Origin of the sequence: Pseudoduganella umbonata (assembly GCF_014192225.1) — a bacterium.
Lineage (GTDB): Bacteria > Pseudomonadota > Gammaproteobacteria > Burkholderiales > Burkholderiaceae_D > Rugamonas > Rugamonas umbonata.
Window position 1 is genome coordinate 56,398 of record NZ_JACHXS010000011.1, and the last position, 55,196, is coordinate 111,593.

At 65.9% G+C, this 55,196-nt stretch carries 58 protein-coding genes (1 of these 58 running past the window's edge); 30 read left to right on the top strand and 28 right to left on the bottom strand.

The features are described from left to right. A protein-coding gene (locus tag FHS02_RS24045) for a response regulator (RefSeq protein WP_137316892.1) crosses the window boundary here: on the bottom strand, positions 1 to 309 show its 5' portion. It extends 381 nt beyond the left edge of the window; 309 of the gene's 690 nt are visible here — the first part of the coding sequence; it begins with the start codon at positions 307 to 309; the stop codon falls past the left edge of the window. Between the two features lie 187 nt (positions 310 to 496). Between FHS02_RS24045 and FHS02_RS24050 the strand changes: the two genes are divergently transcribed. Continuing rightward, positions 497 to 1,555, top strand: a complete 1,059-nt coding sequence (locus tag FHS02_RS24050) for a porin (protein ID WP_137316891.1) — start codon at positions 497 to 499, stop codon at positions 1,553 to 1,555. 55 nt (positions 1,556 to 1,610) lie between these two features. Then, complete coding sequence (locus tag FHS02_RS24055; protein ID WP_137316890.1) at positions 1,611 to 2,585, top strand: tripartite tricarboxylate transporter substrate binding protein; 975 nt, start codon at positions 1,611 to 1,613, stop codon at positions 2,583 to 2,585. Here FHS02_RS24055 and FHS02_RS24060 read toward each other — a convergent pair whose 3' ends face one another. Beyond that, positions 2,586 to 3,953 carry a glycoside hydrolase family 27 protein gene (locus FHS02_RS24060; RefSeq protein ID WP_137316889.1) on the bottom strand — a complete coding sequence of 456 codons (1,368 nt, stop codon included), beginning with the start codon at positions 3,951 to 3,953 and terminating at the stop codon, positions 2,586 to 2,588. 343 nt (positions 3,954 to 4,296) lie between these two features. Here FHS02_RS24060 and FHS02_RS24065 point away from each other — a divergent pair, with 343 nt between their 5' ends. The 3 genes from FHS02_RS24065 to FHS02_RS24075 all read left to right on the top strand — a co-directional run bounded on the left by FHS02_RS24065 (position 4,297) and on the right by FHS02_RS24075 (position 6,549). Next, on the top strand, positions 4,297 to 4,599 hold the full coding sequence (locus FHS02_RS24065; RefSeq protein ID WP_137316888.1) for an ArsR/SmtB family transcription factor: 303 nt from the start codon (positions 4,297 to 4,299) through the stop codon (positions 4,597 to 4,599). Positions 4,600 to 4,660: 61 nt separating this feature from the next. Then, positions 4,661 to 5,656: a zinc-dependent alcohol dehydrogenase family protein gene (locus FHS02_RS24070; RefSeq protein ID WP_137316887.1), complete on the top strand. Its 996-nt coding sequence runs from the start codon at positions 4,661 to 4,663 to the stop codon at positions 5,654 to 5,656. Between the two features lie 20 nt (positions 5,657 to 5,676). Then, positions 5,677 to 6,549, top strand: a complete 873-nt coding sequence (locus tag FHS02_RS24075; protein ID WP_137316886.1) for a helix-turn-helix domain-containing protein — start codon at positions 5,677 to 5,679, stop codon at positions 6,547 to 6,549. 8 nt (positions 6,550 to 6,557) lie between these two features. Here FHS02_RS24075 and FHS02_RS24080 read toward each other — a convergent pair whose 3' ends face one another. Continuing rightward, positions 6,558 to 7,199, bottom strand: coding sequence for a hydrolase (locus FHS02_RS24080; protein ID WP_137316885.1), 642 nt, complete (start codon positions 7,197 to 7,199; stop codon positions 6,558 to 6,560). 434 nt (positions 7,200 to 7,633) lie between these two features. Here FHS02_RS24080 and FHS02_RS24085 point away from each other — a divergent pair, with 434 nt between their 5' ends. The 10 genes from FHS02_RS24085 (at position 7,634) to FHS02_RS24130 (ending at position 19,732) form a co-directional block, all read left to right on the top strand. Further along, positions 7,634 to 10,003, top strand: coding sequence for a TonB-dependent receptor (locus tag FHS02_RS24085; RefSeq protein ID WP_175424939.1), 2,370 nt, complete (start codon positions 7,634 to 7,636; stop codon positions 10,001 to 10,003). Positions 10,004 to 10,024: 21 nt separating this feature from the next. After that, positions 10,025 to 11,131, top strand: coding sequence for an ABC transporter substrate-binding protein (locus tag FHS02_RS24090; protein ID WP_137316883.1), 1,107 nt, complete (start codon positions 10,025 to 10,027; stop codon positions 11,129 to 11,131). Between the two features lie 10 nt (positions 11,132 to 11,141). Further along, on the top strand, positions 11,142 to 12,236 hold the full coding sequence (locus FHS02_RS24095; RefSeq protein WP_175424938.1) for a PhnD/SsuA/transferrin family substrate-binding protein: 1,095 nt from the start codon (positions 11,142 to 11,144) through the stop codon (positions 12,234 to 12,236). A 22-nt stretch (positions 12,237 to 12,258) separates the two neighbouring features. Further along, positions 12,259 to 12,930 (top strand): class II aldolase/adducin family protein, encoded by a 672-nt coding sequence (locus FHS02_RS24100; protein WP_137316881.1) that lies wholly within the window; start codon positions 12,259 to 12,261, stop codon positions 12,928 to 12,930. A 9-nt stretch (positions 12,931 to 12,939) separates the two neighbouring features. Beyond that, on the top strand, positions 12,940 to 14,043 hold the full coding sequence (locus FHS02_RS24105) for an LLM class flavin-dependent oxidoreductase (RefSeq protein WP_137316880.1): 1,104 nt from the start codon (positions 12,940 to 12,942) through the stop codon (positions 14,041 to 14,043). 22 nt (positions 14,044 to 14,065) lie between these two features. After that, entirely contained in the window at positions 14,066 to 15,217 is a 1,152-nt protein-coding gene (locus FHS02_RS24110) for an LLM class flavin-dependent oxidoreductase (RefSeq protein ID WP_137316879.1), read from the top strand. A gap of 227 nt (positions 15,218 to 15,444) precedes the next feature. Continuing rightward, positions 15,445 to 16,377 carry an ABC transporter permease gene (locus FHS02_RS24115; RefSeq protein WP_137316878.1) on the top strand — a complete coding sequence of 311 codons (933 nt, stop codon included), beginning with the start codon at positions 15,445 to 15,447 and terminating at the stop codon, positions 16,375 to 16,377. After that, positions 16,374 to 17,252: an ABC transporter permease gene (locus FHS02_RS24120; RefSeq protein WP_137316877.1), complete on the top strand. Its 879-nt coding sequence runs from the start codon at positions 16,374 to 16,376 to the stop codon at positions 17,250 to 17,252. The genes FHS02_RS24115 and FHS02_RS24120 overlap by 4 nt, the downstream gene beginning before the upstream one ends. A 55-nt stretch (positions 17,253 to 17,307) precedes the next feature. Further along, on the top strand, positions 17,308 to 18,144 hold the full coding sequence (locus tag FHS02_RS24125; RefSeq protein WP_137316876.1) for an ABC transporter ATP-binding protein: 837 nt from the start codon (positions 17,308 to 17,310) through the stop codon (positions 18,142 to 18,144). Positions 18,145 to 18,397: 253 nt separating this feature from the next. Continuing rightward, positions 18,398 to 19,732 (top strand): chloride channel protein, encoded by a 1,335-nt coding sequence (locus FHS02_RS24130; protein ID WP_137316875.1) that lies wholly within the window; start codon positions 18,398 to 18,400, stop codon positions 19,730 to 19,732. Between the two features lie 34 nt (positions 19,733 to 19,766). Here FHS02_RS24130 and FHS02_RS24135 read toward each other — a convergent pair whose 3' ends face one another. Beyond that, entirely contained in the window at positions 19,767 to 20,165 is a 399-nt protein-coding gene (locus FHS02_RS24135; RefSeq protein ID WP_137316874.1) for a VOC family protein, read from the bottom strand. A 263-nt stretch (positions 20,166 to 20,428) separates the two neighbouring features. Here FHS02_RS24135 and phaP point away from each other — a divergent pair, with 263 nt between their 5' ends. After that, positions 20,429 to 20,995 carry a TIGR01841 family phasin gene (gene phaP / locus FHS02_RS24140; protein ID WP_137316873.1) on the top strand — a complete coding sequence of 189 codons (567 nt, stop codon included), beginning with the start codon at positions 20,429 to 20,431 and terminating at the stop codon, positions 20,993 to 20,995. 156 nt (positions 20,996 to 21,151) lie between these two features. Next, on the top strand, positions 21,152 to 22,207 hold the full coding sequence (locus FHS02_RS24145) for a serine hydrolase domain-containing protein (protein WP_137316872.1): 1,056 nt from the start codon (positions 21,152 to 21,154) through the stop codon (positions 22,205 to 22,207). Positions 22,208 to 22,768: 561 nt separating this feature from the next. On the opposite strand, the gene FHS02_RS24150 is transcribed toward FHS02_RS24145, so the two are convergent. The 9 genes from FHS02_RS24150 to FHS02_RS24190 form a co-directional block, all read right to left on the bottom strand. Then, on the bottom strand, positions 22,769 to 24,091 hold the full coding sequence (locus tag FHS02_RS24150) for an NtaA/DmoA family FMN-dependent monooxygenase (protein ID WP_137316871.1): 1,323 nt from the start codon (positions 24,089 to 24,091) through the stop codon (positions 22,769 to 22,771). An 8-nt stretch (positions 24,092 to 24,099) separates the two neighbouring features. Next, a complete protein-coding gene (locus FHS02_RS24155; protein WP_137316870.1) occupies positions 24,100 to 24,846 on the bottom strand; it encodes an NADPH-dependent F420 reductase in 747 nt (248 codons plus the stop codon). 30 nt (positions 24,847 to 24,876) lie between these two features. Further along, a complete protein-coding gene (locus FHS02_RS24160; RefSeq protein ID WP_229422423.1) occupies positions 24,877 to 25,320 on the bottom strand; it encodes a MarR family winged helix-turn-helix transcriptional regulator in 444 nt (147 codons plus the stop codon). 152 nt (positions 25,321 to 25,472) lie between these two features. After that, positions 25,473 to 26,021: an LOG family protein gene (locus FHS02_RS24165; protein WP_137316869.1), complete on the bottom strand. Its 549-nt coding sequence runs from the start codon at positions 26,019 to 26,021 to the stop codon at positions 25,473 to 25,475. Further along, a complete protein-coding gene (locus tag FHS02_RS24170; protein ID WP_137316868.1) occupies positions 26,018 to 26,686 on the bottom strand; it encodes a TetR/AcrR family transcriptional regulator in 669 nt (222 codons plus the stop codon). Before FHS02_RS24170 ends, FHS02_RS24165 begins: the two co-directional genes overlap by 4 nt. A gap of 95 nt (positions 26,687 to 26,781) precedes the next feature. After that, the gene (locus FHS02_RS24175) at positions 26,782 to 27,048 is read right to left on the bottom strand and encodes a hypothetical protein (RefSeq protein ID WP_137316867.1); all 267 of its coding nucleotides are present in this window, start codon (positions 27,046 to 27,048) and stop codon (positions 26,782 to 26,784) included. Between the two features lie 12 nt (positions 27,049 to 27,060). After that, on the bottom strand, positions 27,061 to 30,702 hold the full coding sequence (locus tag FHS02_RS24180) for an EAL domain-containing protein (protein WP_137316866.1): 3,642 nt from the start codon (positions 30,700 to 30,702) through the stop codon (positions 27,061 to 27,063). Between the two features lie 154 nt (positions 30,703 to 30,856). Beyond that, a complete protein-coding gene (locus FHS02_RS24185; RefSeq protein WP_137316865.1) occupies positions 30,857 to 31,789 on the bottom strand; it encodes an esterase/lipase family protein in 933 nt (310 codons plus the stop codon). A gap of 147 nt (positions 31,790 to 31,936) precedes the next feature. Then, a complete protein-coding gene (locus FHS02_RS24190) occupies positions 31,937 to 32,833 on the bottom strand; it encodes an RNA methyltransferase (RefSeq protein ID WP_229422422.1) in 897 nt (298 codons plus the stop codon). Positions 32,834 to 33,045: 212 nt separating this feature from the next. Between FHS02_RS24190 and FHS02_RS24195 the strand changes: the two genes are divergently transcribed. The 7 genes from FHS02_RS24195 to FHS02_RS24225 all read left to right on the top strand — a co-directional run bounded on the left by FHS02_RS24195 (position 33,046) and on the right by FHS02_RS24225 (position 39,383). Continuing rightward, positions 33,046 to 33,828 (top strand): inositol monophosphatase family protein, encoded by a 783-nt coding sequence (locus FHS02_RS24195; protein WP_137317763.1) that lies wholly within the window; start codon positions 33,046 to 33,048, stop codon positions 33,826 to 33,828. A gap of 185 nt (positions 33,829 to 34,013) precedes the next feature. Further along, positions 34,014 to 35,516 carry a DEAD/DEAH box helicase gene (locus FHS02_RS24200; RefSeq protein WP_137316863.1) on the top strand — a complete coding sequence of 501 codons (1,503 nt, stop codon included), beginning with the start codon at positions 34,014 to 34,016 and terminating at the stop codon, positions 35,514 to 35,516. Positions 35,517 to 35,645: 129 nt separating this feature from the next. Beyond that, positions 35,646 to 36,464 carry a hydroxypyruvate isomerase gene (hyi, locus tag FHS02_RS24205; protein WP_137316862.1) on the top strand — a complete coding sequence of 273 codons (819 nt, stop codon included), beginning with the start codon at positions 35,646 to 35,648 and terminating at the stop codon, positions 36,462 to 36,464. A gap of 94 nt (positions 36,465 to 36,558) precedes the next feature. After that, positions 36,559 to 37,425 carry a hypothetical protein gene (locus tag FHS02_RS24210; RefSeq protein ID WP_229422421.1) on the top strand — a complete coding sequence of 289 codons (867 nt, stop codon included), beginning with the start codon at positions 36,559 to 36,561 and terminating at the stop codon, positions 37,423 to 37,425. Next, positions 37,422 to 37,988 carry a hypothetical protein gene (locus FHS02_RS24215; RefSeq protein ID WP_229422420.1) on the top strand — a complete coding sequence of 189 codons (567 nt, stop codon included), beginning with the start codon at positions 37,422 to 37,424 and terminating at the stop codon, positions 37,986 to 37,988. The genes FHS02_RS24210 and FHS02_RS24215 overlap by 4 nt, the downstream gene beginning before the upstream one ends. Beyond that, positions 37,985 to 38,386 (top strand): TraR/DksA family transcriptional regulator, encoded by a 402-nt coding sequence (locus tag FHS02_RS24220; RefSeq protein WP_137316861.1) that lies wholly within the window; start codon positions 37,985 to 37,987, stop codon positions 38,384 to 38,386. Before FHS02_RS24215 ends, FHS02_RS24220 begins: the two co-directional genes overlap by 4 nt. 88 nt (positions 38,387 to 38,474) lie before the next feature. Continuing rightward, positions 38,475 to 39,383: a universal stress protein gene (locus tag FHS02_RS24225; protein WP_137316860.1), complete on the top strand. Its 909-nt coding sequence runs from the start codon at positions 38,475 to 38,477 to the stop codon at positions 39,381 to 39,383. Between the two features lie 102 nt (positions 39,384 to 39,485). Here the strand turns inward: FHS02_RS24225 and FHS02_RS24230 are convergent, their stop codons facing one another. The 5 genes from FHS02_RS24230 to FHS02_RS24250 form a co-directional block, all read right to left on the bottom strand. Next, the gene (locus tag FHS02_RS24230) at positions 39,486 to 39,839 is read right to left on the bottom strand and encodes a hypothetical protein (protein ID WP_137316859.1); all 354 of its coding nucleotides are present in this window, start codon (positions 39,837 to 39,839) and stop codon (positions 39,486 to 39,488) included. Positions 39,840 to 39,884: 45 nt separating this feature from the next. Next, complete coding sequence (locus FHS02_RS24235) at positions 39,885 to 40,436, bottom strand: glycine zipper domain-containing protein (RefSeq protein WP_137316858.1); 552 nt, start codon at positions 40,434 to 40,436, stop codon at positions 39,885 to 39,887. A 140-nt stretch (positions 40,437 to 40,576) separates the two neighbouring features. Next, positions 40,577 to 41,875, bottom strand: coding sequence for an ATP-binding protein (locus tag FHS02_RS24240; RefSeq protein ID WP_137316857.1), 1,299 nt, complete (start codon positions 41,873 to 41,875; stop codon positions 40,577 to 40,579). Then, complete coding sequence (locus tag FHS02_RS24245; protein WP_137316856.1) at positions 41,875 to 42,786, bottom strand: M90 family metallopeptidase; 912 nt, start codon at positions 42,784 to 42,786, stop codon at positions 41,875 to 41,877. The genes FHS02_RS24240 and FHS02_RS24245 overlap by 1 nt, the downstream gene beginning before the upstream one ends. A 246-nt stretch (positions 42,787 to 43,032) precedes the next feature. Beyond that, positions 43,033 to 43,605, bottom strand: a complete 573-nt coding sequence (locus tag FHS02_RS24250; RefSeq protein ID WP_165391023.1) for a winged helix-turn-helix domain-containing protein — start codon at positions 43,603 to 43,605, stop codon at positions 43,033 to 43,035. Between the two features lie 293 nt (positions 43,606 to 43,898). On the opposite strand from FHS02_RS24250, the gene FHS02_RS24255 reads away from it, so the two are divergent. The 3 genes from FHS02_RS24255 to FHS02_RS24265 all read left to right on the top strand — a co-directional run bounded on the left by FHS02_RS24255 (position 43,899) and on the right by FHS02_RS24265 (position 46,610). Beyond that, a complete protein-coding gene (locus tag FHS02_RS24255) occupies positions 43,899 to 44,165 on the top strand; it encodes a hypothetical protein (RefSeq protein ID WP_137316855.1) in 267 nt (88 codons plus the stop codon). A gap of 368 nt (positions 44,166 to 44,533) precedes the next feature. Beyond that, positions 44,534 to 45,565, top strand: a complete 1,032-nt coding sequence (locus FHS02_RS24260) for an OmpA family protein (protein ID WP_137316854.1) — start codon at positions 44,534 to 44,536, stop codon at positions 45,563 to 45,565. A 139-nt stretch (positions 45,566 to 45,704) separates the two neighbouring features. After that, positions 45,705 to 46,610, top strand: coding sequence for a YihY/virulence factor BrkB family protein (locus FHS02_RS24265; RefSeq protein ID WP_137316853.1), 906 nt, complete (start codon positions 45,705 to 45,707; stop codon positions 46,608 to 46,610). A gap of 113 nt (positions 46,611 to 46,723) precedes the next feature. On the opposite strand, the gene FHS02_RS24270 is transcribed toward FHS02_RS24265, so the two are convergent. The 3 genes from FHS02_RS24270 to FHS02_RS24280 form a co-directional block, all read right to left on the bottom strand. Continuing rightward, the gene (locus FHS02_RS24270; protein WP_137316852.1) at positions 46,724 to 47,926 is read right to left on the bottom strand and encodes an AI-2E family transporter; all 1,203 of its coding nucleotides are present in this window, start codon (positions 47,924 to 47,926) and stop codon (positions 46,724 to 46,726) included. Positions 47,927 to 47,985: 59 nt separating this feature from the next. After that, positions 47,986 to 48,312: a BON domain-containing protein gene (locus FHS02_RS24275; protein ID WP_137316851.1), complete on the bottom strand. Its 327-nt coding sequence runs from the start codon at positions 48,310 to 48,312 to the stop codon at positions 47,986 to 47,988. A gap of 63 nt (positions 48,313 to 48,375) precedes the next feature. After that, positions 48,376 to 49,026 carry a hypothetical protein gene (locus FHS02_RS24280; RefSeq protein WP_229422418.1) on the bottom strand — a complete coding sequence of 217 codons (651 nt, stop codon included), beginning with the start codon at positions 49,024 to 49,026 and terminating at the stop codon, positions 48,376 to 48,378. Positions 49,027 to 49,359: 333 nt separating this feature from the next. Between FHS02_RS24280 and FHS02_RS24285 the strand changes: the two genes are divergently transcribed. From FHS02_RS24285 to FHS02_RS24295, 3 genes are all read left to right on the top strand, one after another. After that, positions 49,360 to 49,803, top strand: a complete 444-nt coding sequence (locus FHS02_RS24285) for an outer membrane lipoprotein (protein ID WP_137316850.1) — start codon at positions 49,360 to 49,362, stop codon at positions 49,801 to 49,803. 110 nt (positions 49,804 to 49,913) lie between these two features. Further along, the gene (locus FHS02_RS24290) at positions 49,914 to 50,066 is read left to right on the top strand and encodes a DUF3309 domain-containing protein (RefSeq protein WP_130185456.1); all 153 of its coding nucleotides are present in this window, start codon (positions 49,914 to 49,916) and stop codon (positions 50,064 to 50,066) included. Between the two features lie 49 nt (positions 50,067 to 50,115). Then, positions 50,116 to 50,496 carry a hypothetical protein gene (locus FHS02_RS24295; protein WP_229422417.1) on the top strand — a complete coding sequence of 127 codons (381 nt, stop codon included), beginning with the start codon at positions 50,116 to 50,118 and terminating at the stop codon, positions 50,494 to 50,496. A gap of 32 nt (positions 50,497 to 50,528) precedes the next feature. On the opposite strand, the gene FHS02_RS24300 is transcribed toward FHS02_RS24295, so the two are convergent. The 7 genes from FHS02_RS24300 to FHS02_RS24330 form a co-directional block, all read right to left on the bottom strand. Next, positions 50,529 to 51,689 carry a patatin-like phospholipase family protein gene (locus FHS02_RS24300; protein ID WP_137317758.1) on the bottom strand — a complete coding sequence of 387 codons (1,161 nt, stop codon included), beginning with the start codon at positions 51,687 to 51,689 and terminating at the stop codon, positions 50,529 to 50,531. A gap of 179 nt (positions 51,690 to 51,868) precedes the next feature. Next, positions 51,869 to 52,252 carry a hypothetical protein gene (locus FHS02_RS24305; RefSeq protein ID WP_137316849.1) on the bottom strand — a complete coding sequence of 128 codons (384 nt, stop codon included), beginning with the start codon at positions 52,250 to 52,252 and terminating at the stop codon, positions 51,869 to 51,871. A 10-nt stretch (positions 52,253 to 52,262) separates the two neighbouring features. Next, positions 52,263 to 52,652 (bottom strand): phage holin family protein, encoded by a 390-nt coding sequence (locus FHS02_RS24310; RefSeq protein WP_137316848.1) that lies wholly within the window; start codon positions 52,650 to 52,652, stop codon positions 52,263 to 52,265. Between the two features lie 20 nt (positions 52,653 to 52,672). Further along, positions 52,673 to 52,975, bottom strand: a complete 303-nt coding sequence (locus FHS02_RS24315) for an ElaB/YgaM/YqjD family protein (RefSeq protein WP_137316847.1) — start codon at positions 52,973 to 52,975, stop codon at positions 52,673 to 52,675. Positions 52,976 to 53,026: 51 nt separating this feature from the next. Next, a complete protein-coding gene (locus FHS02_RS24320) occupies positions 53,027 to 53,563 on the bottom strand; it encodes a ferritin-like domain-containing protein (protein ID WP_137316846.1) in 537 nt (178 codons plus the stop codon). 19 nt (positions 53,564 to 53,582) lie between these two features. After that, a complete protein-coding gene (locus FHS02_RS24325) occupies positions 53,583 to 54,473 on the bottom strand; it encodes an OmpA family protein (RefSeq protein WP_137316845.1) in 891 nt (296 codons plus the stop codon). 11 nt (positions 54,474 to 54,484) lie between these two features. After that, positions 54,485 to 54,859, bottom strand: a complete 375-nt coding sequence (locus FHS02_RS24330) for a DUF4398 domain-containing protein (protein ID WP_137316844.1) — start codon at positions 54,857 to 54,859, stop codon at positions 54,485 to 54,487. Positions 54,860 to 55,196: the final 337 nt, after the last annotated feature.

A 55,196-nucleotide genomic window follows, 5' to 3' on the forward strand; every position in this document is an offset into this window, starting at 1 on the left:
GGCCAGGTAATCGTCGGCGCCTTCGTTCAGGCCCTGCACGCGGTCTTCCAGGCCGCCGCGGGCGGTCAGGATCAGCACAGGCGTACCACCGCGGCTGCCGCCGCGGGCGCGCAGGCGGCGCAGCACGTCCAGCCCGTCCATCCTCGGCAGCGTCAGGTCCAGGATCACCAGCGCGTAATCCTGGGTATGCAGCAGCGTGTCGGCATCGGCGCCGGTGGCCGCGCACTCGACGGTGAGGTTGGCGTCGCGCAGGGCTTTCGATACCCAGTGCGACAGCTCGACATGGTCTTCGACTAACAGGATTCTCATCGCGCCAGTGTACGCGCAAACCACATGGTGCGAAAAGAGCGTGCCGCGGAAGCGCCTGGGGTCGGACACCCCGACTGCAACGGCAGGCTGCTGCGTGCGCTGAAAGCGAACTGAAAGCTCGGCGCGCTTATAGTCCGTCCCAAAGCCGCGGACCAGCGGCACATAACATGACAGATCAGGAGACACCATGAAGCAACAGGCCCTCGCGCTCGCCGTCCTGGCGGCGCTTTCCCTCAGCCATTCCGCATCCGCCCAGAGCAGCGTCGAGCTCTACGGCCTGCTCGACGTCGGCGTCGAGTACGTCAACCATGCCGAGGACGGCGGCAGCCTGGCGCGCGTGATCTCGGGCGGCAAGAATACTTCGCGCTGGGGCATCCGCGGCAGCGAAGACCTGGGCGGCGGCCTGAAAGCCGTGTACAACCTGGAAGGCGGCATCCTGATGGACACGGGCGCCGCCGACGGCGCGCTGTTCAAGCGCCAGGCCTACGTGGGCCTGGACGGCAAGTACGGCCGGCTCATCATCGGCCGTTCCTTCACCACCACGTACGACCTGGTGATCAAGTTCGATCCGCTGGGCTTCGCGCCCAACTACTCGTGGGCCACCACCGGCGGCGCCACCGGGCCGTCGAAGTACGGCATGACGACGTCGTTCGACAACATGGTCAAATACACGGGCAAGACCGGCGGCTTTACCTATGGCGCCTCGATCGGGCTGGGCGAGCGGGCCGGCAATGCCGAAGAAGGCCGCAAGATCGCGGTGGGCGGTTCCTGGTTCGGCAAAGGGCTCGGCCTGATGGCGACGTGCGAGCAGGTCAATGGCAGCACGGTCGCCCCGGCCATCCGGCGCGACCGGACCAATGTCTGCCACCTGGCCACCGATTACACGACGGGCGACTGGCGCTACACGGCCGGCATGCGCGCGTACAAGCTGCGTGCCGGGAACGCCGCGACGGCCGACCTGCGCGGCAATACGTACTGGGGCGGCATCACCCGGGTCATCGGCGACGTGACGCTGACGGGCGCCGCCTACCACATCGACACGCGCAACCTGCCGGCCGGCCAGGATGCCGACCCGACGATGTTCGTGGCGCGTGCCATGCTGGCGCTGTCCAAGCGCACCACCCTGTACGTGTCGGCCGCGCATGCCAAGGCCGATGAGGGGCAGCTGGTCGGACTGTCGCGCGACGACGCGGGCACCGGCACCACGCAGAGCGGCATTACCGCCGGCATCCAGCACCGCTTCTAAAAGCCGATTCCAAGGCGATCCTGGGCAAGCTCGCGCGGCGCGCTATGATGGGCGGATGAAACACCTGCGTTCCCTCCTGCCGCTGAGCGCGGCCCTGCTCTGCCTGGGGCCCGCCCGGGCCCTGCCGCCCGAAGCGGAATGCCTGATTCCGTCCAAGCCGGGCGGCGCGATGGACCTGACCTGCAAGCTTGCCCGGCAAGCCCTGCAGCAGACGCCCGCCGCGCCGCAATTGAAACTCAGCTACCTGCCGGGCGGCGTCGGCGCGGTGGCATGGCACACGCTGGTCTCGCAGCGCCGCGCCGAGCCGGACACCCTGGTCACCTTTTCCAGCGGCTCGATCCTCAACCTGGCCCTCGGCAAATTCGGCAAGGCCGACGTCGACGACGTGCGCTGGGTGGCGGCGTTTGGCGCCGACTACGGCATGATCGCCGTGCGCGCCGATTCGCCGTACCGCACGCTGGGCGACCTGATCGGCGCCTTGCGCAGCGATCCGCGCCGCGTGCTGATCGGCATGTCCGGCACCGTGGGCAGCCAGGACTGGATCAAGATGGCGCTGCTGGCCCGGCTGGCCGGCATCGAGCCGCGCAAGCTGCGCTTCGTGGCGCTGGAAGGCGGCGGCGAGCAATTCGTGGCGATGCAGGCCAATCATGTGCAGGCGGTGTCGGGCGATACGTCGGAAGCGCTGCTGAACGCGGGACCCGGCAAGGTGCGGGTGCTGGCGGTACTGTCCGAACGGCGCCTGCCCGGCCTGCTGGCCAATGTGCCGACGGCGCGCGAACAGGGCTACGACGTGGTCTGGCCGGTGATCCGCGGCGTGTGGATGGGGCCGGACGTGCCCGAGGCCGATTACCGCCGCTGGGTGGCGGCGTTCGCCGGCATCGAAACGGCACCCGGCTTTGCGCAGATGCGCGCGCAAGCCGGACTATATCCGTTCACGCTGACCGGCGAGGCATTGACTGCCTACGTCAAGCGCACCGCCGCCACCTACAACCGGCAGGCGCAGCAGTTCGGGCTGGTGCGCGAGCGGTAGTCAGGCGGTCAGCTGCAGCAGCACCGACGCGTGCGGTGCCAGCGCCTGCCTGACGCTGCCGTTGACGGGTGCCAGGTCGCGCCGCGCCCACAGGTCGCGGCACTTCACCTGCCGGCCGCCCAGGTTCAGGCGCGACAGGTCGAACGCCAGCTCCGTGGCGCTGTCGCCCGTGTTGAACAGCGCCAGGTAATACACATTGCCCTTGCCGGCCGGCTGGGCACTCCAGATGCGCGTGCCGGCATCGGCGCGGTGCGGCCGGTTCGCCGTGCTGCGCTGGTTCACGGCCAGTACTTCCGGGTTGGTCAGCAGCGCCAGCGTGCGCTCGTCGAGGTGGCGCAGGTCGCCGCCCATGATCAGCGGCGAGCGGGCGATCGACCACAGCGTCATCAGCGTGCGCTGTTCGTCCGGCGTGAACTTCGTGTCGCGCTCGCCGAGCGCCAGGCGGCCCAGCGGCAGCATGTCGGCATCGGGCCACGAATTCGCACCCATGTAGGGGTTCCAGTTCTCCAGCCGCGTGAACTGCTCGTGCAGCAGCTTCCACTCGTCCCAGAAATCGTCGGAGATGCGCCACATCTGCGCATAGTTCGGCACGTGGAGCGCCCACTTCAGGTCCGTTTCGCCGGGCGACAGGCTCAGTGCGATGGGCCGGCCGGTCTTGCGGATCGCCTTTTGCGCCGCCTCGATTTCCGGCCAGTTGGCGTCGTACGGGCGCGACATGTCGTCCATCTTGACGAAGTCCACGCCCCACGACGCGTACAGCGCGAAGATCGAATCGTAATAGGCCTGGGCACCGGGCTTGCTCATGTCCACGCCGTACATGTCGGGGTTCCACGTGCAGATCGAATTGGTATTCGCGATATCCTGCGCGCGGTACTGCGTGCCCAGCACCGGCGTATTGGCGCGCACCGCCTGGCGCGGAATGCCGCGCATCACGTGGATGCCGAACTTCATGCCCAGCTTGTGCACCTGGTCGGCCAGCGCCTTGAAGCCGCCGCCGTTGGCCGCGGTGGGAAAGCGGTTCGGCGCCGGCAGCAGGCGGCCGTTGGCATCCATCGTCAGTTCCGCGCCCTTGCGGTATTCATAGCTGTTGGCGTTCGGCTCGTACCACTGGATGTCGACGGTGAACACGTCATACCCGGACGGCAGCAGTTTGTCGGCCATGATGCGGGCGTTTTCCAGCGCCTGCACTTCGGTGATCGTGGTGGCGAACGAGTTCCAGCTGTTCCAGCCCATTGGCGGGGTCGGGGCCAGTTCCTTGCTTGTCTTGCGCGCCGGGCTTGCCGTCGCGGCGCCAGCGACAGCCGGGGCCACGCTGGCCAGGCCGGTGAGAATGGATGCGGTGAGAAGGTTTCTGCGGTGTGGGTTCATGCTCTGCTGCCTGGAATGGGGGATCGGATGGACCGCCGCGCCAGTGGCTCACCTGGCGGCAGGTTCCGCTTTTCTTGTTGTCCAACCCAGTGTGTGGCGGCCGCGCGTGCGAACCGTTGCGGGTGCCTGCCATGCGTCTCCTCCGGATCGGGCGAGCACGATGATAACTCGGCAATGGCGGCCGGGGACCGCTTCTGCGATCACGATAAATGCGGTTGCGATACCGAAAACAGCATCCGGCGCCGCCGCCCGCATGCCGCCCGCATGCCGCCCGTATGCCGCCACCCTTGCCGCCCGGCGCATCCTATCTTGACATATCGCGAAATGTCGATATACTCGGTTCATGGACTTGCTCGACATCTTCAAAGCGCTTTCGAACCGTACCCGTCTCGACATCCTGAAACGGCTGAAGGATCCCGTGCACAACTTCCCGCCGCAGGACGAGGGGGACGTTCATACGGTCGGCGTCTGCGTGAGCAGTATCCAGGAAGGTGTCGGGTTGTCGCAGTCGACCGTCTCAAGCTATCTGGCAACGCTGCAAAGAGCCGGCCTGGTCGAAGTTCAACGCGTCGGCCAGTGGACGTACTACAAGCGCAACGAGGAAGCCATCAGTGCCCTGGCCGAACGCATCGGCAAAGACCTGTAAATTTTTTTGCCCTGTTATATCGAAATTTCCCGATATCCCTTTTTAACGAAATGAGGTCAATATGAAAGCGATCACACTCGACAGTTTTGGCGGCCCGGATGCATTCGTACTGCGTGACGTGCCCAGGCCGGTTCCCGGAGCAGGACAGGTTCTCGTCCGGGTTCACGCCACGTCCATCAACCCGCTGGACTATCAGGTACGCCGCGGGGACTACCAGGACCATGTGCCCCTCCCGGCCATTACCGGACACGACGTGTCCGGGGTAGTCGAGGAAGTCGGACCAGGGGTGACAGCCTTCGTGCCCGGCGACGAGGTCTGGTACACGCCGCAGATTTTCGATGGGCCGGGAAGCTATGCGGAGTACCACGTCGCCGCCGAAAACATCATCGGCAAGAAACCTGCCGCGCTGAGCCATCTGGAAGCTGCAAGCCTGACCCTGGTCGGCGGAACGGCATGGGAGGCGCTGGTCGTGCGTGCCCAGCTTCGCGTCGGGGAAAGCATCCTGGTGCACGGCGGCGCGGGTGGCGTGGGCCATGTGGCCATCCAGCTCGCAAAGGCCATCGGTGCACGGGTGCTCACGACCGCGCGTGCCGGGCAGTTCGACTTCGTGCGCAGCCTGGGCGCCGATGTCGTCATCGACTATACGAAGGAAGATTACGTCGACGCCGTGATGCGTGAAACGGCTGGCCAAGGCGTCGACGTGGTCTTCGACACGATCGGTGGAGACACCCTGTCCCGTTCTCCCGACGCGCTGGCCCAGCTCGGCCGCCTCGTCTCGATCGTCGATACCGCGAAGCCACAGAACCTGATTCAAGCCTGGGGCAAGAACGCCAGTTATCACTTCGTGTTCACACGCCAGAATCGCGGCAAGCTCGACGAACTGAGCGCGCTGGTGGAACGGGGCCAGCTGCGCCCCCATGTCGGCGCGGTCTACGCGCTGGCCGACATCGCCCTTGCCCATGCCCGCCTCGAAAGTCGCGATAATGGCTTGCGTGGAAAAATCGCCATCGCCGTCGTTCCGCCGGCGAACCAGGACGATCCACGGGCCCGGTCATGAACGCGGTCCAGGAGAATGCCATGCCAAAGCAGAATGCGCTTCCGGAGAACCTGCTCGATGTAGCCAGCGCCGGCCGTACATGGAATGGCGTCGCGGTCGTGATCACCGAATTCATCGGCACCGGCCGGGTACTGCACCAGCTGGCGCACGACGACCAGTCAAGGCTGGGCATGATCCTGGACGAAGTGGGCGAGGGCCGCTGCGAACCGCGCCTGCGCAGCGATGCGCCCTGCCCGATCGGCTACCGGCCGCGCCAGATGCACTTCACGCCTGCGGGGATGGAACTGTGGGGATACAGCGACGACGTTCGCTACGCGCGCGACATCAACCTGTGCTTCGATACCGGCGCGCTGGGCGAGCGCTGCGGGATACAGGAACGGCACGATCTCGCCAGCACGCCGCGGCTGCGGTTCACCGACGAAGGCCTGTGCGCACTCATCGGCCTGCTTGCCGACGCCGTGCACGACCCTGATCCGTCCGCGCAGCTGTACGGCGACGCGCTGGTGACCTCGATCGCGATCCGGCTGTTGCGCGGCAACCGTCCTCCCGCCAGGGGCCCGGCCAGACTGTCGCCATTGCAGTTGCGCGATGCGCTGGGCTTCCTGGAAACGAGCCTGCCTTCCAGGGTGGACCTGGCGACGCTGGCGAACCTGGCCGGCCTGTCCCAGTCCCATTATCACCGGGCCTTCAAGGCCTCGACCGGCCTGGCGCCTTACAAATGGCAGCTGCAGGCGCGCATCGAGCGCGCCAAGGTGCTGTTGCTCGACACCTGCGGTTCGCTCGAGGACGTGGCCGAGGCGACCGGCTTCGCGGACGCCGTCCATTTCGGCCGGACCTTTCGCAAGCTGACGGGCGCGACCCCGTCGGCGTGGCGCAGGGATCGCCTCGGCTAGCCCATTGCTCAGGCCCGGGCCGCCGATTGCAGCAGCTGCAGTTCCCACGCCAGCGCGACGCCGCTCGCGCCGCCGTGCTCCAGCACGACGGTCGAGAGCTCGCTGGCCGATTCCACCCGTGCCCAGTCGCGCTGCCACTCGGAGATCACCGCCATCCAGGTCATCGGCACGGCGCCCGCCTGCACCAGCCGGCGCACCGCCATGTCGTGCGCTTCGGCCGACACCCCGCCCGACGCATCGGTCACGATGAACACGTCGTAGCCTTCGCCCAGCGCCTGGATCGCCGGCATGGCCAGGCAGATCTCGGTCCACAGCGCCGCCAGGATGAGCTGTTTGCGGCCGCTCTCCTTCACGAGGTCGGTGACATTGGGGTCCTGCCAGGTATTGATGAAGGTACGGTCGATCGGCTTCTGGTCGGGGAACACGTCCTGCAGCCCCTTGATCAGGTTGCCGCCACGGTCTTCGATCACCGTGGTGAGGATGGTCGGGACCCCGAATACCTTCGCGGCCTTGGCCAGGCCGACGACGTTATTGACGATCATGGTCGGTTCGTGGCTGTGCAGGTTGGCGAACTGGTATGGCTGGTGGTCGATCAGGACGATGATGCTGTCTTCGGGGCGAAGCAGTGCGGGAAGACCGGTCTTGGACATGGATGGCTCCTTGGTGAATGTGGCGTTTATCCGCCGTTGCGAAAAGTCGGGAAGGGGCGGCAACGCCGCCGGTCCGTCACGAAGATGGTGTCATGGCGGGCCGCCCGTGGCACTGACCCGTCTTGCGCCGGACAGTCTGTTTTGATCGCGAGGTCGTGGCGCAACCGCCCGAACGGCACCCTTTCGAGTCGATGCCGGCAGCGCCGATCTGCTGGCAAACGAACAGGCTCCGGTATCGCATTGCCAGCATCTGCTGATTCCTGAACAGTCCCCGGCCGCCGCCGGGGCGCCTTCCCCGGCGCGGCCGGCCCTGGCGTTTCCCCAGTAACGGCGGGCGAAACGGGCCATTGCCAAGGTCCCCCCAGGCCGTGGCACGCCAATTGCCTTATTCCCCATGAATGTCTTTTGCATCGGCTTACATGGAGAGTATTGGAATGAGCACCCCGTTTCGGATGAAAGCCCTGTGCGCGGCGCTGGCGGCCCTGGTCGTGCCGCAGGCTTACGCGCAGGAACTGACTGGCGCAGCCAGCGCCGCCGTTCCCGCGGCCGCTGCTGCCGCCGCCGCGGCCGATGTCGCCACCAGCGGCGCGCAGGCATCGGCGATGGCGGCCGTGGTCGTGACGGCCCAGCGCCGCAGCGAGCGCCTGCAGGATGTGCCGGTCGCCATCACCGCGCTCAGTGGCGACGCCGTGCTGCGCTCCGACCAGATCCATACCGCCAACGACATCACCCAGTTCATTCCCAACGCCTCCGCCTCGGCCACCGACGGCCGCTCGCGTCCCCGCTGGTTCCTGCGCGGCATCGGCACCAACGAGACGGCGGCATCCTCGGTCAGCCCGATCGGCATCTACAACGACGACGTCTTCCTGAACAACGTCTACATCCAGGCCTTCCCGCTGTTCGACACGGAGCGCGTCGAGGTGCTGCGCGGTCCGCAGGGCACGCTGTGGGGCAAGAACACGACCGGCGGCGCGATCAACTTCATCTCGCGCAAGCCCGCGTTCGACACCGACGGCTACGCCAAGGCGGGCATCGGCAGCTTCGGCGAAAAAATCGTCCAGGGCGCCATCGGCGGCGCGGCGATCGACGACAGGCTGGCACTGCGCCTCTCCGTGTACAACGAGGACCGCGACGGCTGGGTGGACAACATCGTCACCGGCACGAAGACCGGCGCGGTGTCCGATTCGGCCGTGCGCGGCCAGGCGCTGTTCAAGGTCGACAGCGACCTCGATGTGCTGTTCAGCGTACGCACCCGCAAGGCCGACGGCGACGTCAATCCGTCGTTCTTTGTGAAGGGCCCGCGCCAGGTGGTGGTCAATCCCCTCTACCTGGGCGCGCAGCGCGGCGCCGGCGCCATCTCGGCGGCCGGCACCGGCACCGAGGAAATCAAGTCGAACGGCGTGTCGGCCACCGTCAACTGGGAGCTGGGCACGGGGCTGCAACGTTACTCGCTGACGTCGATCACCTCGCGCGACACCGGCAAGCGCCTCAACCTGTCGACGGCCACCTTCGCGCTGCCGACCAGCGCCGGCTACCAGTACACCGACAGCAGGCAGGTCACCCAGGAACTGCGGCTGGCGTCGCCAAAGGCGGAAGCGCTCAGCTGGATCGTTGGCGCGCATTATTTCGACGAGGCGCTGGACAACAATTCCGTCACCCGCAACAACCGCATCGCCAATGCCAGCCAGTCGTCGGCCAGCGGTTCCTCGGCCGGCAGCTGGAACCAGGAACACTACTGGCAGGACACCCGTTCGGCCGCGCTGTTCGGCAGCGTTAACTATGACGTGACGGACAAATTCACCGTGATCGGCGGGCTGCGCCGCAGTTCCGAGCGCAAGGACTACACGCTCGACTTCCAGCAAAGCACCAACACGGGCAGCGGCCCCGCCAACTCGGCCACGTTCGACGATGCGGTGCCGTACTACCTGCCGGGCGCGGTGGCCAATGGCCTGAACCCGTTGCAGACATCGAGCCAGTCGGCCACCTGGCGCAACACCACCTGGGACTTCACCACGCAGTACAAGTTCGACCGCAACGTCAACAGTTACGCGCGGGTGTCGCACGGCTTCCGGGCCGGCGGCTTCGTGGTCGACCAGCCGACGGCCAGCACGCGCACCATCAAGCGGCTCGATCCGGAAACGCTCGATGCGCTGGAACTGGGCCTGAAGACGCAATGGCTCGATGGCCGCCTGACGTTCAACACGGCCGTGTTCCACTACAAGTACGAGAACAAGATCGAAGCCGTACTGCTGCCGAGCACGACCTCCGCCAGCGGCACGCGCCAGGTGCAGGAGAACGCCGCCGACGGCCGCTCGCGCGGCGTGGAAGTCGAGCTGGCGTGGCTGCCGTCGTCGAACGCGCGCCTGTCGGGCAGTTTCGGTTACCTGGACACCCGCTATACCAACTACGCGTCCACCGCCTCGGGCCAGACGCTGGACGCGACCGGCAACCGCTTCAGCCGCGCGCCCCGTTTCAGCGGCACGCTGGACGGCGAATACGGCTTCCCGCTGGACAGCGGCGCCGTGATCGCCCTCGGTACCGACTGGAGCTACCGCACCCGCCAGTTCTTCAATGCCGTCGACCAGAGCGAGCCGACCTTGTGGCAGGACGCCTACGCGCTCGGCAACGCCCGCCTGGTCTACAAGAGCGCCGATGGCCGCTTCGAGCTGGCGGCCGTGGTGCGCAACGTAACCGACAAGGTGTACGCGATCCTGGCCACCGGCAGCGCCACCGGCAACACCGCCACCCGCCAGGTGTATGGCTTGCCGCGCAGCTACGGCGCCACCTTTACCGCACGATTCTGATTCCCTACAGAGGAGCACTCCATGAGCACCAACGCCAACGCCAACAGCGGCGCAGCCGCCGGCCCCGACAGCATCTGGTACACCCGTTGCAGCATCCCGACCCCGCTGGGCATCGCCGCGCAGCTGGGCTGGTTCGAGCAGGAGTTCGCGGCCGATGGCATCACGGTCAGGTCGCTGCAGGAATCGGACGACCCGGTCCAGCAGGACTCGCATTTCGAGCACACGCTGCCCGATTCGTTCCGGCTGGGCGGCGCCGTGCCGCCGATCTGGGCCCGTGCCAAGGGCCAGGACACACGCGTGATCGGCATTTCATGGATCGACGAATACCAGGCGATCCTGGCGCTGCCCGAATCGGGCATCCGCAGCGCGCGCGACCTGAAGGGCCGCAAGCTGGGCCTGCCCAAGCGCGTCGACCGCGACGACAGCGTCGACGTGGCGCGTGCCTCGGCGCTGCGCGGCCTGCTGGTGGCGCTAGAGACGGAAGGCCTCGGCCACGGCGACGCCGAATGGATCGACGTGCCGACCGGGCGCAAGGCGCGCGCGGGCGATGGCGATGACGATGAAATCGCGGGTCCCGACACCGAGGTGCGCCGCGGCCGCGGCCACAGCTACACGGCGGTGGCCCGCGCGCTGGTGCGCGGCGACGTGGACGCCATCTACGTGAAGGACGTGCGCGGCGCCGAAACGGCCCACCTGCTGGGTGCCCGCGTGGTGACCGACCTGGGCTTCCATCCCGACCGCTGGGTGCACGTGAACAACAGCACGCCGCGCCCATTGACCATCAATGCGGCCACGCTGCGCCAGCATCCGGAACTGGTGGGGCGCTTCCTGCAGCGCGTCGCCGATGTCGATGCCTGGGCGCGCGCCAATCCGGCACTTGCATTGACCCGCATTGCCCGCGAGACCAACTGGACCGAATCGTGGGTGCGGCGCGCCTATGGCGACACGGTGCACCAGAGCCTGGGCGTGGACCTGTCCGACACGTCGGTGCGCGGGCTGACGCTGTTCAAGGACTTCCTGCTGCAGTGGGGCTTCATCGCGAACGACTTCAGCATCGCCGACTGGATCGACCCGGCGCCGCTGGCCGCGCTGTCCGCACTGTCCACACCGACGCGCCAGGCTGCATGAGGAGATGCCGATGACACGCACGACGACTGTTACCAGGCGGCAGGCATTGCAATGGCTGGCCGCCGGCGCGGCGGCGGGTGCGCTGGCCCCGGGCCACGCGGCAACCGGCGCACCGCCGCCGAAGGCGATCCGGCTGGCCGGCGGCGCCTCGTACGCGGCAGGCAAGCTGCGCCTGAGCGGCCTGGCCTACGTGATCGCCGAGCAGGGCTGGCTGGAACAGCAGCTGAAGGCGCGCGGCATCGCGCTGGAATGGTTCGGCACCTCGCATGCGGCCGTCGGGCCGATGGTCAACGAAGGCTTCGCCAACGGCAGCGTCGATTTCGCCAGCTATGGCGACCTGCCATCGGCGATCCTGAACGCGGGCGGCGTGGAAACCCGGCTGCTCGTGCCGAACGGGCTCGGGCAGAGCGACGGCTTCCTGGTCGTGCCGCGCAATTCGCCCGCGCGCACCATCGAAGACCTGAAAGGCAAGTCGCTGGCCGTGCACCGCGGCCGGCCCTGGGAACTGCCGCTGCTGCGCCTGATGGATGCGCGCCGCCTGTCCTATCGCGACTTCAGGCTGTTCAACATCAATCCGCAAACCGGCATGTCGGCGCTGGCCAGCGGCAAGGTCGATGCGCTGTTCACGATGACCGACGCCTACCTGCTGGAAGACAAGGGCGTGGGCCGCATCATCTGGTCGACGAAGGATGCGCCGCTGGACTGGAAGACCCGCACCGAGCTGTGGGGATCGAAGCGCTTCATCGACCGGTATCCCGACCTTACCCGGCTGGTCGCCACGGCCTATATCAAGGCCGGCCACTGGTCGTCGCTGGAAGCCAACCGGCAGGCGGTGATGCTGCAGGCCACCGCGGGCGGCACGCCGATGAACGTGGTGCGGCGCTCGTACGAGGACGACAAGTATCCGTGGAAGGAGCGCTTCTCTCCACTGTTCAATGAAGTGGTGTACACGCACTACCGCCACACGCTGGACTTCGCCCTCCAGCAAAAGATCATCGCCCGCAAGCTGGACCTGGCGACCTGGTTCGATCCGCGCTTCGTGCCGCTGGCATTGAAGGACCTGGGGCTGGACAACTACTGGAAGCCGCATACCGCGGCGGCCTGACTTCTCACACCAAGGAAATGACATGACCAATGCAAACATCCCCGTGGCGCCGGTCCGCGAACTGTCCGACTTCGGCGTGCGCGCCCGGTTCGAGATCCAGCAGGCCCACGCCCTGCTGCGCGACTGGGGCACCCTGTCGACGCGCGGCAAGGGCGCGTTCAACGCCGCGGTGCGCGCGCCGGGCACCGAACGCCTCGTCATCGGCGATGCGAAACAGGCCGCGCTGGTGACCTTCGACGGCGAACTGGTCGAAGGCGAACTCAATCGCGGCCTGCAGGAAGTGATCGGCGTGTACGCCGCGCTGTTCCGCGAGCGCGCCGACCTGCAGGCAGCCCTGCACACGCACTCGCCGTATCTGACGGCGCACGCGATTGCGCACAAGCCGTTCCGCATCAATTACTGGTCGGTGGCCAAGCGCGCCGGCGTCGAGGAAATCCCGCTGGCCGACTTCGCGCCGCGCTATGCGCCCGAGCCGATCATCAAGTCGCTGCGCGAGCACCCGGACGCGCCGGCCACGCTGCTGCGCAACCGCGGCTTGTTCACCTGGGGCAAGGGCAGCATCGGCGACGTGGCGCGCCTGCTCAACAGCCTGGAGGAAGCGGCCGAGATCAATGTGTATGCCGCCCAGATCGGCGGTGCCCGGCCCCTGCCGGAAGGCGCGCTGGACGCCTTCATCGCCCAGCGCAAAGGGTAAGGAGCGGCGATGACGATCAAGGTATTCTGGCAATTGCCCGTGCATGGCGACGGCGCCGCCATCAGCCCGGAACTGTGGACCCGCGGCGACTACGCGGCCGGCCGCAAGGAGCCGCACCCGTACGCCCGCACCGGCAGGCCGCGTGACGGCTACACCTATTTCGACTACCTGGCCGCGGTGGCCGGCGCCGCCGAACTGGCCCGTTTCGACGGCGCGTGGATCGGCCTGACGGCCGATGGCGAAGACCCGCTGGTCACCGCCGGCGCGTTCGTGCGCGAAGCGCGCCACCTGAAGTTCGCGCCGCAGCTGCATGCGCCGCTGCTGTCGGCCGTGTACGCGGCGAAGATCGCCAACAGCTACCAGCGCCTCAGCGGCGGCCGGCTGGCGTGGCACCTTGTTACTCAGCCGGAGAAGGAAGGCACTCAACGGCAGCGGCCATGGCACGGGCGGCACTGGAGCGAGGCGGAACAGGTGGCCCGCACCGCCGAATTCCTCGACGTCGCCAAGGGCTTCTGGTTCCAGCCGCCCTTCACTTACCACGGCCAGTATTTCGAGGTCGAGAACGGCGGCTTCGCCCCGGCGCTGCAAGGCCAGCCCTTCCCCGAGGTCTACCTCGGCGGCGACAGCGACGCGGCGCTGGAACTGAGCGCGCGGCACGCCGACGTCCACTTCCTGCCGCTGCTGCCGCCCGCCGAACTGGTGCCGCGCATCGCCCGCCTGGATGCGCTGGCGGCAAGCCACGGCCGCAAGCTGCGCTATGCGCTGGCGGCCGACGTGCTGGCCCGCGACGAAGCCGATACCGCCTGGCAGGCGCTGCGCACGCGCTGGGAAGATGCCGCCGCCGTGGCGGAACAGTCGCTGCCGCCGTTCGACCAGCTGCGCACGGGGCCGAACCTGTGGAACGGCTTCGGCCTGACGGACCCGCACGCCGGTGCCGGCCTGGTCGGCAGCTACGACGAGATCGTGGCGCGCGTGCGCGAGTATGTCGCGCTCGGCATCGACAGTTTCGTTTTCAATGCCCATCCCGCGCTGGAAGAGGCGGTGCGCCTGGGCGAGCGCCTGCTGCCGCGCCTGCGCCTGCTCGATGGCGAACAACAACTGAATGCGGCCTGAGCCGCACTGCATGGAGAATACGATGGCACAGTTTCACTGGAGAATTCCGATCCACGGCTGCAAGGGCGACCTCGGCTCGCCGCTGTACACGCGCGGCACCTGGGGCGCGCTGGCGGACGGTAACCTGGGACCCACCGTGGTACGCGGCGAGCCGTCGGCCGGCAGCACCTACCACGACTACCTGCTGCAGGTGGCCAGGGCGGCCGAGCTGAGCGGCTTCGACGGCGCGCTGATTCCGTCGTTCCCCGATTCGGAAGACCCGTGGGTGATCGCCTCGTCGATCGCCCGGCATACGAAGACGCTGCGCTTCATGATCGCCTACCAGCCGGGCTGGTTCGATCCGCTGTACGCGGCCAAGGCATCGGCCAGCCTGCAGCGGCTGTCCGGCGGGCGGCTGCTGTTCAACATCATCACGGGCGGCGGCGGGCCTGGCCAGCTGTGGTGGGGCGACCGCATCGCCCATGCCGACCGCTACCGCCGCACCACCGAATTCCTCGACGTGCTGAAGGGCGTGTGGGATGGCAAGCCGTTCGCCTACGACGGCAAGTTCTTCAAGTTCGACGAAGCCTTCCTGCCCGCCCCGCTGGCCGGCCAGGTCTTCCCGGAACTGTATTTCGTCGGTTCGTCCGACGTTGCACTGGCGGCCCAGGGCAAGCACGCCGACTTCGACCTGAGCCACCTGGAACCCGAAGCGAACCTGGTCCGCAAGTTCGAACGGGTGCGCGAGCTGGCGTCGAAGGATGGGCGCACGGTCAAGCCGGCGGTGCGCTTCAATATCATCGCCCGCCGCACGAAGGAAGAGGCGTGGGACGTGGTGCGGCGCGCGTGGAAGAACGTCGACTGGAACGCCATCGAGGAACGCCGCCGCCAGCAGCGCGGCGGCGACGGCGTCGGCTCGTGGCGCATCGATGCGACCCGCAATTCCACTGTCGAGGACATGATCGTGGAAGACCTGTGGGGCGGCTTCGGCACGCTGGGCAGCCAGGGTTCGCCGCTGGGCTTCGTCGGCAGCTACGAGGATGCGGCCGCGCGCATCGACAAGTTCATCCGCCTCGGCGTGGACGGCTTCGTTCTGTCGAGCACGCCGGCGCTGGAGGAAGCCTTCCACGTCGGCGAGGAAGTGTTGCCGCTGGTGCGCGGCAGCGCGCCGACGCTGGTGCGCGCCGCCGCCTGAGCGCGGACGCATTGCCGCCGAGTGCTGGCTGCGGGCTGCGGGCTGCTGGCTACGCAACAGTGTGCGGCCGGTACGCTGTTGGCCGCGCAGCAGCGCCCGCCCCGGCCGCGCCGAAAGTGCACCGAACGGTGCGGCCTTGCCGGCGCAATGGCTGGCACAGGGCTTGCAGCATCACAGCTTGCGGCATCACGGTGACCGCCGCCCATCGATTGTTTGCCGGGATTACCATGCTTGATTTACTCGACGTAACGCGCTTTCGCCCTGCCCGGCCCCAGCCAGGGCAGGCGCGGCAACGCCCGCCATTGCCACGTGCGCAGACAGCGCAGCCTTCGCAAGCCGGCGCCAGCGCTCCCGCGGCTGCGCACACGCACCGTGCCGGTCCCGTAGCGCGCTGGCTGGCCTGGCGCTGGTCGGCCTGGACGTCGCCGTTGCTGCTGCTCGCCGTATGGTCGCTGGCAACCGCGCTGGGCTGGGCGCCCGAACAGATCCTCGTCTCGCCGCTGCGGGTGCTGCGCACCGCCTGGGAACTGGCGCTCAGCGGCGAACTGGCGATGCACCTGGAAGTCAGCCTGCTGCGCCTGCTGGGGGGCTTCGCGATCGGCGCCGTCACCGGCATCGGCTTCGGCCTGGCGCTGGGCCTGTCGCCGCGCTGCCGGGCGCTGGTAGGGCCCACGTTCGAGATCCTGCGCCAGCTTCCTTCGGTCGCGCTGATTCCGCTGTTCATCCTGCTGTTCGGCATCGGCGAAAGCTTCAAGGTGCTCATCGTCGTCAAGTCCACCTTCTTCATCGTGGCGCTGGCCGGCTACGACGCCGTGGCGAACCTGTCGCAGCGCTACCTGGAAGTGGCGCGCATCTATTGCTTCACGCGCTGGCAGGTGGTGCGGCGCGTGGTGCTGCCGGCCATCATGCCGGCCGCCCTGACCGGCATGCGCATCGCCCTCAGCCGCTCGTGGATGGTGCTGGTAGGCGCCGAGCTGATGGCGGCGGAGAGCGGGCTGGGCCAGATGATGGAGATGGCGCGCCAGATGTTCCGGCTCGACGTCGTGATGGTCGGCGTGGTGCTGACCGGCGGGATCGGCTTCGCGCTCGACCGCAGCCTGCGCTGGCTGGAGGCGTACCTGGGCCGCTGGCAGCGCGACAACGGAAAGGATGCCCGATGACGAGCGCGATCGATCCCCATACTGGCAGGCAAGGTCCGGCACTCGCGCCGCGCACGGCGCTGTGGCGCAAGGGAGGCAAGCCGGCCACGCTGGCCCAGGGACTGCTGCTGCCGCTGGCATTGCTGCTGGCGTGGGAATGGGCGTCGCGCCAGGGCGCGGACGCGGCCTACATCTTCGTGCCGCTGGAACAACTGGGGCGCGGCCTGCAGGAGCTGCTCGGGTTCGGCCCGGCGGCCGGCGACGAGGCCGAGCTGGGCATGGCGTTCGGCGCGATCTGGCCGCACCTGGCCGCCAGCCTGCTGCGCACGCTGCAGGGCCTGTGCATCGGTGGCGGCCTCGGCATCGCGGTCGGCACGCTGATGGCGCAATCGCCGGTGGCCGATCGCCTGATCGGCCCGCTGTTCCACAGCATCCGCCAGGTGCCGCTGATGGGCCTGGTCCCGCTGCTGGGCCTGTGGGTCGGCAGCGGCGATCCCGCCAAGCTGCTGGTGGTATCGATCGCCGCGTTCTACCCGACCGTGCTCAACACCAGCGACGGCATCCGGCGCGTCGACGTGGCGTACCGGGAGGTAGGCCGGATGCTGACGCTGACGCGCGGCCAGACCTTCCGCCACGTGCTGCTGCCGGCGGCGCTGCCGGCGATCCTCACCGGGGTGACCCATGCGCTGGCTTTCGCATGGCTGGCCTGCCTGGGCGGCGAGCTGCTGTTCACGGCCGGCCCCGGCATGGGCTCGCTGCTGGTGAACGCCGAACTGGCCGGCCGCACCGACCTCGTGCTGCTGGGCGTGCTGGCCGTGGCCCTGCTGGCGCAAACGATGAACCTGCTGTTCAAACGCCTGGCGGGCCTGCTGGTACGCGGCCGCAGCAGCCTGTGAGCTTAATCTATCAGCGTAATTCATCTGTCAGCGTAATTCCTAGGAGAACCGGATCATGAATGCCCCGCTTGCTTATACCGCGCCTGGTATAGAACCCGACGTCGCGACCGAACGCGCGCCCCGCGTGCCCTTCCCGGCTGCACGGCGGCGTGCCGGCGGCCTCGTCATCGAGCATGTCAGCAAGTCGTTCGCACTGAAAAGCGGCCCGCTGCTGGTGCTGGACGATATTTCGCTGACCGTCGAGCCGGGCGAATTCGTCGCCATCGTCGGCGGTTCCGGCTGCGGCAAGTCGACGCTGCTGCGGCTGCTGGCCGGACTCGATCCGGACTACCAGGGCCGCCTGCTGCACGACGGCGTGCCCATCGCCGGCACCGGCCTGCAACGGGGACTGGTATTCCAGGACCACCGGCTGTTTCCCTGGCTGACGGTGGAGCAGAACGTCGGTCTCAGCTTCACCAACACCAGCGTGCCGGAACAGGAGCGGCGCGAGCGCGTGGCGGCGGAAATCGCCCGCGTCGGCCTGGACGGCTTTGCCGACGCCTACCCGCACCAGCTGTCCGGCGGCATGTCGCAGCGCGCGGCGATCGCGCGCGCGCTGGTCGGTCGCCCCGACGTGCTGCTGCTGGACGAACCACTGGGTTCGCTCGACGCGCTGACCCGCCTGCGGCTGCAACAGGAATTGCGCCGCCTGTGGCAGGACGAAGGCATCACCATGCTGATGGTCACCCACGATATCGACGAGGCGGTGTACCTGGCCGACCGCATCGTGGTGCTGGAAGCGCGCCCCGGCCGGGTGCGGCGCATCCAGCCTGTGCCGCTGCCCCACCCGCGCCAGCGCGGCCAGGCCGGCTTCGTGGCGATCCGCGATGGGCTGCATGCGGATTTCGCCTAGGCATTACCGGGTACTCTCTCCGTTATCGTCTGGATAATGGCTTCGGCCCGCCGCAAGGCGGGCTTTTTTTTCAGGCCTCCGAACGCCTGCATCGCGCTGGACATAAACTGCGCGCAGGCTTGCCGGGAGTGTGCCCACGCCTGCGCGAAGATGGCTAGCTGAGCACGCAAGCGCGGCAAGGCACAGCCGCCGCACGAAATACATTCGCGCAAATATGTCTTTATAATGGCATCTTTGCCGCGCCTGCCCTGCCATGTCACCCCACGACATCCCGCCCCACGACGTTCGAACAGCCTTCCAGAAAGAATTTGCAACGACCGATACCTGGATCACGCGGGCGGTCGTGGTCGGTGCCGCCGCGATCGCCGGCCTGGTCGTGGTGGGGTTCAGCTGGCTGGCCGAGTCCGGGCTCGGACTCTTCCTGGGCATGGCGGACGGCGTCTGGTGGCTGCCCCTGCTCTGGACCCCGCTGGCATGTGCCGCCATCGTCTGGGTGACACGGCGCCATGTTCCGGGAGCAGCCGGCTCGGGCATCCCGCAAGTCATCGCGGCGCTCGACCCTGCGCTGTCGGGTGGCCGCCGGCCCCGCCTGGTGTCGCTCCGGCTGAGCATGGCGAAGATCGGCCTGACGTCGGCCGGGCTGCTCGGCGGACTCTCGCTCGGCCGCGAAGGCCCGTCGGTGCAGATCGCTGCCGGCGTGATGCTGGCGGCACGGCGCTGGCTGCCCCGCCGCAGCGGCGTCAGCGCCCATTCGCTGCTGGTGGCCGGCGGGGCGGCCGGCATTGCGGCGGCCTTCAATACGCCGCTGGCCGGTGTCATGTTCGCCATCGAGGAGCTGTCGCGCACGCCGGAACAGCGCAATAGCGGCCTGATCGTGGCGGGCATCGTGCTGGCCGGCCTGATCGCCGTGTCGATCCATGGCAACGGCACGCATTTCGGCGTCATCCATCCCGGACCGATCGGGCTGTTCCTGGTCTGGCCGGGGCTGCTCGTAACGCTGGTGACCGGTGCCGCGGGCGGGCTGTTCGCCCGCCTGCTGCTGACCTGCCTGCGCGGCCAGTCCGCAGATCTGCCGACCCGCTGGCGAGCCCGGTATCCGGTACGCTTTGCCGCTGGTTGCGGCCTGGCGGTGGCGATCATCGGTGCCGTCAGCGCCGGTGCGACCTACGGCAGCGGCAACGAAGCGACCCGCGGCCTGCTCGAAAACAGCGCGGCGGTACCCGGCGGCTTTGCGTTCCTGAAATTCGCGGCGACATGGCTTACCGCCTGGTCGGGCGTCCCGGCGGGGATTTTCGCCCCGTCCCTGTCGATCGGCGCGGCGCTGGGCCACGACATCGCCCTGCTGACCGGCTATACCCAGGGGGCCGCATTGATCGCGCTGGGCATGGTCGGTTTTCTCGCCGCCGCTACCCAGGCTCCGCTGACCGCCTTCATCATCGTCATGGAGATGGTCGACGGGCATGGCATGGTGCTGAGCCTGATGGCGTGCGCCGTCGTCGCCAGCACCGTGTCGCGCGTGCTGACGCCACCGTTGTACACGGCGCTTGCCACGCTGCAGTTGCCGCCACGCCGCCCTCCTGGCGGATGACGCGGCGGCGGGCAGGCTCTCGCATGGACCGCGCTCAGGCTTGTGGCGCCATCCAGACCAGGTTCCACAGGTGGCCGTCGAGATCCTCGAAGCCCTGGTCGTACATGAAGCCATGGTCTTCCGGCGGATGCGGCGTGCGGCCCCCTGCCGCGACAGCCTTGGCGATCAGGCCGTCCACTTCTTCCCGGCTTTCGCAGCTCAGGCAGATGATGACTTCGTTCCGCTCCCGTGCATCGACAAGGGGCTTGTCGATCAGGGACTTGAAGAATGCTTCGGTCATCAGCATCGCGTGGATGCTGCCATCCACGATATTCATGAACGCCGCGCTGTCGCTGGAATATTGCGGGTTGAAGGTGAAGCCGAGCGCGGTGAAGAACGCGCGGGAGTTGTCGAGATCCCGGACGGCCAGGTTGAAGATGATCTGCTTGTTCATGGTGCTCCCATTCATGACAGTGGTTGAACTGCGGAGGTCTGCATCCTGACGACGAATGGGAATGCGCCGAATCGACAGGCTGCGTTGACAGATTTCAGCAGTATCGCCAAGGCAAGCGATCGTGAAAATGGTGCACTGCACAAAAACACTGCTTGACATTGACTGCCATCCCGGTAGACTACGTTATGTTGCGTTGCACAATAGCTTGCCTGGAGTCGTCAACGATGGCTCTCATCAATATTATTATTACACTGGAGAAATACATGTCTACGATTCCCGAGCAATTCTCGAACGCCGCCAAGGCCAACCTCGACAACCAGTTCACGAACTTCTCGGCACTGACCAGCAAGGCTTTCGAAGGTTTCGAGAAGCTGATCGCACTGAACCTGGCCACTGCCAAGGCATCGCTGGAAGGTTCGTCGGTCACCGCCAAGCAGCTGCTGTCGGCCAGCAATCCGCAAGAGTTCTTCTCGCTGAGCACTGCCCAGGCACAGCCTGCCGCTGAAAAATTCGTCGCCTACGGACGCCAGGTGTCGTCGATCGCCGCCGAAACCGCCGCCGAGTTCTCGAAAGCCGCCAAGGCGCAGTTTTCGGAAACCAACAGCAAGGTGCTCTCCCTGGTGAACGAAGCCACCAAGAACGCGCCGGCAGGCAGCGAAAACGCCATCGCCCTGTTCAAGACCGCACTGGGCAACGCCGATGCCGGCTACCAGCAGTTCACCCGCTCGGCGAAACAGGCTTCCGACACGATCGAAGCCAACGTCAACGCCGCGGTGAGCCAGTTCAACACGGCCGTCAAGAAGGGCCCGATCGCAGCCGCTGCCGAGTAATCGAAGCAGTCACCGGGCGAATCACCGCCCGGTTGCAGATCTGTTCCTCGGACAGCATTCAGCCCGATGAGCGAATGAAGCCAACGATGCAACAGCCGGACAGGCTGGGGTATCGTTGGCTTTTTTCATGGGATCGGTCCTTTCGGCGGCTAGCCGATCACGCTTTCCCATTTGTCGCTGCACCTTTCAGGCCTGCCGCGCGAAATGCCCGGCGCGAATACCTACGATGCGCTGGAGGCAGGGCACGGCGTGGACGTGCCGTCGCTGTACCGGTTCCTGTCCGGCTACCAGCTGTCCCGCGCGCCAGGCAAGGCGGAATATTCCAACCTCGGCTTCAGCCTGCTGGGCTTTGCGCTGGCGGAAAAGGCAGGCGTCCCGTATGAGCGGCTGATCGCGGAGCGGATTAACCGCCCTCTCGGCATGGCAGCCACCGGCGTCGTTCCCGGCCCTGCGGAACGGGCACGCTTCGCCCAGGGACACCTGGGTCCCGTTGCCCACGCCTGGATGGAAGTGCCGCCCGTGTCCGTGCCCGCCGGCGGCCTGTATTCGAATGCCAGCGACCTGCTGGCATTCCTCGGAGCGGCATTCGCGCTGACGCCGTCGGCGCTCGACGATGCCACGGCACTGATGCGCCAGCCCTACGCGGACAAGCCCGACGTGCGCCTGGCCTGGTCCGTCATGCGGCGCAACGGTTCGGAGATCTGGACGCATTCCGGCCGCACCTTCGGCTTTACCAGCACGGTGGCCTTCGATACGCGCGCCGGGCGCGGCGTCGTGCTGTTGTCGAACAATTCAGGCACGGAGTTGACCGACCTGGCCTTTCATCTGCTGAGCACGCAGTTCCGCCTGAAGCAGATCGTACCGCCCGCCGCCTTCGTGCGCATGGTGGAAGCATCGGCATTCCGCCAGGTGACGGCAGCCTACCGCGCGCTGCGGCACCGCGATCCCTCGTTCTACCTGGAAGAAAGCAGCGTCAACGAATGGGCCGGCATGCTGCTGGAGAAGCGCCGGCCGCGCGATGCGCTCGCACTGCTGAAGTTCAATGCGGAACAGTATCCACGCAGCGCGAATGCCTTCGACAGCCTGGGCCTGGCGTATGAAGCGGTCGGCGACCGCGCCGGCGCCCTCGCGGCATATCGCCGGGCGCTGGAACGCGCGCCCATGTCCGGCCACGCGGCCGAGCGCGTGAAGGTGCTCACGGATGGACCATAGCGCGGCGAAGGGGCGCGCACACTTCTAGCCGAATGCCGCCGAGCGTACGTCCGCTTCCGCGCCGAAGCGGACATTCGCCGGCCAGCTATTTCAACTGTTCAATTGCCGCCGCCTTACCTCGCCGACTCCCGCTCAGGTGGCCATGGTCGGATCGTACGCGTTAGCTGCTCCTCGAGCGACCAGTTCAGAGGGCGAGCTTTGGAGCGAAACCAAGGACACCCTTTTGCTACCCACCGCTCGTAGTGGGCCACGTTATCGTCGTAACCGTACTCGCAGCCACAGCAATCGCAGATCTCGAATGAGCATCGCAACTCTTCCGTTGAAGCGTATCCAAGAGCAGGGCCGTAGCCGCAAACCGGACAATAATCAATGACCACGACGACTCCATCTTGTAACTGCGGATTATCCGGCTTGCTACCCAAAACGACACGTGCCCACCTACTGAAACACACATCGTCAACGACCGCTGCTGGCCGAATGCGGCCAGTCTCAGTAGTTTGGTCAGGCGTTCCTATTTCCTTGCTTTGCTCCGGAAGCTATCTCAACGCGGTGAATGCCACATCAGCGCAACCGGTGATCGACCCCGTACTGCGCCGGAACGCCAAGATGGTCGCGCAGCGTGCTACCCGCGTAATCTTCGTGGAAGAGCCCGCGTTCCTGCAAGATGGGAATCACACCGTCGACAAACGCGTCGATCCCGTCATCGTAGATGTCGGGAGAGACCCAGAAACCGTCCACTGCGCCCGATTCGAACCATTCCTGCATGTGATCTGCAGCCTCGACAGCCGGCCCGACGATGACCGGATGATAGTCGATCACGCCATGTGCCAGTATGTCCCGCAGGGACCACCCCTCGCGTGCAATGTTCAGGGCGTGAGCCGAACGCGGATCGCGTGGTGACGGACGGGCCGCTGCAAGCTGATCCGGTGAAAGCGGTTGGTCGAGTCGTGCCGGATCCAGCCTCACGCCCAGCATCTGCTGCAGATAGGCCAGCCGGTCGGGGAACGTCCGCTCGGTCAGCGCGATGCGGCGGTCAAGTGCCGAGCGCCGGTCGCCCGCGATCGTCGTCATCAGCCCGGCAACGAACTTGATTTCATCCGGATGCCGGCCGGCGCGTGCGGCGGCATCGCGGAACGCGGCGCGCTGGGCGCGCGCATCGTCGATCGTGAAGGCCACGCCAATGACGACGCTGGCGAAGCGTCCAGCCAGCTCGAGCGCATTCGGGCTGCCTCCCGCGTGGAAGATGACGGGCTGGCCTTGTTCGGAGGGAGGAATGTAAAGCGGCCCGCGCGAGGCCACGAACTTTCCGCCAAGGTTGACCGGTGCGATCCGTTTCCCTTTGGCGAACTGGCCGGACGCCTGGTCGTGCACCCACGCGTCCTGTCCCCAGCTTCCCCATAGCGCCTGCACGAGCTGGATTGCCTCATGCGCCCGGCCATAACGCTCCGGACTCGACGGGAGCCGCCTGCCGTAGTTCGCCGCGACATCCTCGCCACTCGACGTGACGGCGTTCCAGCCGGCCCGCCCGTGGCTCATGATATCGAGCGCCTTGAACTGCCGGGCGAGGTTGTAGGGTTCGTTGAATGTGGTGGAGCCGGTGGCCACCAGGCCGATACGCCCGGTGCCGCGGGCCACGGCAGCCAGCGTGAGCATGACGTCGAGGTTGAAGTGCGGGGCTTCGTTCTCGATGTCGCCGACATGGCCTGGACCGTCCGGCAGGAACACGAAATGCAGCTTGCCGCGCTCGGCCGCCTGCGCATGGCGAACCTTGGCATCGAAGCTCGCATAATTCCTGGGATCGACCCACGGCATGCGCCAGGCGCCGGGCTGCGAGCCGTACCCATTACCCAGGTGCATTCCGATCACCATGTTCGGCTGGCTCATCGGAGACCTCAGCTGTTACGCCCGGCGGTGACGGCCCGGTTCCGCATGACGATATCGTCGTGCGTCAGCTTGCCATGGCCCGCCATGAATTCCTCGATCAGCGCTTCCCGGTACGACGGAGCACGTTCCTTGTCGGCCTCGGCAATGGCGGATGCCAGCGCATCGGCAGGCAGTTCGGTGCAATAGGCGGGCGTACCCGGCTGCTGCCGCCAGGACTCGGCCAGCGTGCCGGCATCGACCGGATCGAACCCCGTGGCGCTGACCAGCTGCATGGCAAGTTTCTTGCCCTCTTCGTCGTCACCGGCGACCGGAATGGCGATGCGTTCCGACTGGCCCTCGGGCCTGCCCTTTTCCGCCAGCGTTTGCGCCAGCACCGCATTCCATGCCTTGACGACCGGGCGGCCGATCTGCTCGCTGACCCACACGCTTTCCGGCTTTCCGTTGTCGATCTCGCCGATCTCGCCATCCCGGAACGGGTAATAGTTCGAGGTATCGATGACGGTGACTTCCGCGGGGACGTTAGCGAAAAGATCCTTCATCCCGGAGTACCCGCCAAATGGAATCGACAGGATGACCGCGTCTACGCCGTTCACAGCCTCTTCCTTGCTGACGGCGGTTACGCCGAGGTCGTGCGCAAGGTCGCGGATCGTGTCAGGTCCCCTCGAATTGGCCAGCTTGACTGCATGGCCGCCGGCGGCCAGTTTTTGCGCGATGGTTGCGCCGATATTGCCGGCGCCGATGATTCCTACTTTCATGAGGTAACTCCTTAAGTGTTGAACAGCCGCTCAATCGCAGGCTGGGCGTGCGAATGCATCGAGCGTGTCGCGCAGGTCGGCCAGGCCTTCCTCGGAAAGCTGGCAGGCGGTCTTGATCTTGTCGGTGATGCTCCAGACCTCGTCGCGCAGCGCGTTCGCTTTGTCCGTCAAGCTGACGAGAACGCGCCGTTCGTCCGCCGGATCGCGTACCCGCGTGACCATGCCGGCGATTTCCAGCCGCTTCAGCAGCGGCGTGATCGTTCCGGTATCCATGTCGAGTTTTGCACCCAGTTCGCCGACAGCCCTGGGCGAGCTGCTGAACAGTTCGAGCAATGCGAGGTATTGCGGGAACGTCAGCCCAAGCGGTTCCAGGAAAGGTTTATGCAGCCGTGTCATGCGGTTGGCGGCGCCGTAGAGCGCGAAAGATAGCTGCTGGCCGACCTCGCGATAGGGGTTGGTCTTGGTCCGCGTCACGATTTCCTCTAGTTCACAAGTATCTAGTGTACTAGACTATATCACCGATGCCGGCTTCATGCTTGCTGCTCATTGATCGACAGGATGTTGCGGGCGCTGCCGAGTGCTGCCGAATGTGAACGTTGCAGCAGAGCCGCGCGGTCAGGCCGCTCTCACCCGCCCCGCTGCCCCTTCAGCAACGCCACCAGCGCCGCCGGTTCCGCCTCGACCAGCATCCGCTCCGCATTGCGCGGATGGATGAAGCCTTCCTCGCGCGCGTGGGCGACGAAGTCGATCAGCCGGTCGTAGAAGCCGTCCACGTTGTACAGCGCGATCGGCTTGTCGTGGATGCCCAGCTGCGACCACGTCAGCATCTCGAACAGTTCTTCCAGCGTGCCCAGGCCGCCGGGCATGGCGATGAAGCCGTCGGACAGCTGGGCCATCATGGCCTTGCGCTCGTGCATGTCCTTGACGATGAATTGCCGTGTCAGGCCCGTGTGGCCCACTTCGCGCTCGACCAGCGCGGTGGGGATCACGCCCGTCACCTCGCCGCCCAGGCGCAGCACTTCGTCGGCAATCACGCCCATCAGGCCGACATTGCCGCCGCCGTAGACGAGCGCCAGGTTGGCATCGACCAGCGCGGCCGCCAGGGCGCGCGCGCGTTCCGCATACAGCGGGCTGGCGCCGGCATTGGCGCCACAGTAAACACAAACGGATTTCACTTGTTCAGTTTCTTCAGGTAGTCGTCGGTCAGTTTCTGGAAGCGCGCCAGCGTTTCGCCGCGCAGGTAGGGTTCCACCTGGATCAGCACCTGGTAGCAGCCGCGCGCCAGCGCATCGGCCATCGACTGCTGCTCGGTGTACTTGCGCGGGTTGCGCACGTATTCGTAGGACAGCCAGTACGTGGCCACCACCACCATATTGGTTGCCATCGCATCGATCTTCGCGTCGTTCGCTTCCAGCGCGCCTTCGGTGCGCAGGTCTTCGCACAGCTGCCTGGCCACCTTGATCTTGTGCGCCAGGATCTGCTTGAAGTGCAGTTCCAGCTTGCGGTTGCGCGACAGCAGGTCGTTCAGGTCGCGGTAGAAGAAGCGGTAGCGCCAGATCAGCTCGAACATCAGGTGCAGGTACGTCCACACGTCCTCGATGTTGGAACGCCGGCCGGCCGGCACGTGCAGGATGCGCTCGATCTCCTGCTCGAACTCGACGAAGATCGAGTTGACGATGTCGTCCTTGTTGCGGAAGTGGTAGTACAGGTTGCCCGGCGAAATGCTCAGCTCCTCGGCGATCACCGTGGTGGTGATGTTCGGTTCGCCGAATTCATTGAACAGGCGCAGCGACAGTTCCTGGATGCGTTCGCGTGTTCTTCTGGGAGCTTTCTGTAACATGGGCGCAGGTGCTGTTGTTTTGGCCGCAAGCATAACACCAATGGCACGGCCGTGCGGAATTGTGCCAACGTATGGCTCGCGGCCTTTTTGTACGGCTAGCGGCCTTTTTTCAGCCTGCCCACCTGCTCCCGCAAGCCATCGACTTCCTGCTTCAGCGATTCGACTTCCTGCCGCAATGGCGCAGTGGCGGCGATCACGGCGCGCTGCACGTGCTCCTCCATTGCCCGGTCGCGCAACTGCCGTTTCGGCGACGCCGCCGATTCATGCCGCACGGCGGCGCGCAATGCCTCGGCCCGTTCGCGGCGCACCGCGAAGTCTTCGAGGCCTGCCTGCCAGATGGCCTGGATGCGTTTCTTGACCATGGTGTGTTCCTCCTATGCCGCCTGGGCTCTTCTTGCGTGGCTGTACAGCCGGAAGCCCTCGCGGATGTTTTCGCGCAGTACCGCCCCCTTCCACGGTTTCGTGTAGAAGCGGTCGATCGCGCCCTGGTTGATGGCGGCCATGATCGGCGTCAGGTCCGCATAGGCCGACAACATGATGCGGAAGGTGTCCGGCGCCAGGTTCTTGACCCGCTCCATGAATTCCGTGCCGCTCATCGACGGCATGCACTGGTCGCACAGGATCACCTGCACGTTGTGGCGCGCCAGGATGTCGAAGCCTTCCAGCGCCGTCTGCGCGGTCAGGATGCGGTAGCCGTCCTGCGCCAGGAAGTCGGACAGCACGTCGAGCATGAAGGCGTCGTCGTCGACGATCAGCAGCGTCGGCTTGCCGTCGTCGCGCGTCTCGTCCGCCGGCGCGGCCAGGTAGCGCTTCTCGCGCAGCATCAGTTCGAAGTCGCCCGCCGGCAGTGGCCGGGAGAAAAAATAGCCCTGCATTTCATCGCAGTCGTGGCGCCGCAGGTAGGCCAGCTGGGCGTCCTTTTCCACGCCTTCGGCAATCACCTTCAGCTTCATGCTGTGCGCCATGTTGATGATCGCGAGTACGATCGCCGCGTCGTCCGGGTTCGACGTGACCTCGCGCACGAAGGCGATGTCGATCTTCAGCTTGTCGATCGGGAAGCGCTTCAGGTAGGCCAGCGACGAATAACCGGTGCCGAAGTCGTCGATGGAGATCTTGATACCCAGTTCCTTCAGGTTCTGCAGCACCTTGATGGTTTCCTCGGCATTGCTCATCAACGAGCTTTCCGTCAGCTCCAGTTCCAGCAGCTCGGGCGGAATGTCGTGCTGGCGCAGTGCGTTCAGCACTTCTTCCTCGAGCCCGCCGACGAAGAACTGGATGCCGGAGACGTTCACGGAAATCTGCACGGCGCCGGCGCCGGTATTCTTCCAGAAGGCGATCTGGCTGCAAGCCTCGTTGATCACCCACGCGCCGACCCGCACGATCAGGCCGGTCTCTTCCAGCAAGGGAATGAACAGGGCCGGCGACACCATGCCGTGGCCGGGCCGGTTCCAGCGGATCAGCGCCTCGGCGCCGCTGATGCGGCCCGTGCCGATGTCGATCTTCGGCTGGAAGTACAGCACGAATTCCTCGTTGTCGATGGCGCGCCGCAGCGCGTTCTCCATGTCGAGCCGCGCCAGCGACTGGGCATTCATCTCGGCCGTGAAGAAGCGGAAGGCATCGCGCCCTGCTTCCTTCGCGCGGTACATCGCCGTGTCGGCGTACTTGATCAGCGTATCGGCATCCTGCCCGTCGTCCGGGTAGACCGAAATGCCGATCGACGCGGTGACGGTGACTTCGTGCCCCTGCAGGTCGAACGGCTGGCGCATCGCCTCGCGGATCTTGTCGACCACCGGCAGCGCGCCCTGGGCGCCTTCCGGCAGCATCAGGATGGCGGCGAATTCGTCGCCGCCGAATCGGCCGATCGTGTCGCGCACGCGCAGGCAATCGACCAGGCGGCTGGAGAACTGCTTGAGCAGTTCGTCGCCGATCGTGTGGCCCAGCGTGTCGTTGATGTTCTTGAAGCGGTCCATGTCGAGGAACAGCACGGCCAGCGCCCAGCGGTGCTCGGCGGCCTGCTTCAGCGAATGGGTCAGCGATTCGTACAGCTGGGCGCGGTTCGGCAGGTTCGTCAGCGTGTCGAAGTGGGCCAGCTTCAGCAGGCGCCGCTCGGCTTCCTTGCGTTCCGTGATGTCGCGCGCCACGGCCACCAGGATCCAGTTCTGGCCGGAGCGCAGCGTGCGGCGCTGCACCTCGACGGACATCAGCGAGCCGTCGCGCCGGTGCAGCATCAGTTCGGCCACGGGGCCGCCCTGGTCGCCGGCCAGCAGCTTGTCGTACAGGTCCACCAGCTGCATCGGCGCGCTGCCCCGCTCGCGCTGGCCGACCAGCAGGAAATCCTCGCGCTCGAAGCCGAGCATGCGGCAGGCCGTCACGTTGACGTCGACGAAGCAGGTATTGGCGCGGTCGACGAGAAAGATCGCATCGGCCGTGGCGTCCATCGCCAGGCGGAAGCGGCGCAGGTCTTCGGTGAGGCGGTTGCGCGCATCCATGTCCTGCTGCAGTTGCGCATGGTTGCGGCGCACTTCCTCGTACAGCTGCAGGTTTTCATATGACACGGCGATCTGCGCGGCGACGGTGACGGCGATACGCTCGTCGACTTCGGAAAAGCCTTCGTCGCCCAGCTTGTCCGCCAGGTACAGCCAGCCATGCACGCCGGTGCCGGAGGCGATCGGCACGCCCAGGAAGGAATGCACGGGCGGGTGCCCGTCCGGCAAGCCCAGGTGCGAGGGATTGCCCGGCAGCGGGTGTTCCCGCACCGCCTTGCGCTCGTCGATGATGCGTTTCAGGATGCCGGCATCGGGCGCACCGCGCAATACCTGCGCGCCTTCCGCGGTGCCGCACTGGCTGAACCAGCCCAGCGTGCCGCCGCCTTTGTCGAGCACGCCGATGCAGGCGTATTTCGCCACGCAGATGTTCTGCGCGACCTTGCAGCCGATGTCCACCAGCGCCTGCGGCTCCCGTTCGGCGGACAGGTCGATGCCCAGTTCGATCAGCGCCGTCAGCCGCAGGCTGACCGCCTGCAGGCTGGACAGGCTGTTCGACAGCCGCTGCGTCATCGAGCGCAGCCGCTCGGTTTCGCCGTCCGGCGTTTCATGCTGGGCCAGTTCGGAAATCACCTGGGTCGAGGATTCCACTTCGTCCAGGTACTCGGCCATCTTGTGGCCGATGCCGTCCAGCTTGCTGTCGGCGGGCGGCGCTTCGCCGAAGCCCGCGGCCAGCCCCGCGGCGTAATCCGGCGTGCCGACGGGGCCGGCGGGTACGCCCAGCGCTTCCTGCACGGTCGCCATGATCACGTCCGGGTCCGACGGCTTCGGCAGCACCCAGCGCACGCCGCACGACTGCGCCACGGCCATCGCCTCGCGCTCGCGGTAGGTGGCGGTATAGAAGATGATCGGCACATTGGCCGTTTCCGGATTCTCGCGCACGCGCGCGACGAATTCGTAGCCGTCCATGTTCGGCATCAGGATGTCCGAGATGATCAGGTCGGGCCGGTCGCGCTCGATCAGTTTCAGCGCTTCGATGCCGCTGGCCGCTTCCATCAGCCGGTGGCCGGAAAAGCCCAGCAGGGTCATCAGGAACTGCCGGTTCAGTACATGATCGTCGACGATCAGGATCGTTGCGATGTCGTCTGTTTTACGGGGCGACATCTCCCCTGGCAAAAAAGACTCGAGCTGCGTGACGAAGCTGTCGGGCTCGATCGGTTTGCCGATGTAGCCGTCGAAGCCGGCGGCCAGCAGCCGTTCGCGGTCGCCCACCATGGCCAGCGCGGTCACGGCCAGCGCCGGGATGCCCCGGGTGGCGGGATCGGCCTTCAGCGTGGACACGACGCCATAGCCGTCGAGCTTGGGCAGGTGCACGTCGCAGATGATCAGGTCCGGCAGTTCGCGCCGCGCGGCGGCCACGCCTTCTTCGCCGTCGCTCGCGGCGAGCGGGGTGTAGCCGAAGGCGCGCAGCAGGTATACCATCAACTCCATGTTGGTGGGGTTGTCTTCGATGATGAGGATACGTGCAGACACGTTGTCCCTCCCTCTTGTTATGAGTTGTCGTTGCCGGGCAGCAGCCCTCCCTGTCTTATCAGTATCCCTTATTCCGTACGGACGCGAAGCACGGCAGGCGTGCGCGTCCCGCCCCACCCGTTATTGTCCGGATGTAAGCAAGTATTGCCGTACGTCAATACATTGTAGCGGGGGACAGCGGGCGCGTCAAAGGGCCGGCGGTGAGGATTTCATCGAGGATGCGGCACAGCACGCGTGGATCGCTGCCCAGCGCCACGTGGCCGATACCGGAAAAGGCAATGTTTTTCGCGCCGGCCAGGCGGCACGATGTCTGCGGTGCGACGATATTGTCGTGCCACGACCAGATCGACGTGATCAAAGCCCGGTGCGCCGCGTCGTCCTGCGCCAGTTGCGCGAGCCATTCGGCATCCTGGCGCATCTGCCGCGCGTTGGCGCCGATGCCCAGCGCCGCCAGGCCGGTGCCATGGTGCGGCGTGCCGACGGTGACGATGCGCGCCACGTGCGCCGTGCCGTGGCGCCGGAGCCAGGCCCGCGCGACCAGCCCGCCCATGCTGTGGCCGACGATGACCACGCGCGGCGCACCGGTGGCGGCCAGCAGGCGCTGCACGGCGCGCTCGACGTGTTCGACATAATCGTCGAGCGGCGCGGTGACCGGCTCCAGGTCGACGGTATCGTGGCTGATGCGTTCGCACCGCAGGCGCGCGCGCAGCGCTGCCCAGAAGCCGCCGTTGCAGCCATAGCCGTGCACCAGCAGCACGGGCAGCGTGCGCCCCTCGCAGGCAAAGAACGGTGCGGGCTTGTGCCGGAGCATCGTCCAGGACGATGTCAGCATCGATGCGCGGAATTCGCCGCAGAACAGGCACAGGCGGGCTCCCAGGTCGAGCCGGTGCTCCACCGGCACGTCGCTGGAGAGCCGGCGTGCCATCCTGAAATTATTGGCGCTGATCGCGCCGCGCACCAGCACCACCGCCAGCAGCGCCAGCAACAGGGCCAGGTCGAGCGGCACGTACCGCGCGGCGGCATACCAGATCGCCAGCGCCGCCGCGACCTGTATCGCCATGATTGCCAGCAGGATGCGCACCACCATTGTCCCGTTCTCCTCTAGAGCTCTCCGCGACGGAGCGGCATGGAAAGAGCCAGTGTAAGCGATCGGCGGCCGTCATGGAACAGTCGCTGGTGCGGTGCCGGAGACGCATGCCCGGCCCGCCTGGTTGCCCGGCTTGCTTGCCCGACTTTACTCGCCCGGCTTGCGCTCGCGCGCCATCATCTGCCGCGCAATGCCGCGCAGGATGTTGACTTCCTCCGTCTCCAGGCCGGTGCGGGCGAACAGCCGCTTCAGTCGCGGCATCAGCTTGCGGGGGTTGTCCGCGTCGAGGAAGCCGATGGCCACCAGCGCCTGCTCGAGGTGCGCATACATGCCTTCGATCTGCGCCTGGCTGGCCGCGTCGCCATGGAAGCCGACCGGCGAGGCGGCGGGCGCCGCGTCGCCGATGGCCGCCATCCGGCATTCGTACAGCAGCACCTGCGCGGCCTGGGCCAGGTTCAGCGACGAGTACTCCGGGTTGGCGGGAATGTTGACCAGCACGTTGCAGCGCTCGACGATCTCGTTCGGCAGGCCGAAGCGCTCGTTGCCGAACAGCAGCGCACTATATAGAGACTGTGACCCAGGAGACTGTGACCCAGGAGACTGTGACCCAGGAGACTGTGACCCAGGAGACTGTGACCCAAGAGACTGTGCCGCGACAGACTGTCCGGCGGGAGACTGCTCCGCGAGCGCACCCGTTGCCACGTGCTGCGCGACTTCGCGCGGCGTGTGCACGGGCGGCGAAAATTCGCGCAGCCGGGCCGACACGGCGGCGGCGAAGTTGATGCCGTCCAGCGCCTCGGCCATCGTGGCGACGACGCGCGCGCCGGCCAGCACATCCTGGGCGCCGCTGGCGAAAGCCACCGCTTCCTCATGCTGCAAGGCGCCTTCGATACGGGGATTGACGAGCACCAGCTCGGAAAATCCCATCGTCTTCATCGCCCGCGCGACCGAGCCGATATTGCCGGGGCGGCTGGTTTCCACCAGCACCACGCGTAACGGGAAAAGCGGCAGGCGTTGGAAAAGAGGCGTTGTGCTGAGTGTCATTTCCTGCGGCATCATTTAGAATAGCGGTTTTCGCGAAACGACAGATTTTACAACGCCCTGCGTTTGATCAGTATCTGGCCAGCGTTCGGTCAGTATTTCGTTGTTTTGCGCCGCTCTTTTAATTCGCTCCTGTTCACACAGCCACCACCGCGGCGTAGTCACCGACTATCCGGGCGGCCTGTCCATTTTTCTACGGAATTGCCATGCATCCAATGCTCAACACGGCCGTGAAGGCCGCGCGCCGCGCCGCCGCCGTCATCAACCGCGCTTCGTTCGACCTCGACCGGGTCAGCTTCGCTGAAAAGAATCCGAACGATTTCGTTACCGACGTGGACCGCGCCGCCGAGGAAGCCGTCATCGAAGTGCTGCAGAAGGCCTATCCAACCCACGCCTTCCTGGGCGAGGAATCGGGCACCACGGGCAATGTGAACGACGAGAGCGAATTCGTGTGGATCATCGATCCGCTGGACGGCACCACCAACTTCATCCATGGTTTCCCGCAGTACGCGGTATCGATCGCTCTGCAGCAGCGCGGCGTGATCACGCTGGGCGTCGTGTACGACCCGGTGCGCAACGAACTGTTTACGGCCGAAAAAGGCGCGGGCGCCTTCCTGAACGACAAGCGCATCCGCGTGCGCAAGCTGGACCGCATCGCCGGCGCGCTGCTGGGCACCGGCTACAAGAACGGCAGCCAGAAGGCGCTGGACGAATACCTGAAGATGTACGGCATCATGGCCGAGCGCTGCCATGGCGTGCGCCGCGCCGGTTCGGCCGCGCTGGATCTGGCCTACGTGGCCAGCGGCCGGCTGGACGGCTATTACGAAAAGAGCCTGCAACCGTGGGACATCGCCGCCGGCACGCTGCTGGTGACCGAAGCGGGCGGCATCGCCGGCGAATTCAATGGCGAATCGAAATACATGCAGACCGGCCACGTGATCGCCGGCAGCCCGCGCGTATTCGGCCAGATGGTCGGATTACTTGCCGAATTTGCCTGAAATCAACAATTAGTGTAGCTTTGATACAAAAAAGGCCCTTCGGGGCCTTTTTTATTTCCCTTCGCGAAATTTAGTTACCATGGATACTGATATACTTCCCCAAAGAAATTGCCGACCAGTCCGGCCTTGCTAAACAACAACCCTGCCTGTGACTGGCATTGGGGCTGCATTCATCCAAAGCAACTATGTCCTTCTCACAACTCGGCTTGTCCGATGCGATCGTCCGCGCCGTGGCCGAAGCTGGCTATTCCGCGCCGACGCCCATCCAGACCCAAGCGATTCCCGCAGTACTGAACGGCGGCGACCTGCTGGCCGGCGCCCAGACCGGCACCGGCAAGACGGCCGGCTTCACGCTGCCGCTGCTGCACCGCCTGTCCACCGACGCTGTCGGCGCCAAGCTGGCAAACAATACGTCGACCCGTTCGATCCGCGCGCTGATCCTGACACCCACCCGCGAACTGGCCGCCCAGGTCGAGGAAAGCGTGCGCGTGTACGGCAAGTACACGAAACTCAACTCGGCCGTGATCTTCGGCGGCGTGTCGATCAATCCGCAGATCAAGCAGCTCAAGCACGGCGTCGACATCCTGGTGGCCACGCCGGGCCGCCTGCTCGACCACATGCAGCAAGGCACCGTCAACCTGGACAAGGTCGAGATCCTGGTGCTGGACGAAGCCGACCGGATGCTGGACATGGGCTTCATCCGCGATATCCGCAAGGTGCTGGCCGCGCTGCCGGCGAAGCGCCAGAACCTGCTGTTCTCGGCCACCTTCTCCGACGAGATCAAGGCCCTGGCCGACGGCCTGCTGGACAAGCCGGCCACGATCGAAGTGGCACGGCGCAATTCGACGGTGGAAATCATCGCGCAGAAGATCCACCCGGTCGACCGCGACAAGAAGCATCCGATGCTGTCGCACCTGATCCGCACCCACAAGTGGACGCAGGTGCTGGTGTTTACGCGCACCAAGCACGGCGCCAACAAGCTGGTCGAACAGCTGGGCGCGGATGGCATCAAGGCGATGGCAATCCACGGTAACAAGAGCCAGTCGGCGCGTACCCGCGCGCTCGCCGAATTCAAGGACAACACGCTGCAGGTGCTGGTCGCCACGGACATCGCCGCACGCGGCATCGACATCGACCAGTTGCCGCACGTGGTCAACTACGACCTGCCGAACGTGCCGGAAGACTACGTGCACCGGATTGGCCGTACCGGCCGCGCCGGCGCCACGGGCGAGGCCGTGTCGCTGGTCTGCGTGGACGAGCACGACATGCTGAAAGACATCGAAAAGCTCATCAAGCAGACGCTGCCGCGTGAAGTCATCGCCGGCTTCGAACCGGACCCGAACGCCCGCCCGCAACCGATCCAGCTGCGCAGCGGTAATGGCCAGCACCGCAATCCCCGTGGTGGCAGCGGTGGTGGTGGTGGCGGCGGTGGCGGCGGCGGCGGGCGCGGCAAGCCTGCCGTGTCGCGTGCCAGCAACGGCGGCGGTAGCGGTGGCGGTAGCGGCGGTGGCGGTGGCCGTAGCGGCGGCGGCGGTAGCGGTAGTGGCGGTGGCGGTGGCCGTAGCGGCGGCGGTGGCAATCGTTCTGCGGCAGCCCCCGGCGCACGCACCGCTGCACCCCGCGGTGGCCAGCGCCCGGCCGGCAGCGCACCGTCCCGCTCGGGCGGCGGTGGCGGCCGCGGTCGCTGATTCCGCAACATCCTTAACCGTTGTCCCGTTTTCCTGGCTGTCGCGTTGGCAGCCAGGCGTGCAATCGTGCATAATTGCTAACCCCGCCCGCGCTTGTCTCCTTAGTGGCTTTCAGAAAAGTAGCCGCACATGCCCAATCTCGCTGCCAACCTTACCCTGCTGTTCACGGAAATGCCTTTCCTGGACCGCTTTGCCGCCGCGCGCGCGGCCGGCTTCGATGCCGTGGAATGCCAGTTTCCCTACGATCACGAGATCACCGAGATCCGCCGACGGCTCGACGATAACGGCCTGCGCCTGGTGCTGATCAACCTGCCGGCGGGCGACTGGCAGGCGGGCGAGCGCGGCCTGGCCTGCGATCCGCGCCGCCATCGCGACTTTCGCAACAGCGTGTACCGGGCACTGGACTACGCTTCGGCGCTCGGTGTGCCGCAACTGCACTGCCTGGCCGGCCTGGTTCCGTCGGGCATGGACCTGCGCCGCGCCCGCGAAACCTACCTGTTCAATGTCGAGTACGCCGCCAACCTGTGCGGCCCGCGCGATATCCGGCTGCTGATCGAACCGATCAACACGGTGGACATGCCCGGCTATTTCCTGTCGCGCACCGAGCAGGCGCTGGACATCATTGCCGCCTGCGACAGCAGCAACGTGTTCCTGCAGTCCGACATCTATCACATGCACACCATGGGCGAGGACGTGCCGGCGATGTTGCGCCGCGCACTGCCGCATATCGGCCACGTGCAGGTGGCGGATGCGCCCGGCCGCCACGAACCCGGTACCGGCGCGATCGACTTTGCCGGCGTGTTCGCGCTGCTGGACGAACTGGGTTACCAGGGCTGGATCGGCTGCGAATACCAGCCGCTCGCCGACACCCTGACGGGCCTGCAGTGGCGCAGCGGTGTTGCCGCGGCCGTGGAACCGGCTGTTACCTGCCTGGACCCAGCCGCCTGAGTTCCCCCATCCGGGTTCAGCTGTTTGCGTTATCGCAAGCAGCAGTGATTTTGCAGGCGCAAGATGTTCGTTCCGCTCACGCCACGGGAACATCATGCGCCCTCCTCCGCTGCCGCCGTCCCTGCCGCCCGCCGGCCATTCCCTCCTTCGCTTGCCGATATTGCCCGTTCTGGCTTTACTGCTGGCCGTGCTGCTGGCCGGCTGCGCCGGTAACGCGCGCCTGAAGGACGTGCGCGCGTTCGCCGCCGAGGCGCCCAGGCTGAACGGATACCTCGAGTTGAGCCAGCGGTACCGCGACACGTATACACGCGAACAACCCTACCTGACCCCGGCTGCGGACCAACGCGAGAGAGCCATCGACACCAGCCGGCGCGCGGCCTATCCGGACCTGGTGGCGATCCACGAAGCGGTGGTTGCCTACCTGCGCACGCTGGGCAAGCTGGCCGGCGGCGACCGGTTCGATCCGGGCGACCAGATCAAGGAGGTCGCGAAAGGCATCAAGGCGTGGCCCGACACGGGCCTGACCGACCGCCACGTGAATGCCGTGTCCGGCCTGGCGCGGCTGCTCGCACGCGCCGTCACGGGCCCGGCGCAAGACCAGGCTGTGCAGGATGTGTTGCGCGACGGCTACCAGCCGTTGCGCGACGCGCTCGACGCGATGACCACCGTGCTGCGCTACTACGACAGGAACCACGACAACGAACAGGCCATCGTGACCGGCATGCTGGACACGGAAATACCGTTCGCGGACAAGCCGCAGGACCGGCTGGTGGCCGCGCTGGCGAAAGCGCACCGGCAGGAAAAGCTCGATGAATACCGCCTGCTGGGCCGGCGCCACACGCTGGCCGCGCAACACGTACAGGCGATCCGCGAACGCCACGAGGCGCTGTACCGGGAGCTGATGCCCGCCGATCCACAGCCGGCGGCACGCGTCGCCGTCATCCAGGGAGCCACGCCATGAGCCTCACGACCAGGGCTGCCGCCGCCGCTGCCCCCGCCGGCGCCGGTCCGGCCGTTGCCACTGCTGTTTCGACAGCTAATCCCACCGCTGTTTCCACACTGCCCGGCGATATCGAGGCGCTGGCCGACAGCCTGTCCGACAGCGCGGATGCGCTGCACAAGCGCATCATGGCCGCGATCCGCAAGAACGCCACCACGCCAGGCCAGTCGATATCGCATGCCGAGGCGCAGGCACTGTTCGAGCAGGAGATCGCGCTGCGCCAGCAGGCCAACGCGCTGTATGCGGACGCGACCGGATTTGCCGCCAGGGGCCTGGCGATACCGGCCCGCGACCTGCTCGACCTGGCGGCGCGCGCCCGCGAGCGGATCCGTCGCATCGAGCGCGCCAGGGAGCTCGCCGGTATCGCCTCGGCGCTGCTCAATGCCGCCGCCGCGATCGCCGCGCTGAAGCCGGAAGCGGTGGCGCCGGCACTGGAAGACCTGAAGGCGCATCTCGAAGCGTTGCCGGACACCGACAAGACGGCCGCCCACCCTGCCGGCAGCGGGCATACAATGGGGGAATGAACACCCTGACACCCGACCAGCGCGACGCGCTGCATGCGTCCCTAGAACAGCGCATGCTCGCGCTGCTGCGGCAGCTCGCCGGCCGGCCGAACAGCGAGTTCAACCGTACTCCTGCCGTGGAGGAAGTCGAGACCTCTCCCGCCGACAGCGCCAGCAACCGCACGCTGAACCAGCTGGAGGCGGAAGCGGACGAGCTTCGGCAGGCGCAACTGTCGTCGATCCGCCACGCGCTGGCCAAGTTCGGCAGCGGCGAGGACCCCGGCGAGCACGGTGACGCCGGCGACTACGGCGACTGCGAAAACTGCGGCGAGCCGATCGGTTACTCGCGCCTCGAAGCCCGTCCCGAAGCGCGCTTTTGCATTGCCTGCCAGACCCGCCTGGAACAGCCGCGGCGCTGAAAGGCCGCTGCCGCGATGCGGTGCGGTCACCGTTGCCGCCATCCGTGATGTGCGCGGCCACTCCGCCGTACCGGCCTATAATTACCTCATGGGCTACAAGACGATACTGGTTCACGTGGATGAGGCACCGCACTCGGCGGCACGCGTGCTGATGGCGGCCGACCTGGCGTTGCAGCACGGCGCGCACGTGATCGGCGTGGCGCTGACCGGCGTGTCCCGCTTCCTGTACCAGAATGAAGTGGTCGACGACGAGGATCCCAACCTCGCGCAGCATCTCGACGTGCTGCGCGAACGCGCCCGCCGGGCGCTGGCCGACTTCGCGCCGCAATTGCACGCGCTGGGCGTGCACAGTTTCGAACAGCGGGTGCTGGACGACGAACCCGGTGCCGGCCTGGCGCTGGTGGCACGGCATGCCGACCTGGCCGTTGTCGGGCAGGCGCTGCCGGACGGGCGTCCGACGGGCCCGGCGAGCTTTCCGGCCGAAGTGCTGACCGAGTCCGGCTGCCCGGTCCTGGTGGTGCCCTGCACGGCGCGCCCGCGCGGCTCGATATCCGTCACCACGGCCGGCGTGGCGAGTTCCGGCGCGCCCGCGCCCGGCCGCCATGTGCTGATCGCCTGGAATGCCAGCAAGGAAGCAGCGCGTGCGGTGCGCGAGGCACTGCCGCTGCTGGCACGGGCGGAGAAAGTGACGCTGGCCATCATCGATGCCGACCTGCGGCCGGCGGCGTTCGGCGACACGCCGGGAGCGGACGTGCTGGCATGGCTCGCGCGCCATGGCATCACGGCCGATACGCAGGTGCGGCAGACGGCCCGCCAGGGCCTGCTGAAGCGCCCAGGCTATGTCGGCGAGGCGCTGCTGATGCTGGCTGGCGAAGGTGGTTGCGATCTGATGGTGCTGGGCGCCTACGGTCACTCGCGCTTCCGCGAAACGCTGCTGGGCGGCGTCACGCGCACCGTGCTGGAAACGATGACGGTACCGGTGCTGATGGCGCATTGACAAACCTGCCGGGCGCCCGCGGCGCACCGCTGCCTGGCTTGCCTGCCCTGCGGGCACTGCCGCCGCGATCCGGTTCCCCGCTTCCCCGCTTCCCCGCTTCCTCTATTCCTGCCAGTCCTGGTCGCGGATCTTCGCCACCTGGCGCAAGGCCATCCAGCGCCACAGCTGCAGCGCATCCTCCTTGCCGGCCGACATCCGGCGCGGACTAGCCAGCGCGATCTCGCAATCGCGGTCCGACCATTCCTCGAAGCGGATTGCCCCGCCCCGCACCACTTCCATCTGGTACATCAGGCCGTCGTCGTAGCCGAAGCGCAGTACCGCGGAGGGCGCGGCGCCATCCGGACCGCCGCCGTCGCCTTCGTAGATTTCCGACAGCGCCGCCGCCATTTGCGCCTCGGTCGGCGCCTGCACATTGTGGCCATCCGGCCCCGTGAGCTCTACCCATGCGTGTGTCATGCACGCCCCTCCAGAAATAACGCGGCGCTACGGAGCCGGCACCGGTCAGGCGATGCGCCGCGGCAGCGACAGTGGATCGAAGTCTTTCCAGTCGCCGCCGGCGATGGTGCCGTCGGCGCGCTCGATATCGTTGGCGCCCAGCCTGCGCAGCAGTTGCACGGCGCGGTCCTCGTCGCCATCCGGCAAGGCGACGGCGACCAGCATGCCGGACTTGCGCGGCGAGACGGTGTTTTCACCGCCCTGCTCCGCCTCGCCCTTGTCCTTCATGTGCGAGAAGCTGTACAGCGAGCCCACGTGCGCGCCGACCAGTCCACCGACGACCGGGCCGACCGGCCCCGTCAGCGGCACCGTCGCGGCGCCGATGGCCGCGCCGATCGCGCCACCCGTGGCGGCGCCCTTCGCCAGGCCTTCCGGTGAATCCTTGGCCCCCGGCGACAGCGTGCGGTCGCCGCCCAGCGCGTGCATGTCGTGCTGGCCGGGCTGGTTCACATAAAACGAGCTGATACGGTCTTCCGGATAGCCCGCTTCCAGCAGGGCCTGGCGCGCGCCGTCGATCTGTTCCTGCAACTGGAAGTGGCCGGCGATGATGGTTGTCATGATTGTTATCTCCTGCATGAATTGGACGCACTCAGCTTGCCGTGCGCCCCAACGCGGTTCTGTACGTTGACGCACATAGCCTTGCGCAAGTTCATGCTTATCGCTCTGGTAGCGAAACCAGGATGCCAACGGCCCCGGTATCAGGCACCGGCGTTGCCGGCATCGCGCTGCGGCGGGTGCTGCGGCAGCCAGACGGTGAACGTGGTGCCTTCGCCCGGCTGCGAGTGGACGTCGATGCGCCCGCCATGGCGGTTGACGATGCCATACGACAGCGACAGGCCCAGCCCGGTGCCGCTGCCGACCGGCTTGGTGGTGAAGAACGGCTCGAAGATGCGGGTCAGGTGTTCCGGTGCGATGCCGGCGCCGGTATCGGCGATCTCGATCCACACCCAGTCTTCCTGCACGCCGGTGCGGATCCGGATCACGCCCCGTCCGGTGATCGCCTGCACCGCATTGACGAGCAGGTTCATGAATACCTGGTTCAATTGCGAGGCGCGGCACTCCACCAGCGGCAGGTTGCCGTATTCCTTGACCACCGTGACCTTGTATTTCAGTTCGTTGGCGGCGATGGTCAACGTGCTGTCCAGCCCGCGGTGCAGGTCGGCCAGCTGCCATTCAGTTTCTCCCACATGCGAGAACTCGCGCAGCGATTGCACGATTTCCTTCACGCGCCGCAAGCCGTCGATCGATTCGCTGACGAGCGCCGTCACGTCGCCGCGCAGGAAATCCAGGTCGGCGGCCTGCCGCACCGGCACCATCTGCGCCACCAGCGCGGGTTGGCCCGCAATGGCATCGTCGTAGGCATCGATCAGCTGCAGCAGCGCGCCCACATAGCCTTGCAGCGAACTCATGTTGGAATTGACGAAGCCGATCGGGTTGTTGATCTCATGCGCGATGCCGGCCGCCAGTTGCCCCACCGACGCCATCTTTTCCGCCTGCAGCAACTGCTCGTGGGCCTCGCGCAGCTTGCCGATCAGCTGCTGCTGTTCGATGCCCTTCGCCAGCAAGGCCTCTTCCATCGCCTTCCGATCCGTGATGTCGGTCAGCGCGCCGATCACTTCCAGCGGGCGGCCGGCCGCGTCGCGGATCAGCCGCAGCGTATCGTGCATCCACAGGTAGCGGCCGTCCGCCGCGCGGAAACGGTACTCGTACACGCGCTGCCCTTCGGTGAACACTTCGGCCAGGCTGGCAACGATGCGCGGCGCATCGTCAGGATGGATGTGGTCGAACCAGAAATTCGGGTCGGCCATCATTTCTTCCGGCCGGTAGCCCAGCATGTTGAACGCATTGTTGCTGACGAACGTCATCTTGAAGTCGCCGCTGGGCACGGTGCAGTAGATCAGCGCGGGCGTGTTGTCGATCAGGTACTGCAGCCGGGTAGGCAGCTCGGCGTCCTGCCGCGCGGCGGGGGGCGAGGCATCGAAGTCCTCGAAGTGCATTACCAGCTGGCCCAGGCGAACGAGCGGTTGGCCGGCACGGCCGCCGATACCGCAGCCAGCGGCACCGCGGGCAGGTCCGGCTCGACCGCGGGCGGCTCGTCCAGCCACTCGCGCGGATCGACACGGTAGAACTTCGACAGCTCGTCATACAGCGCCGGGTGGCGCTGCGCCAGCTGCCACGGTTTGCCGAAGAACGATTCGGTGGCGACGGCGAAGAATTCGGCCGGGCTGGTGGCGCCATAGTGGTCGAGCACGCTGTCCTGGCTGCCCAGCCAGGCGGCACGGCGCAGGTGCGCAAAGTCGCGCGACAGCACTTCGGACCAGTTGCGGTAGTTTTCCCGGCTGCCCAGGTACGGTGCGCCATTGGTGTGCCCCGATTCGCTGTCGAGCTGGTGGGCGAACTCGTGCAGCACGACGTTCTGGCCATCCCAGGCCAGCGCGCCGCGCTCGGTATCGTCCCAGGACAGCACCACGCGGCCATCCTGCCAGGATTCGCCCAACATCGTCTGGCGGAAGTGGGTCACCACGCCACCCGGTCCCACATCCTGCCGGGCCGCCGCAAATGCCCCGGGATACAGCAGGATCGTGCGCAACGATGGATAAACGCCGGTGGCACGGTTCAGCAGCAGCAGGCAAGCCTGGCCGGCGATGGCGACGCGCATGTCGTCCGTGACGCCGAGACCGGCGCAGCCGACGAACTTCTTCTGGTGCAGGAATTGTTTGACGAGCCGGTGCAACTGCTGCTGCAGGTCCGGGCCCAGCCGTTCATAGATGGGAACGTAGCGGCGCAGCGCAGCCAGGGCGGCCGGCGGCAGGGGCCGGGCCAATGCGCGGCGCAATGTCAGGCGCGGATACAGGAATGGCGCCGCTACCGCCAGCGCCATGAGTGTCAAACCAAGCAATGCGTCCATATTGGCCGTCCATAACGATACATGTCGCCACAGATGGGGAGCGTTGCCGGAGTTTCAATGAAGGCAGGATGATTGGCACATGAGCTGTAGTAGATAAGGATTACTACATGAGCACTACTACATGAGCATTACTACATGAGCACTACTACATGAGACGCAATGCATGAAGACGATGCACCAGACCTGCTTCGTGTGCGTCCCAGCCATGCTTCCGGTGCGCCGGCAACGGCGCACCGCCGTTCTAGATTACTGCTGCGCCTTTTGCAGCGATTGCGGGGCGCCGAACAGCGCGGCCACCAGCGGATCGCGCGTCACGGGGCCGCGGTTCACGCGGATCGCGTAATGCGTGTCGTCCGCCAGGATGTGGAAGTGGCGGCCGCTGCCGGCCATGCTCTGCTCGCGCAGGCTCGGGCGTTCCTTGCGGGGCGGCGTGCCTTCGCGTTTCGGCTGGGCGATCGCGGCCAGGAAGGCCTGCACCCGTTCGGCATCCGGCGTCAGGCGGTAGACGGCCTTGCCCAGGTAGGTTGCGGTACCTTCGATGTAGCGGGCCAGTTCGATCACGCCGGCTTCGCGCAGGTCGCGGATGTACTTGCGGGCGCCGGACGGGGAAAATTTGAGGAACCAGGCGATTTCATCGGCCAGCATTTCATGCTGCTGCAATTCACCGATCAGTTTCTGCATGTTTTCAATGCGGCGCAGCGTTGCCGAGGTGGACCGTACGCGCTCGATCGGCGCCAGCGACAATGCCTTGCGCTCGGTCCCCGGACCCGGGCGCTCCACCAGCGCCAGGCGCGGCTTCGCGGCGGGCTGGGAGGCCATCACATCGCTGTTCGACAGGTCGTGAGAATCTCTGATTGCGTGCATTTGAACACTCCTTATAACGGGTAGCCGGTTTGCGCGGTGCGGGGTCACTGCGCATTCATTGGGGTCTAGATTGCCGTTATGCGTTGTACAAGTCTGTGCGGCAACGAACATAAAATGGTTCAAAGGTTAAAGCCACCCCGCTGTGTTCGAACCGCCACGTTGGCGCCTGAATGTGCGCTCGCGAACAGATCGGCGCCAGTTCGTTGTTTAAAGTGCATCTCGGATCAACCTTAAAGAGAGGACACACCATGAAATATTCCATCCTGCTGGCGGCCATCACCGCCCTGAGCCTGTCTGCCTGCAACAAGACCGAAACCACCGCACCAGCCACCGACACGGCGCCCGCGGCACCCGCAGTGACCGAACCGGCAGCTCCAGCAGCGGCACCAGCCGATACCGTGACGCCGCCGCCTGCCGATACCACCACGCCGCCTGCCGACACCACGGCTCCGGCAGGTACCGGCACCACCCCGGCCGGCACCACGCCGCCGGCCGGCGGCACGACGACGCAGTAAGTCATGCGGCAGGCGGGGCGATAGGTGACGCAATCTGGCAATCAGCGAAGCAGCAAGTACCTGACCGGTTCGCTAATCGGTACCGCCCCGCCCTGAAAACGCGCCAACAGGCGCGTTTTTTTCACGCTGCCCTCCCGTTGGACGGACAGACGCACGCGCAGTTCCTGTTGTACATTGGCGACACATTTGATATAACGCAAGCTTATTGTGCGCTAGCGCACCGAGCCGGGAGTTGCTGCCACAATAAACTTGACGTAACAGCAATGCATAAGCTGCTATTGAAAGTAGAGCTGGCAAAGAAAAGCCACAGCGACTTCTTTCAATATTGCTGTGAAATAAACATCTCTTCAACGCATCAGGAGTTATCAGTGAATAAATCCAACAAGATCGCAATCGCCGCAGCCCTGCTGTGCGCTTCCTTCGCCGCCTCGGCGCAGGATGCCGTCATCAATCCGAACTGGTACATCCAGCCCAGCGTGAACGCGCTGAAGCCCGATTCTGACTGGGCCACCGACAAGACCGGCTATGGCGGCGGCTTGAAGTTCGGTAAGCCGCTGGCGGAGAACTGGGATATCCAGTTGGGTTACACCTACGCCCGCGCCAGCGAGAACGGTTCGCGTTACCAGCAAGAAACGCTGGGCGTCGACTTCCTGTACCTGTTCTCGCGCAAGACCTTCCGTCCGTTCGTGCTGGTCGGCCTGGGTGCCCAGCGCGACAAGGAAAACCGCTTCAACAGCTTCGCCGAGCCGCAGCGCACGTCGCCGTATGTGTCGGCCGGCCTGGGCTTCCAGTCCGTCATCAACGACCGCTGGTCGTTCCAGGCGGACGTGCGCAGCGTGTACGGCTTCATCGGCAGCGACGATTTCCGTCATGACCGTTCGAACAACGTCTACGCCACCGTGGGCTTCAACTACGCGCTGGGCCCAACGCCGCAACCGCCGGCACCACCGGCACCACCGCCAGCTCCGGTCGTAGAAGCGCCGGCACCGGTCGCTCCGCCACCGCCACCACCGGCACGCTTCGAGAAGGTGACGATGTCGGCCACCGAACTGTTCGAGTTCAACAGCGCCAAGCTGAAGGGCGACCAGCCGAAGCTGGATGACATCGTGCGCGTGCTGAACGAGAACCCGAGCCTGACGGGCATCACGATCGTCGGCCACACCGACCGCATCGGTTCCGAGAAGTACAACCAGACGCTGTCGGAAAAACGCGCTGCCGCCGCCAAGGAATACCTGGTGGGCAAAGGCATCGCCGCCGACCGCCTGGCCACCGAAGGCAAAGGCGAATCGCAGCCGATCGTCCAGTGCAACGACAAGAAGCGCGCTGACCTGATCAAGTGCCTGGAGCCGAACCGCCGCGTCGAAGTCGAGCAGATCACGATCGAACGCCGTGTGAACTAAGCAGCAGTAAAACACCCGCGTTCCCGTGGGTCCGGCCAGCAACGACGGGCAGCCAGCCCGTTCCTGCCGAGCCGGATCCACGACGGACGCCGTACGCTAAAAGGGGCCTCGGCCCCTTTTTGTTTATACGGAGCTGAAAATGAACTGGAGAAAGTTTCCCCATATCGCCAGGAAAGTCCCCAACCTGCTGTACTGCGCCCTCATGGAGTGGTTCGACCACCGCGGCAGCAGCAAGGGCGCGGCGCTGGCCTTCTACACCTTGTTCTCGCTCGCTCCGATCCTGGTGCTCGTGATCGCGATCGCCGGCATCTTCTACGGCAAGGAAGCAGCCCAGGGCGAACTGTTTGCGCAATTGCGCGGCATGGTCGGCGCCCAGGGCGCGGAAGCAATCCAGCTGATCCTGGCCGGCGCGCGCAACGAGGAAGAAGGCAAGATCGCCACGATGGTCGCCGGCGCCCTGCTGCTGTTCGGCGCCACCAGCGTGTTTGCCGAGCTGAAGGCCAGCCTCGACGAAGTCTGGCAGATTCCGCCCGTCACCGACAACACGGTGTGGGATACGGTCCGTACCCGGCTGCTGTCGTTCGGGCTGGTGCTGGCGTTGGGCTTCCTGCTGATGACGTCGCTCGTGATCAGTGCCGCGCTGGAGATTTTCCAGCGTTTCTGGAACCGCTACTGGCCGGATGCCACCGTGATGATCACGATCCTGAACCACACCATCAGCTTCCTCGTGATCGCTGCCATGTTCGGCGTGATCTACAAACTGCTGCCGCGTATCAAGCTGGCATGGGAAGACGTGGTCATCGGCGCGGTCGGCACCGCCGTCATGTTCATGATCGGTAAATTCGGCATCGGCGCCTACATCGGCAACAGCGGCGTGACCAGCAGCTTCGGCGCCGCCGGCTCCACGATCGCACTGCTGCTGTGGGTGTACTACTCGGCGCAGATCTTTTTCCTGGGCGCCGAATTCGCCCGGCAATACGCGCTGCAGATCGGCAGCCTGAAACACCATCCGCGCGATGAACAGGGCAAGCTGAAAGTGAAGTGATGCAGTAAACGACAAAACCGGTGACAGGCTCCGGTTTTCGGGAAACATTTCCCGGAAACTGGAGCCTGTCACCGGTTTTCGTGTCACTGGCGTTCGCAGCTTTCGTGGCCGCGCTATTCGCCCAGCAGCTCGGCGACGATTTCCATCCCCTCCACCCTCTCGGCGACGACCTTGACGATCACGATCACGGGCACACCGAGCAGCAGTCCCCACACGCCCCACAGCCAGCCCCAGAACAGCAGGCTGACGAAAACGGCGGCGGCGTTCATGCGGGCGATGCGCCCCGTCATCCACGTGGTGACGAAGGTGCCGACCAGCGTGGCGATGCCGAGCGAGGCGCCGGTGACAAGCAGCACCATCTGCAGCGATTCGAATTGCAGGAACGCGACCAGGCCGGTGGCACTGGTGATCAACAGCGGGCCGAAGTACGGCATGATGTGCAGCAGTCCGGCCACGATGGCCCAGGCGCCGGCGTTTTCCAGGCCGATGGCGCGCAGCGCGATCCACATCAGCAGCGCCAGCAGCACGTTGGTGACCAGCAGCATGAACATGTAGGCCTGGATCGACGTATTGATGTCTTCCAGGATGTGCACGGTGATCTTCTTTTTCGACAGCGACGGGCCGGTCAGCTTGACGAGCTTGCGCTTGAACGTGTCGCCCGACAGCAGCAGGAAGAAGACGAGGAAGATCACCATCGTAGCCTGGGACAGGAAACCGACCAGGCCGCGCGCGCTGACCCAGACCCAGTCCATCACGCGGATGCCGCCGGTCGTGGCGGCATGGCCGGGGGGCGATGCGGTAACCGTCTCCTGCTGGCGCTTGGCGGCGCGGCGCGCGCTGCTGCCCGCCGTGGCCTGTTCGATTTCGTTGGCTACGGCCTGGATGCGCGAGATGGTGCTGGTGCTGGAACCCGTGGTCGAGGCCAGCAGCCGGGAAAGCTTGTGGGTAATGGTCGGCAGTTCCTCGACGATGTTCTGGAACTCGCCATGCACCTTGTCGATGACGACGACCGAGCCGCCGAAGATCGCGCCCGTGACGAGCGTGGCGCCGATGATGCGCTTGATATGCAGGCGTTCGAGCCAGTTGACGAGGGGATTGAGCGTGTAGGCGATGAAGATGCCCAACAACAGGGGCACCAGGAAATTCCTGCCCCACTGCAGCGCATACAGGAAGGCGACGGTGGCGATGATGCCCAGCGCCAGCCCCTTGGCATGGACGTGCAGTGGGAACTGCAGCTTGGACGCGTGCTCGCCGCCTTCCGCTGCATTTTCTGCCGGCGTGGCCGGCTCATGGGAAACGATGTGCGGACGGTCCATTCATGCATCGCGGCCCGGGCCGCCCCGGTGGAGCACCGGGCGGTCCGGCCGCGTCCCGGTTACTTGACGCGGATGTCGTTCTTCACCGACTTCACACCGTTCACGCCGCGGGCGATCTCGCCTGCCTTCGTGATGTCGCCAGGCTGGGCCACGAAGCCGGACAGCTGCACGGTGCCCTTGAACGTTTCCACGTTGATCTCGGTGGCCTTCAGGGTCGGCTCGTTGAAGATCGACGACTTCACCTTGGTGGTGATGACGGCGTCGTCGACATACTCGCCGGTGCCTTCCTTGGTGGCCGAGCCGGCGCAGCCGACGACGGTGAACACGGTGGCGGCAGTGAAGACGGCAGTGGCGATTTTTTGAGCAACGATATTTTTAGCGATCATGGTAGTACTCCTTCTTCGTGTTGTAAAAATGCCCGGAAACGAGCTTCTGACCAGCGGCCAACCTCAATAGCCGAACTGGGATTTCGCAGCCGCGACACACTGGTCTTTGGCCGTGCCGGCCAAGGCATCGCATTTTTCAGCGGCGACCTTGTACTCGGCGATTCGTTTATCCTCGCGCGCATCGCTGCGCGCCTCGATGACTTTCTTGTCCGCCCGCGCATCGGCCAGCGCCGCGGTACGGCTGGCCTTGGCCCGCTCCACGCACACGTCGCGCTCGTTGCCTTCCAATGCGGCGCAACGGGTACGGTCCAGCGCGAAGTCGGCATTGGCGATATCGATCCGCGCCTTCGTGTAGGCACGCAGCGTATTGCGGTACTGCGCCGTGGCATCGGCTTCTGCGCGCACCCGGGCGGCTTTCGCCTCGGCGATGCACACATCCTTCGGGTTGCCGGCGGCGGCATTGCAGCGTTCGCGTGCCGTCCTGTACTCGGCGGCGGCAGCCGTCTTCGCGTTCTCGAACAGCGCTTTAGCTTCCGGCGTGGCCGCCATGGCGGTACCAGCGCACAGGAGCATTGCGGCGATCCGGGTCACGGCATGGAATGCCGCCCTTGCGGTACGCAACGGGCAACGTGCCGTGCTCATTGCCGCTTCGCCTGCCGCCCAGTCTGTCGCCTTGTCTGTCGCGCTGCCTGCCACGACAATTGCCGCCTTCATGCCAATGACTCCGTACCTGTTTTCGATAGATCACAGTGTCCGCTACCCGCGCCCGGCGTTCTGTACGCTGGCGTACATTCAGTGCAAGTTTTGCAACAAAATACACGCGCAATCCAACTGAGCAATTAGCTGAGCAAAGCAACTCCGCAAACCAGCCGTGCAATCCAGCCAGGTAATCCAGCCGAGCACTCAACAGCGCCATCGAACCGGGTCAGGTGCGCGTCCCGCTACAGGCGGCCCGGCCGTGGCTCGACAGGACAGGGTGCGGCATCGCACAGACCCCGGCTGCGCTGCGGGACTAATCTGGCGCCACATCTTCGAGGAGGACTGAACATGAAACCAACTCACGCCTTGAGCGCAGCAATGGTCGCGGTCTCTCTGCTGGCCACGGGCTGCGCCAGCAATTACCCGACCGGCACCAACTACTCGACCCAGGCCGATGCTTCGACCTACGGCACGATCGAGAATATCCAGGTCGTGCGCGTGGATCCCGCTACCAGTGGTGCAGGTGCGGTAGCAGGCGGCCTGGTCGGCGCACTGGTGGGCAGCCAGGTCGGATCGGGCGGTGGCCGCACGGCCGCCACCGCCGCCGGAGCGATCGGCGGTGCCGTCGTCGGCAACCAGATCGAATCGAACCGCAATGCGCCGCACGACATGTACCAGATCAGCATCCGCCTGGATAACGGCGATTACCGCACCGTCAACCAGGACAGTGCCTACGACCTGCGCGTAGGCAGCCGCGTGCGGATGGTGGACGGCCGGGTCTACCGGTATTGACGGCGCGCCGCTGACTGCGCCCTAGACCCCCTGCACGGCTTCCCGGTGCGCTCCCTGCGGCGCACCGCGAACGAGTCCAGGATTTACATTAACAACATAAAGGAGCAACCATGGGCACCATTCTCTTGATCATTCTGGTACTCGTCCTGATCGGCGCACTGCCGACCTGGCCGCACAGCAGGAATTGGGGCTATGCCCCAAGCGGCATTGCCGGACTCATCGTCGTGGTCCTGCTGATCATGCTGTTGACAGGCAGGCTGTAACGAAACACGGGGCGCTGCGGCGCCCCGCTTGCTTTGAGGAGGGAACGTCATGAAACGATCGATCATCGGCGCCATGCTGGCCGCCGGGCTTGCCGCTGGTTTTGCCGGATCGGGCAGTACTGCCGCGGCACAAAGCACCTCGCCCGCCATGGCGCAGCAACAGCAGCGTGAAATCGCCCGCGGCGACCCGGCGCGCTGGATGAAGGGCGACGGCACGGAGCAGGCGCAGCTTGCCACCAAGCGCAAGGAAATCGGCGCGGCACTGAACGAAGCACTGAACGACTGCAAGGCGAGCGCCGGCGCCGAGCGCAAGGCCTGCGTGCGCGAGGCGCGCGAAACCTACAGCCGCGACATGGCCAATGCGAAGGAACTGGTGGCGCAGTCGAACGGGATGGGTGGCGTGTACGACACCGCCGGGCCGTCGGAATAAGACGCCAGGCCGCCCTTCTGTCCCGCTGCGTGTCAGCCCGCTGTCGCCTTGACGCCGAGCGGCAACTGCGGCGCGCCGGCAGCCGGCGAATCGGGCAGCGGCGGCAGTTCGTGCACGACCAGTGGAGTGTCTTCCGACACGTGCGCCAGCCAGCCAGCCGCGCCGATCGCGCGCAGCGCATCGGCATACCCCTGGTTCCAGCGCCATTGCACGGAGCCTTGCGAGAAATTGATGTCCTTCAGCGCCATGTGCCAGTCGTGGCCCGCATAGGGAACGCGGACCACGTGCAGCGTGGTGTCGCAGCCCAGTTCGGCCAGGTCGCGCGCATGCTCCGCACTGCGCTGCTGCGGCGGCATCGATGCGTACAGCTCGCGCAGCTTCTGCTGCAGGCGGCGCGTCTTCACGTAATCGTCGAGGTTGCGCTGCGAACGGGAAGCGAACGTCACGTCCTTCTGCCGCGTCTGCACCTCTTCCAGCGTATCGGGCTCGGGCCCCTGCGCGCTCCACAGGTCGACCATGAAGCACAGCGTGTCGACCGGCCGGTGCGTATCGTCCAGCACGGTCTGCAGCGGCGTGTTCGAATACAGGCCGCCATCCCAGTACAGCTCGCCATCGATGCGCACGGCCGCGAAACCCGGCGGCAAGGCGCCGCTGGCCCGGATATGGTCGGCGGTAATGTGGCCGGGGTCGAGGCTGTCGAAGCTGACCAGGCTCCCGGTCGACACGCGTAGCGCGTTGACGGTGAGACGCATGCCTTCGGGGCTGTTCAGCACATCGAAGTCGACCAGCTCTTCCAGCGTTGCATTCAACTCTTCGGTGTCATAGAAGCTGGCCTGCTCGGCGGGCACCCGCAGCCCGAAGCCGAACGGGCTGAACGGGCGTGGCCGGAAGAAACCGCGGATGCCGGAAACCATCGCCTGCAGCGTCGACAGCCGGATGTTCTGGCGCCGCTGCGCCTCGCTCATCCATTTCGGATCGTAGGGATCGCGCTGCGACATGCGGTCCCAGAACTCCCTGATCCGCTCCAGCCGGTGTTCCTCGCGATTGCCGGCCAGCAGCGCGGCATTGATCGCACCGATCGACGTACCGACCACCCAGTCCGGCGTCAGGCCGTGTTCGTGCAGCGCCTGGTACACCCCGGCCTGGTAGGCGCCGAGCGCGCCGCCGCCCTGCAGCACCAGCACGACGCGCATGCCGTTCGGGTTCAGTGGATGGGAATCCGCATCGCTCAAGCCGTACCTCCGGGAGTTGATGGCATCGGCAGGCATTGTAGCGTGCAAATTCCATGCTTACCGAGAACGCCGCTAAAACGGCCGAGCCGCAAAAAAAACGCCGCGGAATCCGCGGCGTTTCGGGGGCGAAGCGTGATGGCTTACAGCGAACCACTCTGCTTGCGCTTGTAGATCCACGCGCCGAGCGCGGCCAGTACGGCACCCACGCCGATGGCCGGCTTCACCAGGCGCTTGCGCGAGATGAACGAGCCCACCGACATGGCGATCGGCATGATCGTCTTGTAGTTGGCAAGCAGTCCACCGGCGCCGGCTGCCGCCGCGGTGCCGCCGATGACGCCGGCGAGCCGCGTCTGCACCGTGCCGACGGCCAGGTCGACAGCGCCGTGCAGCAGCACCTCGGGGTGCAGCGCCTGCGCCATGTTGTGCTTGCCGGCCAGTACGCCGATGCGGTACAGCTCACCTTCCTTGATCAGCCGCGCCTTCGCGGCATCGCGTGCGGCCTTGCGTTGTACGTCGTCGCTCATCGCATTCCTTTCACAGCAGCATGTCGCGGTCGGCCTTCAGTTCCGCCATCGTTGCCGGCAGCGCCAGCGAACCATCGCGAATCTTGGCCATCGCCGCCTTCACGAGAAGGTAGGCAATCACCACGAAGACCACGGCAAGGATCAGCAGGATCTTCCAGCCCAGTGCGTCCCACAGCAGGAACACCAGGGTCGCGGTGCCAAAGGCGATCGCAAACCACGCCGCCAGGATCGACAGTGCAAACAGCACGGCCAGCCGGACGAGATGATCACGGACCTCCGACAGTTCCGCCACCGCCAGTTCGAGGCGGGACAGGACAAGACGCAGCGCGTTCTTGACCAGGCCCGACAACGAACCGAACAGGCCGGGAGCGCGCGGTTCGGTATGCTCGGAGTGCTCCATGGCGTCTCCCAGTTCCGGGCTTATTTACGGCCCAGGATCACACCGACCAGCAGGCCGACGCCCGCCGCAACGGCGATCGAGCGCCACGGATTCTCCTTCACATACACATCGGTGGTGGCGGCAACCTGCTTGCCCGTTTCAACCGCTTTCACCTGTGCGTCCTGGGCCTTTGCCAGCGCCGTATCCAGCGCGCGCATGCCGCGGCCGCGCAGTTCTTCCGCCTTTTCGCCAGTCAGTGCGGTGGCGGCAGTGAACAGGGCTTGTGCGTCTTTGACCAGGGTTTTCACGTCGTTGTTGACGGTACTGATGTTATTTTCCAGCATGATTAAAAGCTCCTTTTCACAGTGTTGAGTATCAACTTTACAACGGCATGCTCATTCGAGCAAATCGCGCATATCGTCCGCGTGCTCTTCTTCCTCGGCCATGATCCTGACGAGCAGCTGCGAGGTCACGGGATCGGTGTCGCCGATCCTTTCGATCATCTGCCGGTAGGCTTCGATCGCCACGCGCTCGGCAATCAGGTTGGCCCGAATCATCGACTGGACTTCCAGCGAGTCATCGTATTCCGCATGGCTGCGCTCGTGCAGCGTGGCCGGGTTATAGTCGGGCGCGCCGTTCAGCTGTACGATGCGCTCGGCCAGCCAGTCGGCATGCTTTTCTTCTTCGCCGGCATGCTCGAGGAACTCGGCCTTGACGGCCGCATTGTTCTTGCCGCTGACGGTGTAGTAATGCCGCTTGTAGCGGTTGATGCAGACGAGCTCGGTTGCGAGCGCGTCGTTCAGCATCTTCAGCACGGCTTCGCGGTCGCCCTTGTAGCCTGCCGTGACCGGGCCGTCCGACAGGTTCTGTGCGGCGGCGCGGATGGCCGCGGTATCGATACCGCTGGCCTGGGTGGGGGTCGTTTCGGACATGGTGTTCCTTTCGGTGAAATCAGCGACGTGCCTGGATCGGCTTGCCCGGTTCGGACAGCACGATCTCGACACGGCGGTTCAGCTGGCGGTCGCCCGCCGTCTCATTGCCGGCCACGGGATAGGCTTCGCCATAGCCCCGCACTTCCACGCGGGAGCGGTCGATGCCGGCCTGCGACAGTGCGCTGCGCACCGCTTCGGCACGGCGCTGCGACAGTTCGAGATTGTGGGCGGTGGAACCGGTGCTGTCGGTGAAGCCTTCGATCAGCACGGTACGGTCGGTGTTTTCGCGCAGCACCGTGGCGAGCTTCTGCACGGTGGCCTGCCCGCCCGACGTCAGCACGGCCTGGTCGACATTGAACAGCACGTCGCCCAGCGTGATGATGGTGCCGCGCTCGGTCTGCTTGGCTTGCAGCTCGGCCAGTTGCGCTGCCAGGGCCTGGGACTGGGCCTGCGCGCTTTGCGTGGCGGCGTTGGCCTGCTCGGCGCGGGCACGTGCCGCTTCGGCCTCGGCCTGCGCCTGTTCGGCGGAACGCTTGGCCGCTTCGGCTTCGGCGGTACGGGCCTGCAGGCGTACCTGCTCGCGCTCCTGCGATGACTGCTTCAGGTCCACCTCGGCCTTGCGGGCGCGTGCCACTTCCTGCGCGGTGCCGATCTTCTGCTTGGCGACATAGGCCAGCTGGTCGATCTTCTCGATCTTTTCCCGCTCGGCGGCTGCATTGTTGGCGGCATTCAGTGCCGCGGTCGCGTCGTTGAATTCGCGTACCGCGTATTCCTTGACGGCGCTGTTGGCCTGCGCCGCCTCGTAATCGCTGCGCGCCTGGTCGAGCGTGCTGGTGGTCAGCGGCGTGGAGCTACAGGCGGAAAGTGCAATGGCCAGCGACAGCAGCACAGGGGTGAACGTACGTTTCATGGGGCTCCTCCTTACTGTTGTTTGTTGGCGCGGTCGAGTTCTTCGCGCAGCACACGGACGTTTTCCTGCACCTCATTCGCGGCGCTGGTCGCCTTGGCGGAGGTGGCTTTGCTCTGGGCCAGCTTCGCATCGGCCTGTGCCTGCTGCGAAAGGTCGGAGGCCAGCTTGTAGTCCTTGTCCGCCAGCGCGCGGCTGGCTTGCTGCAGCTTCTCGCGGGCAGCCAGCAGTTCAGCGGGCGCCAGCTCGGCGGCGCCGGCCTGTGCGGCATTCTCGACGGCTGCGCGCGATACGGCGACATCGGCGGTGGCCGGGGTTTTCTGGCTGGCGCAGGCCGACAGCAGGACGGCGGTCGCACACAGCATTGGCAAGGTGTAGCGAGGGCTCATTCTTTTTCTCCTCAAAAGTTAGTTGAATCCGACTGGTTTGCGGAACGTAGTGAAGTTATAGCCGAATGAACAACTTGCTATCGGTACGGTGCCGCACATAAGGGAGATGGCCGTTGCAAAGGCGCACTGGAGTGCACGCCAGCGTGCGGCACCGCACACTGTGGTGGCTGCCTTGCCGCGACAGTGCGATGCCGCAGCTTGCAAGGTTAAACTAGGCAATACAAAGGTAACAATTCGTTACTGCGTGCGTTCGCGAACAGTTCGGTTTATACCGTTTTCTTAAGCTCGTTCCATCGGTGCGGACCTAGTGACGCTAGTGCCGCCCCCTTTCAAACGA

Coding starts and splice junctions, on each gene's coding strand:
- FHS02_RS24075 (WP_137316886.1), top strand. CDS start 5,677: ATGCCAAAGCAGAATGCGCTTCCGGAGAACCTGCTCGATGTAGCCAGC.
- FHS02_RS24290 (WP_130185456.1), top strand. CDS start 49,914: ATGGGCACCATTCTCTTGATCATTCTGGTACTCGTCCTGATCGGCGCA.
- FHS02_RS24245 (WP_137316856.1), bottom strand. CDS start 42,786: ATGGACGCATTGCTTGGTTTGACACTCATGGCGCTGGCGGTAGCGGCG.
- FHS02_RS24170 (WP_137316868.1), bottom strand. CDS start 26,686: ATGTTACAGAAAGCTCCCAGAAGAACACGCGAACGCATCCAGGAACTG.
- FHS02_RS24230 (WP_137316859.1), bottom strand. CDS start 39,839: ATGACACACGCATGGGTAGAGCTCACGGGGCCGGATGGCCACAATGTG.
- FHS02_RS24305 (WP_137316849.1), bottom strand. CDS start 52,252: ATGAGCGACGACGTACAACGCAAGGCCGCACGCGATGCCGCGAAGGCG.
- FHS02_RS24060 (WP_137316889.1), bottom strand. CDS start 3,953: ATGAACCCACACCGCAGAAACCTTCTCACCGCATCCATTCTCACCGGC.
- FHS02_RS24120 (WP_137316877.1), top strand. CDS start 16,374: ATGACGAGCGCGATCGATCCCCATACTGGCAGGCAAGGTCCGGCACTC.
- FHS02_RS24130 (WP_137316875.1), top strand. CDS start 18,398: ATGTCACCCCACGACATCCCGCCCCACGACGTTCGAACAGCCTTCCAG.
- FHS02_RS24250 (WP_165391023.1), bottom strand. CDS start 43,605: ATGGCCTCCCAGCCCGCCGCGAAGCCGCGCCTGGCGCTGGTGGAGCGC.
- FHS02_RS24055 (WP_137316890.1), top strand. CDS start 1,611: ATGAAACACCTGCGTTCCCTCCTGCCGCTGAGCGCGGCCCTGCTCTGC.
- FHS02_RS24315 (WP_137316847.1), bottom strand. CDS start 52,975: ATGCTGGAAAATAACATCAGTACCGTCAACAACGACGTGAAAACCCTG.
- FHS02_RS24220 (WP_137316861.1), top strand. CDS start 37,985: ATGAACACCCTGACACCCGACCAGCGCGACGCGCTGCATGCGTCCCTA.
- FHS02_RS24310 (WP_137316848.1), bottom strand. CDS start 52,652: ATGGAGCACTCCGAGCATACCGAACCGCGCGCTCCCGGCCTGTTCGGT.
- FHS02_RS24175 (WP_137316867.1), bottom strand. CDS start 27,048: ATGGTCAAGAAACGCATCCAGGCCATCTGGCAGGCAGGCCTCGAAGAC.
- FHS02_RS24155 (WP_137316870.1), bottom strand. CDS start 24,846: ATGAAAGTAGGAATCATCGGCGCCGGCAATATCGGCGCAACCATCGCG.
- FHS02_RS24295 (WP_229422417.1), top strand. CDS start 50,116: ATGAAACGATCGATCATCGGCGCCATGCTGGCCGCCGGGCTTGCCGCT.
- FHS02_RS24195 (WP_137317763.1), top strand. CDS start 33,046: ATGCTCAACACGGCCGTGAAGGCCGCGCGCCGCGCCGCCGCCGTCATC.
- FHS02_RS24225 (WP_137316860.1), top strand. CDS start 38,475: ATGGGCTACAAGACGATACTGGTTCACGTGGATGAGGCACCGCACTCG.
- FHS02_RS24285 (WP_137316850.1), top strand. CDS start 49,360: ATGAAACCAACTCACGCCTTGAGCGCAGCAATGGTCGCGGTCTCTCTG.
- FHS02_RS24275 (WP_137316851.1), bottom strand. CDS start 48,312: ATGATCGCTAAAAATATCGTTGCTCAAAAAATCGCCACTGCCGTCTTC.
- FHS02_RS24070 (WP_137316887.1), top strand. CDS start 4,661: ATGAAAGCGATCACACTCGACAGTTTTGGCGGCCCGGATGCATTCGTA.
- FHS02_RS24190 (WP_229422422.1), bottom strand. CDS start 32,833: ATGACACTCAGCACAACGCCTCTTTTCCAACGCCTGCCGCTTTTCCCG.
- FHS02_RS24115 (WP_137316878.1), top strand. CDS start 15,445: ATGCTTGATTTACTCGACGTAACGCGCTTTCGCCCTGCCCGGCCCCAG.
- FHS02_RS24270 (WP_137316852.1), bottom strand. CDS start 47,926: ATGGACCGTCCGCACATCGTTTCCCATGAGCCGGCCACGCCGGCAGAA.
- FHS02_RS24095 (WP_175424938.1), top strand. CDS start 11,142: ATGACACGCACGACGACTGTTACCAGGCGGCAGGCATTGCAATGGCTG.
- FHS02_RS24200 (WP_137316863.1), top strand. CDS start 34,014: ATGTCCTTCTCACAACTCGGCTTGTCCGATGCGATCGTCCGCGCCGTG.
- FHS02_RS24080 (WP_137316885.1), bottom strand. CDS start 7,199: ATGTCCAAGACCGGTCTTCCCGCACTGCTTCGCCCCGAAGACAGCATC.
- FHS02_RS24085 (WP_175424939.1), top strand. CDS start 7,634: ATGAGCACCCCGTTTCGGATGAAAGCCCTGTGCGCGGCGCTGGCGGCC.
- FHS02_RS24065 (WP_137316888.1), top strand. CDS start 4,297: ATGGACTTGCTCGACATCTTCAAAGCGCTTTCGAACCGTACCCGTCTC.
- FHS02_RS24280 (WP_229422418.1), bottom strand. CDS start 49,026: ATGAAGGCGGCAATTGTCGTGGCAGGCAGCGCGACAGACAAGGCGACA.
- FHS02_RS24300 (WP_137317758.1), bottom strand. CDS start 51,689: ATGCGCGTCGTGCTGGTGCTGCAGGGCGGCGGCGCGCTCGGCGCCTAC.
- FHS02_RS24135 (WP_137316874.1), bottom strand. CDS start 20,165: ATGAACAAGCAGATCATCTTCAACCTGGCCGTCCGGGATCTCGACAAC.
- FHS02_RS24330 (WP_137316844.1), bottom strand. CDS start 54,859: ATGAGCCCTCGCTACACCTTGCCAATGCTGTGTGCGACCGCCGTCCTG.
- FHS02_RS24265 (WP_137316853.1), top strand. CDS start 45,705: ATGAACTGGAGAAAGTTTCCCCATATCGCCAGGAAAGTCCCCAACCTG.
- FHS02_RS24100 (WP_137316881.1), top strand. CDS start 12,259: ATGACCAATGCAAACATCCCCGTGGCGCCGGTCCGCGAACTGTCCGAC.
- hyi (WP_137316862.1), top strand. CDS start 35,646: ATGCCCAATCTCGCTGCCAACCTTACCCTGCTGTTCACGGAAATGCCT.
- FHS02_RS24325 (WP_137316845.1), bottom strand. CDS start 54,473: ATGAAACGTACGTTCACCCCTGTGCTGCTGTCGCTGGCCATTGCACTT.
- FHS02_RS24240 (WP_137316857.1), bottom strand. CDS start 41,875: ATGCACTTCGAGGACTTCGATGCCTCGCCCCCCGCCGCGCGGCAGGAC.
- FHS02_RS24255 (WP_137316855.1), top strand. CDS start 43,899: ATGAAATATTCCATCCTGCTGGCGGCCATCACCGCCCTGAGCCTGTCT.
- FHS02_RS24235 (WP_137316858.1), bottom strand. CDS start 40,436: ATGACAACCATCATCGCCGGCCACTTCCAGTTGCAGGAACAGATCGAC.
- FHS02_RS24125 (WP_137316876.1), top strand. CDS start 17,308: ATGAATGCCCCGCTTGCTTATACCGCGCCTGGTATAGAACCCGACGTC.
- FHS02_RS24215 (WP_229422420.1), top strand. CDS start 37,422: ATGAGCCTCACGACCAGGGCTGCCGCCGCCGCTGCCCCCGCCGGCGCC.
- phaP (WP_137316873.1), top strand. CDS start 20,429: ATGTCTACGATTCCCGAGCAATTCTCGAACGCCGCCAAGGCCAACCTC.
- FHS02_RS24320 (WP_137316846.1), bottom strand. CDS start 53,563: ATGTCCGAAACGACCCCCACCCAGGCCAGCGGTATCGATACCGCGGCC.
- FHS02_RS24185 (WP_137316865.1), bottom strand. CDS start 31,789: ATGGTGGTGCGCATCCTGCTGGCAATCATGGCGATACAGGTCGCGGCG.
- FHS02_RS24090 (WP_137316883.1), top strand. CDS start 10,025: ATGAGCACCAACGCCAACGCCAACAGCGGCGCAGCCGCCGGCCCCGAC.
- FHS02_RS24150 (WP_137316871.1), bottom strand. CDS start 24,091: ATGAGCCAGCCGAACATGGTGATCGGAATGCACCTGGGTAATGGGTAC.
- FHS02_RS24110 (WP_137316879.1), top strand. CDS start 14,066: ATGGCACAGTTTCACTGGAGAATTCCGATCCACGGCTGCAAGGGCGAC.
- FHS02_RS24105 (WP_137316880.1), top strand. CDS start 12,940: ATGACGATCAAGGTATTCTGGCAATTGCCCGTGCATGGCGACGGCGCC.
- FHS02_RS24050 (WP_137316891.1), top strand. CDS start 497: ATGAAGCAACAGGCCCTCGCGCTCGCCGTCCTGGCGGCGCTTTCCCTC.
- FHS02_RS24210 (WP_229422421.1), top strand. CDS start 36,559: ATGCGCCCTCCTCCGCTGCCGCCGTCCCTGCCGCCCGCCGGCCATTCC.